Source organism: Microbacterium sp. ZW T2_14 (genome assembly GCF_044987405.1).
GTDB lineage: Bacteria > Actinomycetota > Actinomycetes > Actinomycetales > Microbacteriaceae > Microbacterium.
On record NZ_JBJDRK010000035.1, the window covers coordinates 1 to 55,369 of the forward strand.

The following is a 55,369-nucleotide window of genomic DNA, read 5'->3' on the forward strand; positions in this document are numbered from 1 at the left end:
GGCGGCATCCGCTCTCTCGATCTCTCGCGACGGACGCACCGTCGTGCGGGCCGGGCTCGATCTCGCCGTGCCGCGCGGCGCCGCGACGGTGATCACCGGACCGAACGGCGCCGGCAAGTCCACGCTCGCCCTCACCCTCGCAGGGCTGCTGCCCGAGGCCGCGGGTGAGGTGGTGGCCGCGGTGGAGCTCGCCGGCCGCTCGGGCCGCCGGCCGTCGCGCTGGTCGTCCCGCGAGCTGCTCACGCGCATCGGGACGGTGTTCCAGGAGCCGGAGCACCAGTTCCTGGCCTCGACCGTGCGGGACGAGCTCGCGATCGGGCCGCGGTCGCGCGGCGTCGACGCGGGAGCGATCGACGCGATCGTCGGCGAACTGCTCGAGCGCCTGCACCTCGCGCCTCTCGCGGCGGCCAACCCGTTCACGCTGTCGGGCGGCCAGAAGCGGCGGCTCTCGGTCGCGACCGTGCTCGCCGACGCGCCGCCGGTCATCGTGCTCGACGAACCCACGTTCGGGCAGGACCGCCGCGGCTGGATCGAGCTCGTGCAGCTGCTGCAGTCCGAGATCGCCGCCGGCACCACCGTCGTCGCCGTCACGCACGACGAGGACGTGCTGCGCCACCTCGGCGGCCACCGCATCGATCTCGGCACCGGTCCCTCGCTCCCGCAGCTCCCGCAGCTCCCACTCGAAGCGCCGGGTCGGGTGCGGCCGGTGGGGGTGCGCTCGTGACCGCCGTCGACGCGCGTGCCGGCACCGAGGGTGTCGAGACCGAGAGGTCGGCGTGGCTGGACGGCGTCAACCCCGTCACGAAGATCGTGCTGGCGCTGCTGCTGTCGGTGCCGCTGCTCGCGTCGATCGACGTGACGAGCGCCCTCGTGGCCATCGCGCTTCAGCTCCTGTGCATCCCGTTGACGGGCCTCGCCGCCCTGACGGTGCTGAAGCGGATGCTGCCCATCCTGGTCTTCGCGCCGATCGCAGGCGTCAGCATGCTGCTGTACGCCGAACCGGGCGGAACCGTCTACTGGTCGTTCTGGTACGCCACGATCAGCGACGACTCGATCGCTCTGGCGGTGGCGGTGTGCGTCCGCGTGCTCGCCCTCGCGCTGCCGACGATCCTGCTGTTCGGCCGCACCGACCCCACGGAGCTCGCCGACGCCCTCGCGCAGGTCGCGAAGCTGCCCAGCCGCTTCGTGCTCGGGGTGCTCGCCGGCACCCGCACGCTGGGGCTCTTCCTCGACGACTGGCGCAGCATGGGCCTCGCGCGCCGCGCGCGGGGCGTGGGCGACAGCGGAGCGATCCGGCGCTTCTTCTCGATGGCGTTCGTGCTGCTCGTCTTCGCCGTGCGACGCGGCACCAAGCTCGCGATGGCGATGGAGGCGCGGGGCTTCGGGTCCGGCATCCCGCGCACCTGGTCACGTCCCTCGCGGCTGCACCCTCGCGACCTGGTCGCAGTGCTCGGCGCCGCGGCGATCATGGCCCTGGCGATCGCCGCCGCGGTGGCGGCCGGCACCTTCCGCTTCGTCTGGTCCTGAGTCCGGTCCGGCTGCCGTGTCAGTCGGCGGCGACGAGCCGCTCGTACGCGGGCTGCAGGGCGGGGAAGTAGTCGTCCCAGGCCACGGTGTCGGCATCGAGACCCGCCTGGGCCGCGACGAGCCGGTCGAGGTAGTACTCCCAGCCCGGACCGATCGAGCCGACGTCCTCACCGGGGTTCAGCCGCTGGCCGAAGGTGAGCACGGTGTCACCGGGAACCTCCTCGGCGAGCTCGAACCACAGATGCCACGCGCCGCCTGCCGCCGACGTGTCCCCCGCGAAGCGGCGGGGACGATCGCACTCGAGGATCGTGTACTCCTCGGGCGCGGCATCCTGGCTCTCCGACGTCATGAAGAACGTGACCTTCCCGCTCGCCGGATCGCCCTCCCACCGGCCGATCCAGCGCTCGAGCCGTGCCGACTCGGTGAGCTCCCGCCAGATCTCGTCCGCGGTCGCGCGGAAGCGCCGCAGGATCACCAGGTTCGGATGCCCGTCGATCTTGCAGACGGTGCCGGTGATCGAGGGGCCGTTGTTCTCGGTCATGTCGCGTTCCAGAGGTCTCGGTAGTACGACAGACGCTCGCGGTCGGGTTCGACCCCGTACGCCTCGATGAGCGCGTCCTCCCATCCCTCGCCATAGTTCCACGTCGTCGACATCGACGCCACGGCGATGTCCGCCCACCGGTCGCCGAGGCCGAGGGCTCCGAAGTCGACGTGCCCGCTCCAGCGGCCGTCGTCGCCGATGAGCGTGTTGGGGCAGCAGGCGTCGGCGTGGCACACCACGAGCCGGTCGACGCGGGGCGGCTCGCGCAGTGCATCGGGAACACGGATGCCGCGGCCCTCCGCATTCGCGATGCGCGAGGGCACGCGCCAGTCGAACGGGCAGTCCTCCACCGGCAGAGCGTCGTGCAGGGCTCGGAGCCCCTCACCGACGGCGCGGACGGCGACGGCGGGTTCGGCCACCCACCGCGGATCGACCGCGGACGAACCCGGGATCGCGGCCGTCGCCATCCACTCGTGGGTGTCGTCGCCACCCACCTCGAGCAGCGGCGGCACGCGGGCGTAGGGCGCTGCCCACGCCAGGCGCGCGGCCTCGCCGGCGAACGAGGACTCGGCGTTGCGCGGACCGTGCTTGAGGAAACGGCCGTCGTCGGTGCGGAACGTCACGCCGCCGTAGTCGTTGCGCCAGACCGGCGTCAGAGCAGCGCCGCGCGCGAGATCGCGGACCTGCGGAGGGATCTCGACGTCGTCTACCGGGATCGTCACCGTCCTATCCTGCCCGGTGCGTCCTCTGCTGGCCTGTCACGATCTGTTTTGCTACCGCACACTTCGTGGCAGGCGAGCGGCCAAGAGGGAGCGGCCCGGGGCAGCTCAGGGCGCGAGCGCCTCGCGCAGGATCAGCGTGTGGTTGTGCTCCTCGTCGGCGACCGCGTGCAGGAGCGTGACCACCGCGTGCGACGCGAGCTCGGTGCGCAGCGCCGCGACGGCGGCGCGGGCGGAACCCGCGAGCTCGGCGCGGTAGGCGGACGCGAAGTCGTCCCACGACAGGCCGTCGTGGTGGAAGGCCTTCCGCAGAGCCGTCGAGGGTGCCACGTCCTTCGCCCACAGATCCAGCTCGGCGCGCTCCTTCGACAGGCCGCGCGGCCACAGCCGATCGACGAGCACGCGGAACCCGTCGTCGGTCGCCGGTTCGTCGTACACCCGCTTCAGCCGGATCTCCATGCGCCCATCCAACCGCTTCCCGCGGGCCTTGTCTGCGGTGGGCGGGCCGCCTGGTCGCTAGCCTGGATGCCGCGGGCCGCCGTGCGCTGCGCGGTGGGACGCAGTTCCACGTATTGTGGGACGCGATACCAGTTCGAAGGAGAACGCATGGACCTCACCGGTGCCTCCGCGCTCGTCACCGGCGGTGCGAGCGGCCTCGGCCTCGCCACGGCCCGTCGCCTCGCCGCAGCCGGTGCGGCCGTCACGATCGTCGACCTTCCGACCTCAGCCGGCGCCGACATCGCCGCAGAACTCGGCGGCTCGTTCGCGCCCGCCGACGTCACCGACGCGGAGCAGGTGGCTGCCGCGGTCGCGGCGGCCGCGGCATCCGGTCCCCTTCGTGTCGTGGTGAACTGCGCCGGCATCGCGCCGCCCGCCAAGGTGCTCGACCGCGACGGCAACCCGTCACCGCTCGAGGGCTTCGAGCGGATCGTGCGCGTCAACCTCATCGGCACCTACAACGTCATCGCCCAGGCCTCCGCCGTGATGGCGAAGACGGAGCCGACTGCCGACGGCGACGGCTCGGCAGGGGAGCGGGGGGTCATCGTCAGCACCGCCAGCGTCGCGGCGTTCGATGGACAGATCGGCCAACCCGCGTACGCGGCATCGAAGGGGGGCGTGCACGCCATGACCCTGCCGATCGCGCGCGAGCTCGCTCGCTACGGCATCCGCGTCGTGACGGTCGCCCCCGGCATCATGGAGACCCCGATGCTGATGGGCCTCCCGCAGGCCGCGCAGGACTCGCTCGGCGAGCAGGTGCCCTTCCCGCAGCGCCTCGGCAGGCCGGACGAGTACGCGCGCCTGGTGATGTCGATCGTCGACAACGGCTACCTCAACGGCGAGACGATCCGTCTCGATGGGGCTATCCGGATGGCTCCCCGCTGACCCGCCATCCATGGCACCCACGCAGGCCCGAGACCCCAGGAGACCCATGAGCGACTCGATCATCGTCACCCGCGACGGCGCCCTCGCGCGCGTCACCTTCAACCGGCCCGCGTTCCTCAACGCGATGGGCTTCGAGATGGGCCGCCGATGGCGTGACGTCGCGCACGAGCTCACGTCCGACGACTCGGTCGGGGCCGTGATCCTGGATGCCGCAGGCCCGGCCTTCTGCGCGGGCGGCGACGTGCTCGAGATGGCGACGTCGGGCGCCTCGGGCGCCGACGTCACCGGCGCCGCGCACACGATCCATGACGGCATCCGCACGTTCGTCGAGTCCGACAAGCCGATCGTCGCGGCGGTGCAGGGCGCGGTGGCGGGCGGCGGCCTGGGGCTCATGCTCGCTGCCGACTACATCGTCGCGGCCGACCACGCCAAGTTCGTGAGCAAGTACGCCAACATCGGGCTGACGCCCGACCTGGGCGTCTCGACGCTGCTGCCGGCCGCCGTCGGCCAGCGCCGGGCGCTCCAGCTGCTGCTGCAGGACCTCACGATCGACGCCGAGACGGCGCTGGACTGGGGCCTCGTCACCGAGGTGGTGCCCGCGGCCGAGGTCGCCGGCCGTGCCGAAGCGGTCGCGCGGTTCTGGCTCGACAACGCGACCGGCGCCTTCGGCCAGGCCAAGCGGCTCGTCCGCACCGGTGCCGGTCGGTCGTTCGCCGAGAACCTCGACGACGAAGCCGCCTCGATCGGCGCCCGCTTCGACACCGACGATGCCCGGGCGCGCGTCGCGGCCTTCGCCGCGGCATCCGCCAAGTCCCGTACCCGACCCGAGGAGAACCCGAGATGAGCGACACGTCCCTGGCCGGCAAGACCATCCTGATGTCGGGCGGCAGCCGTGGCATCGGCCTCGCGATCGCGCTCCGCGCGGCCCGCGACGGCGCCAACGTCGCGCTGCTGGCCAAGACCGATACGCCGCATCCGAAGCTCGAGGGCACCGTGCACTCGGCGGCCGAGCAGATCCGCGCGGCCGGCGGGAACGCCCTGCCCATCGTCGGCGACGTGCGCAACGACGACGACGTCACCGAGGCGGTGCTCAAGACGCAGGGCGAGTTCGGTGGCATCGACATCGTCGTCAACAACGCGTCGGTGATCGACCTGTCGCGCTCGCTCGAGCTCGACGCCAAGAAGTACGACCTGATGCAGGACGTCAACGTCCGCGGCACGTTCATGCTCTCGCGCGCCGCCATCCCGATCCTGAAGGATGCCGCGAACCCGCACATCCTCTCGCTCTCGCCGCCCCTCAACCTGTCGCCGAAGTGGCTCGGCGGCCACACCGGCTACACGCTCGCGAAGTACGGCATGACGATGGCGACGCTGGGGCTCGCGGCGGAGTTCGCGTCGGCCGGCATCGCCGCCAACACGCTGTGGCCGCGCACGACCATCGCGACCGCGGCCGTGCAGTTCGCGCTCGGCGGCGACCGCATGATGAAGGTCAGCCGTACGCCCGACATCTACGCCGACGCAGCGTACGAGGTGCTGACCCGCCCGGCGCGCGAGTACACCGGCCAGACGCTCATCGTCGAGGACGTGCTGGAAGCGGCCGGCGTCACCGACTTCTCGGGGTACGCGGCGGTCCCCGGAACCCCCGACTCGGCCCTGTTCCCCGACATCTTCCTGGACTGAGCACTCCCTTTCTGACCCCGTGGTATCGCCGACCGGGCGGACGTAGGGTGGGCTCCATGGGGGTACGGAGCCTGTTCCCGATCCTGCTGGCGCGAGATCTTCCGGGACTCGTGCGGTTCTACGAGAGCGCGCTGGGCGCGACCGTGGCGTATCGGTTCGGCAGCGGCGACGAGGACGACTACGTCTCGCTGCAGGTCGGCGAGACCTCGCTGGGCATCGGCCGCGATCCCGACGCGCTTCCGCCGTCGGTGGGCGACCGCGTCGCGCTGTGGTTCTACGTCGATGACGTGGATGCGACGTACGCCGCATGGCTGGGCGCCGGTGGGCGGGCCGATCAGGCGCCCGCCGACATGCCCTGGGGCGAGCGCGTCGCGCAGGTGCGCGACCCCGGCGGCACCCTCGTCAACCTCGGGATGGAAGCGCCCGCAGCAGCGTCCAGCTGACCGCGAGTGAGCGCACGGCCGCGGTGTCGGTCTGACGCCCCGTGCGCGCACCGGAGCGCGCCTGATCCCCACGCCGTGCCCGCCGCGGGGCGCTCCGCGGTACCTGTGCGGCGCGCGCGCGGAAAGTAACGAATCCGCGTGAACACTGGCGTGGTGACGTTACCAGTGTTACCGTTCCCTCGGACTCAGAAGCTGATGTGCTCGCCGGAGAGCGCAGGGGATGCGATGTTGCATCCGCCAAGGATCTCCCGGAGCCATCTGCCTGTTCGGCGTGCGTTCCGACGTGCGCCGGCTGATCCGCCGACCCCCGTGCGGCACCATGCGCGGGCCACGTCGGACGCCGAGGCATCACTCGGCATCACGGAATCCACGGAAGGATCTGCACTCCATGAAACGCTCTGCGAAGCTCACCGCGGCGGCCCTCACCCTCACACTGCCCCTCGCCCTCTCACTGACGGCGTGCAGCGGGGGAGGCGACTCCGGCGGTGAAGGCGACGGTGACGAGAAGCTCACCGTCTGGACCTGGGACCCCGCGTTCAACATCTATGCGATGCAGGAGGCCGAGAAGGTCTACCAGGAGGACCACCCCGACTTCGAACTCGACATCGTCGAAGTGCCGTGGGACGACCTGCAGACGAAGCTCACCACCATCGCCCAGTCCCAGGCGTTCGACGAACTGCCCGACATCTTCCTGATGCAGAACAACGCATTCCAGAAGAACGGGCTGAACTATCCCGACCTGTTCTCGGACTTCAGCGACTCCGACATCGACTTCTCGGAATTCCCCAAGTCGGTCGTCGACTACTCCACCATCGACGACGTCAACTACGGCGTGCCGTTCGACGCCGGCACGGCGGTCACCGCGCTGCGCACCGATGTCCTCGCCGAGGCCGGCTACACGGTCGACGACTTCACGGACATCACGTGGGACCAGTACCTCACGATCGGCAAGGACGTCCTCGCCAAGACGGGTCAGCCGCTGCTGTCGGGACAGGCCGGCTCCGCTGACATCCCGATGATGATGCTGCAGTCCGCCGGCGCCAGCCTGTTCGACGACGAGGGCAACCCCACCATCGTCGACAACGATGCGCTGGAGGCGGCGATCGACGTCTACACCCAGCTCGTCGACGCGGGCGTGCTCATCGAGGTCAACTCGTGGGACGAGTACATCGGCACGATCGTCAACGGCAACGTCGGAGGCACGATCAACGGCATCTGGATCGTGGGTTCGATCCAGACCGCTGACGACCAGGCCGGCAACTGGGGGATCACCAACCTCCCGAAGCTCGACACGATCTCCGGCGCGACGAACTACTCGGCCAACGGCGGCTCGTCGTGGGCGATCTCGTCGACCGCCGATGTCGACCTCGCGTCCGACTTCCTCGGGGCGACGTTCGCCGGCTCCACGGAGCTGTACGACACGATCCTGCCGAAGGCCGGCGCGGTCGCGAACTGGACCCCGGCGGGCGACAGCGACGTGTACAACGAGCCGAGCGAGTTCTTCGGCGGGCAGGCGATCTTCGCCGACGTGGTCTCCTTCGGCCCCGAGGTGCCGTCGAACAACACCGGCGCGTACTACTACGAGGCCCGCGACGCGGTGAGCACCGCCATGACGCAGATCATGGGCGGCACCGACACGGCCACGGCTCTCGCCGAGGCGCAGGCCAACGTCGAGTTCGCGATGGAGTAAGCGGGACGGATCGTCCGGCCGGGCGGCGGTGACGCCGCCCGGCCGACGGTCAGCGATGCTTCCCACCGCCCGAGGAAAGAGATGACACCCGTGGCCTCCGACGCGAAGACGCGCACGAAGACACCGCGACGGAACGATCCGCCGCCCCTGCCCAACTACATCGGCGACCGCAAGCCCTGGCTGAATCCCGCCCGTCGCCGCAGCCTGACCGGCTGGGGCTTCCTGCTCCCGGCCGCCCTGCTCATCCTCTTCATGAGCTTCATCCCGATGGCGCAGGCGTTCGTCCTGTCGCTGCAGACCGGTCGCGGCACGCGGCTCGAGTTCGCGGATCCGCTCTGGTACAACTACCAGCGCATGCTGAGCGACGATGTCTTCAGGCTGACGCTCACCAACACCTTCCTGTACCTGATCATCCAGGTGCCGATCATGCTCGCGCTCGCACTGGTGCTGGCGAATCTGCTGAACAACCCCAAGCTGAAGTTCAAGGGGCTGTGGCGGACGGCGATCTTCCTGCCGTGCGCCGTGTCGCTGGTGTCGTACTCGCTGGTGTTCCGCACGCTCTTCGCCGGCGACGGCTTCGTCAACGACATGCTGACGGGCATCGGCCTCATCGACGGCCCGATCAACTGGCTCGGCCAGGCCGACACCGCCCGCTTCGTGATCATCCTCGGGCTGCTGTGGCGCTGGACCGGGTACAACATGGTCTTCTATCTCGCCGCTCTGCAGAACATCGACCATTCGAGCATCGAGGCCGCCCGCATGGACGGCGCCAACGCGTTCCAGACGTTCTGGTACGTCACCATCCCGCAGCTGAAGCCCATGATCGTGCTGACCGCGATCCTGTCCATCAACGGCACCCTGCAGATGTTCGACGAGTCCTGGGCGCTGACGCAGGGCGGCCCCGCCCACCAGACCATGTCGATGGCGCACTACCTCTATGAGGTGTCGTTCCAGAAGAACCCGAACTTCGGCTACGCCGCGGCGATCTCCTACGTGATCCTGATGCTCGTCGCCATCCTCTCGTTCATCCAGATGAAGGTCGGTGACAAGCGTGACTAAGCTCCGCAGCCTTCCCGGATACGCCCTGCTGGCGGTCTGGGCACTGTTCTCGGTGTTCCCGCTCTACTTCATGGTGGTCTCGGCCACCAACACGAGCAAGGACGTCCTCTCCTCGCGGATGCTGCCCGGCGCGGCGCTGCTGGAGAACCTCACCGTGCTGTTCTCGACGCAGAACGTGGTCGGTGCGATGACGAACTCGTTCCTCATCGCCGTGGGCACCACGCTGCTCGCGCTGACGGTGTGCTCGATCGCCGGGTACGGGTTCGAGGTCTATCACTCGCGGGGCAAGGACGTCGTCATGGCGGTCCTGCTGCTGGCGATCATGATCCCGTTCGCCGCGACGATGATCCCGCTGTTCCAGCTGTTCGCACGGGTCGGAATGGTGAACTCGCTCTGGGCGGTCGTCATCCCGATGATCTCGACGCCGTTCCTGATCCTGCTGTTCCGCCAGGCATCGCGGTCGTTCCCGCACGAGCTGATCGAGGCGGCGCGCATCGACGGCCTCAGCGAGCTCTCGATCTTCGCGCGCATCTACGTCCCGACGATGCGGTCGACCTTCGCGGCGGGCGCCGTGATCACGTTCATGATGGCGTGGAACAACTTCCTCTGGCCCAAGGTCATCCTGGTCAACAACAGCGTGCTCACGATGCCGATGCTCACGGCGAACATCAGCGCCGGCTACGTCACCGACTACGGGGTGCTCATGCTCGCGGTGCTGCTGTCGTCGCTGCCGACGATGATCATCTTCCTCCTGCTGCAGCGGCAGTTCGCGCAGGGGATCACGGGGGCGGTCAAGTGACGCTGGACACGATCGACAGGGCGGATGCCGGCTCCCGCGACGATGACGCCGCGTTCGACGCCGCACGCATCGCCGATCCCCGCTTCGTGCGGGAGAACCGCCGCCCCGCGCACTCGGATCACCGCTGGTTCCGCTCGGCGGAGGAGGCGGCCGACGGTCGCAGCGGATATGAGCAGTCGCTGAGCGGCCGGTGGAAGATCCACTACGCGAAGAATCCAGCCGCCGCGCCGGCGGGGTTCTTCGACCCGGGCTATGACTGCGAGAGCTGGGACGACATCCCCGTGCCGGCGCACATCCAGTTGCACGGCTACGACCGCCCTCAGTACGTCAACGTGCAGTACCCGTGGGACGGCGTGGAGGAGATCGCACCGGGACAGGTGCCCGCGCGCTACAACCCGGTGGCCTCGTACGTGAAGAGCTTCGTGCTGGATCGCCCGCTCGAGACCGGCGAGACGGTGAGCGTGAGCTTCCTCGGCGCCGAGAGCGCGATCGCCGTCTGGCTGAACGGCCGGTACCTCGGCTACGCGACCGACAGCTTCACGCCGTCGGAGTTCGACCTGACCGGCGCGCTCGTCGAGGGCGAGAACAAGCTCGCGGCGCAGGTCTTCAAGTTCTCGAGCGGTTCGTGGCTCGAAGATCAGGACTTCTTCCGCTTCTCGGGGCTGTTCCGCGACGTCGTGCTCCATCGCCGGCCGGCGGTGCACGTCGAGGACATCCGGGTCGATGTGGACCTCGCACCCGGCAACCAGGTCGCCGACGTGGCCCTGCGCGTCGACCTGCGCGGCGACGGACGGGTGCGCGCCCGCATCGACGGGGTCGGCGAGCTCGAGGATCGCGGAGACGGCGGCTTCGGCATCCGTCTCCAGAATCCGAGGCTGTGGAGCCCGGAGCATCCGGCGCTGTACGACGTCGAGATGGAGGTGCGCGACGGCGACGGATCGCTCGTCGAGGTCATCGTGCAGCGGGTCGGCGTGCGGCGTTTCGCGATCGAGGACGGGCTGCTGTCGCTCAACGGACGACGCGTGGTGTTCCTCGGCGTGAACCGTCACGAATTCGGCCTGGCCGGACGCGTCCAGACGGCCGCCGAGATCGAGTCCGACATCCTGCTCCTCAAAGCCGCCGGTGTGAACGCGGTGCGCACGAGCCACTATCCGAACAGCACCGCGTTCTATCACCTCGCCGACCGGCACGGGCTCATGGTGATCGACGAGATGAACCTCGAGAGCCATGGCGTGTGGGACCGCATCCGCAAGCTCGGTGCGCCGATCGAAGAGGCGGTCCCCGGCGACCGCCCCGAGTGGCTGCCCGCCCTGCTCGACCGCGCGGCCAGCATGTACGAGCGCGACAAGAACCACCCGAGCGTCGTGATGTGGTCGTGCGGCAACGAGTCGTACGGGGGCACCAACCTGCGCGACGTCGCGGCGTACTTCCGCGAGGTCGACACGCGCCCCGTGCACTACGAAGGGGTGCACTGGGATCCGCGGCACGAAGAGACGACGGATGTCGTCAGCCAGATGTACACGCCCGCGGCCGAGGTCGAGGAGTTCCTGCGTGAGCACCGCGAGAAGCCGTTCATCCTGTGCGAGTACGCCCACGCGATGGGCAACTCCTTCGGCGCCGTCGACGAGTACATCGAACTCGCCTACCGTGAGCCGCTGTTCCAGGGCGGCTTCATCTGGGACTTCGCCGATCAGGCGATCGCGCTGACCGACCGGTACGGCAAGGAGTACTTCGGCTACGGCGGAGACTTCGGCGATGCGCCGAACGACGGCGAGTTCTGCGGCAACGGCATCTTCTTCACCGACCACACGCCGACGCCCAAGCTGCAGGAGGTCGCATACGTCTATCAGGGCCTGCGCATCCGCATCGACGACGACGCCATGACGGTGCACAACCGGCTGATGGCGACGTCCAGCGCGGCCTACCGATGTGTCGTGACGCTCGCGCGCGAGGGCGAGGTGCTGCGCCAGGCAGAGGTCGAGACCGACATCGCGGCCGGCGAGACGGGCACGGTCGCCCTTCCGCTCGCCGTCCCGGCAGCGCCGGGGGAGTACACGATCGACGTCTCGTTCCGGCTGCGGTCCGCGACCGCGTGGGCGCCAGAGGGCCATGAGGTCGCCCGCGAGCAGCGGGTGGTCCGGGTCCAGTCGCCGGCGGCGGTCGTGGCAGCGCCTGCGCCGGAGCTCGTCCGTGGCGCGCACAACATCGGTGTGCGCGGTGCCGGCTTCAGCGTGCTGTTCTCGACCCTGTACGGCGGACTCGCCTCGTACCGCTTCGGGATGACCTCCGACGGCGGGCGCGAGCTCTTGACGTCCATGCCCCGTCCCCACTTCTGGCACGCGCCCACCGCGAACGAACGCGGGTGGGAGGCGCCGTTCGAGGACGGGCAGTGGCTGCTCGCGAGCCGCTACGGCCGGGTGCGCGACCCGTTGACGAGCACACGGGTCGAGACCGATGAGACCTCGGTGACCGTGACCCTGTCGTACGAGCTGCCCACCCGTCCGGCGACGACGTGCGACGTCGCGTACCGTGTCGACGGCGCCGGCCGGGTCGAGGTGACCCAGACCCTGCACCTCGTCGACGGGCTGCCGAGCCTCCCCGAGTTCGGGATGCTGCTGACGACGCTGCCCGAGTTCCGCCGGCTGCGGTGGTACGGCGACGGACCGGAGGAGTGCTACGTCGATCGTCGCGGCGGCGCCCGGCTGGGCGTATACGATCGCGACGTGACGACGGAGCTGACGCCCTACCTGCGGCCGCAGGAGGCGGGGAGCCGCACCGGGGTTCGCTGGGCCGAGGTGACCGACGGCCGGGGTGTGGGCCTGCGTGTCGAGTCCCCCGACGGCATGGAGTTCTCGGCGCTGCCGTGGACACCCGATGAGGTGGAGAACGCACTGCATCACACCGAGCTGCCGCCGATCCACCGCACGGTGCTGCGCCCGGCGCTCATGCGGCGGGGCGTGGGCGGAGACGACTCGTGGGGTGCGCGCACGCTGGCGCAGTACCACCTGCCCACCAGCGGCGACCTCGCGTTCCGCTTCGCGTTCCGAGGGGTGTGAATGGCTGAACGCCGCACATCGCTGCGGGATGTCGCGCAGGCTGTCGGCGTCTCCGTGCAGACCGTGTCGCGCGTGGCGAACGGCGAGCCCAACGTGGCGCCGGAGAAGCGCCAGCTGATTCTGAGCACCATGCGCGAGCTCGGCTACCGGCCGAACGCCGCGGCGCGTGCCATCCGTCGCGGGTCGTTCCGCACCGTGGGTGTCGTCTACTACAACCTGCACTCGGTCGGCACGCACCGCTCGCTCGAGGCGATCTCGGAGCGGGCCGCCGAGAGCGGCTACGCCACGACGCTGATGCCGTTGGCCGCCACCTCCGGGCGGGCGGCCAACGGCGCCTTCACACGGCTGGGCGAGATGGCCGTCGACGTGCTCATCGTGATCCTGCCCGCGCCCTTCGGCGTGGACGAGACGCTGCAGCTGCCGGAGGGCGTGCCGACGGTGGTGCTCGGCCCGCCGCTGGTCGACGGCGTCGCCTCCGTCGACTTCGAACAGGACAGCGGGGCGCGCGAGGCGGTCGCACACCTGCTGGACCTCGGGCACGAGACGGTCCATCACATCACCGGCCCGTCCGCCTCGTTCTCCGCGGCGGCCCGGCATCGCGCGTGGCACGACCTGCTGACGGAGCGCGGACGGCTCGTGCCTCCGCCCCAGCCCGGCGACTGGAGTCCCGGCTCCGGGTACGAGGCGACCAGACGGCTGCTGCGCGACCAACGCCCGACCGCGATCCTCGCCGCGAACGACCAGATGGCGCTCGGTGCCTACCGGGCGATCATCGAGGCGGGCCTGCGCATCCCGGAGGACGTCTCGCTGGTCGGCTTCGACGACATCGACGAGGCAGAGATGTTCGCCCCGCCGCTGACCACCGTCCGCCAGGAATGGGCGCTGCTCGGTCGTGAGTCGCTGCGCGTGGCCCTGGAGATGGAGGGCGGTGCCGAGCCCGAGCACGTCCGGCTGCCGACGTGGCTGGTCGTGCGCGAGTCCACGGCGCCGCCGCGCGCCCGCTGACGGCCGGCGGTCAGATCAGCCCGAGCCGGCGCAGCGCGTTGGCGATGCCGTGGTCGAGCACGTCGGTCGTGACGAAGTCGGCGAGCTGCTTGAGCTCGGGCCGCGCGTTGCCCATGGCCACCGCGACGCCGCACACCTCGAACATCTCGACATCGTTCCAGCTGTCGCCGATGGCTACGGCATCCGCGGCATCCATTCCCAGATGCGCCAGCAGCAGCTCGATCGCCGAGCCCTTCGTCGTGCCGCGCTCACTGATCTCGCCGTTCGATCCGCCCGGCAGCGGCATGCTCCCCGGCACGATGAGGAACTCGTCGCCCAGGTCGGCACGCAGCTCGTCGAGGCCCTCCTCGTGGTCGCTGACGAACACGGCCTTGTCGATGCGGCTGAGGTCGGCCTCGTCCACGCTCGGGAACGTCCGCTGTGCGAGGCCGACGAGCGAGTCCTCCGGGCGCACCTCCTGGCCCGCCTGCACCCGGGCCTCGAGGGCGGCGGCATAGTCGCGCATCAGCTCGGCCATGTCATCGCTCGCGTAGACGCCGTCGCCGGTCTGGAGGAAATACCGGATGCCGCGACTGCGCAATGCGGTCAGCATGCGGTCGGCCGCCGCCGGTGAGAGCGGGCGCTCGGCGACCACCTGGTCCCCGGAGGTGACGAGGGCGCCCGAGTTCGTGACCGCGCCGTCGAAGCCGATCTCGGCGACCACCGGATGGATGTCGGCGGCCGAGCGGCCCGTGCTGAGGTACACCAGGTGTCCGGCCGCGCGGGCGGCGCGGACGGCGGCCGGCGTCGAGGGAGAGATGTGGGCGCCGTGCTCGAGGATCGTCCCGTCCACATCGAGGAAGACGATGCGCCGGCGGGCGGCCCGGGGCCGGGCCTCGGCATCCGTGGTCGTGGAAGAGTCCATCAGTGCTTGTTCCCGGTGAAGAGGAGGATGCCGCCGAGGCCGATCATCAGGCCGCCCCCGGTGGCCGACAGCGTCGAGATCCGCTTCGGGGAGCGGCCGAACCAGGTGCGGGCGCCGGCGGCGACGAGCGCCCAGATGCCGTCCGAGATCAGCGCGATCACGAAGAACACGAGTCCGAGCTCGATCATCTGCAGCGGCACCATGCCGGCGTTCAGATCGACGAACTGGGGGAGCACGGCGACGAAGAAGGCGATGGTCTTCGGGTTGGTCACCCCGACGACGAACCCCTCACCGAGCTGACGCCAGGCCGAGCGCGGCAGTGCGCCGCCGGTCGCCTGGGCCGCCGCCCGGCCACGGTGGCGGATCGCCTGCACGCCGAGATATATGAGGTAGAGGGCGCCGGCGACCTTGACGATGGTGAAGAGCACCAGCGACTGCGCGACGATGCCTCCGACGCCGATGGCCACGAGGCCGATGACGGGCAGCAGGCCGAGGGCGTTGCCGAGCACGCTGAGGGGCCCGCCGATCGGTCCGAGCGCGAGTGCGCGCCCGATCGTGAAGAGCACGCTCGGGCCGGGGATCACGATCAGCACGAGCGCGGCGAGCGTGAAGGCGAGCAGGTTCTCGAGCGGGACCACACCGCGAGCCTAGCCGCGGGCGTGGCGGGCGCGGGTGGCGTGGGGGCCGGCCGGCACGCCGCTCTTGTCAGACACCCGCGGCGACCGGAGCAGCGGCCGGGTGGCCTGCACCGTGCGCCGCCAGGTGGGACGCGGTGAAGCACTGCCTCGTGACGGTCGGGCCCTCGCCGACCTCGCGGCGGGAGAATCTCGCCTCCCTCACCGGCGCCGGAATCCGGCTCGTGTCAGCGGTTTGCGCAGGAAGACCTGTTCGGTGCCGTCGCCGGCCGGCACGCGCTGGGTCTCGGCATAGCCCACCCGTTCGTAGAGGCGCAGGTTCGCCTCGCTGAGCGAGCCGGTGAACAACTCGGCCTCGTTCGCACCGGCGGCGGCGCCACGGCGCTCGACGGCCGCCAGCAGGGCGCTGCCGACCCCCTCGCCGGCACGATCGGGCGCGATCGCGATGCGGCCGACCAGCAGCAGGTCGCCATCGACGCGCGCGCGGAGTGCGCCGACCAGGCGGGCGCCGTCGACGGCGACGACGCCGAGGTTCTCGGCCAGCTCGGCCTCGAGCTCCTCCAGCGTCTGGGTGAGGGGCGGCATGTCGGGCGTCCCGTAGATCAGCGCCTCCTGAACGAATGCCGCGCGCTGCAGCGTCAGCACCTCACCGGCGTCTGCGGGCTCGATCGGACGGATCGTCACGTCTGTGTCATCGCTCACGTCGTCAGGCTATGCGCGTCGCCCACGCGCCCGAGGGGGCTTGACGCGGGGACCAGAGCGCGGGCCAGGCAGCGCGGGACATCACGCCAGGCGGCGCGCATCGGCATCCGCCCAGGCGCGTCCCCTACCCTGGATTTCATGACCGATTCGCCCGTGCGCACGACCAAACCGAAGCAGGTGCGTCCGGCGACGGAGGGATGGACCCAGAAGAAGGATGCCGAAGGTCGGCCTCTTCTGCAGTTCGCCAGCCCCAAGCGGGGCAAGCCGCCGGTGCATCTGGCCGACTTCACCCCCGAGCAGCGCATCGAGAAGGTCAAGGAGCTGGGGCTTCCCGGCTTCCGGGCGAAGCAGCTCGAGAAGCACTACTTCCAGCACTGGACCCACAACCCCGCCGACATGACCGACCTCCCCGCCGAGGGCCGCGAGGAGTTCGTCCACGGCATGCTGCCGCCGCTGCTGACCGAGGTGCGGCGCCTCGAGACCGACCGCGGCGACACCATCAAGTTCCTGTGGAAGCTCCACGACGGCGCCCTCGTGGAGTCGGTGCTCATGCGCTACCCGGGCCGCATCACGCTGTGTGTCTCGAGCCAGGCCGGCTGCGGCATGAACTGCCCCTTCTGCGCCACCGGACAGGCAGGCCTCACCCGCAACATGTCGGCCGCCGAGATCATCGAGCAGATCGTGCGCGCCAACCGCCTCATCGCCGACGGCGGCCTGGGCGGCAAGAAGAAGGACGACCACTCCGCCGAGCGGGTGTCGAACATCGTCTTCATGGGCATGGGCGAGCCGCTGGCGAACTACGCGCGGGTGATGCAGGCGGTGCGGGTCATGACCGACAAGCAGCACGGCCTCGGCATGAGCGCCCGCGGCATCACGGTGTCGACGGTCGGGCTCGTGCCCGCGATCACGAAGCTCGCGAATGAGGACATCCCGGTGACCTTCGCCCTCTCGCTGCACGCGCCCGACGACAAGCTCCGCGACGAGCTCATCCCGGTCAACTCGCGCTGGAAGGTCGACGAGGCGCTCGACGCCGCACGCGCCTACTTCGACAAGACCGGACGCCGGGTGTCGATCGAGTACGCCCTCATCAAGGACATGAACGACCACGGCTGGCGGGCCGACCTCCTGGCCGAGAAGCTCAATGCGCGCGGTCGCGGCTGGGTGCACGTCAACCCCATCCCGCTCAACCCGACCCCCGGTTCGATCTGGACGGCGTCCGACGTGCCGGTGCAGAACGAGTTCGTCCGCCGGCTCAACGACGCGGGCATTCCGACGACCCTCCGCGACACCCGCGGCAAGGAGATCGACGGCGCCTGCGGGCAGCTGGTCGCCACCGAAGAGGACGAGGCGGTCGCCGCCGCCACGCCGCTCGAGGACTGACCACCGCCCCTGCGCAGCCTGAGACTCACCTGCCGCACAGGTTGTCCTGTCTAGGGTGTCGGGATGTCTTTCTCCGCACACCGACCGGGCCGGTTCGGCTCCGACGGCCGCATCGAGTTCGAGACGGACGACGAGGCGCGCGCCGAGGATCTGTATCTCGACGATGTGCGGGCCCAGCAGGCGGCCGGCGAGCCGCGTGACGACCGGGACGATGCCGACGGCCCGGATGACCCGTATCCGGTGACGCGCGATCTGCTCGAGGACGCTCTGGCGATGAACCCGACGCAGCCGGTCGCGGTGGTCCGCGATGAGTCCGCCGTGGATGACAGGGCGGCGGTGACGGAGCCGGAGGTGACCGGCGCGACCGCGCCGATCGGGGAGTGGGGCGCGGCGGCCGAGCCCGACGTGACCGCCGACGCGCCGGTCGCGGAGGAGTCCGAGCCGGAGCCCGGGTCGACGGAGGCTGCGCCTGCGGGCCGGGCGAAGCGCGCCACGCGCCGGCGCGAGCGCGGCGGGGGCTGGCGCCGGGTCGCGATCCTCGGCGGTGCCGACGGCTCCGTACTCGACGAGGTCCCCACCGAGACGCCGCGATTCGTGCAGATGTTCTTCGTGCTCGCCGGCACCGCCCTGGTCTCGGCGATCTCCATGATGTTCGCGCTCATGACCGGCGTGCGGGTGGCGACGTGGGTCGCGGTGCCGCTCGCGATCGTGTGGGCGCTCATCATCTTCAACCTCGACCGCTTCCTGACCTCGACGATGCGCTCCACGCGCAATGTCTGGCGCCTCATCGGGCTGGCGATCCCGCGCGTGATCATGGCCGCGATCATCGGCATCGTCGTCGCCGAGCCGCTCGTGCTGCAGGTGTTCCACAACGACATCGCGCGCGAGGTGACGGCCACCAACCTCGTGCAGGCGCAGTCCGATCAGGACGCCGTGACCTCCGGCCCCGAGAAGCAGGCACTGGATGCCGCGAGCGAGCGCGTCTCGGCCCTCGAGAGTCAGGCGGCCAGCGGTGTGGTGGCGGGCGCCGACACGACCTCCGGCGCGACGGCGTCGGCGCAGGCGACCGTCGACGATCTGACCGCCAAGCTCGCCGCCCAGCAGGCCGTCATCGATCAGGCGCGCGCCATCTACCAGTGCGAGCTCACCGGCCAGGGCGCCGGCGAGGTCGCGGGGTGCAGCGGCGTCGCCGGCGAGGGAGCGAGCTCCGGAGCCGCACAGGATCAGCTGGCCGCAGCCCAGTCGGCGTACGACGATCTGGCCGCCCAGCTGACCACCGCGCAGTCGGATCTCGCCGCCGCACAGGCGGCCGGCACGGCCGACGCGGGTGCGTCCGAAGCCCAGAACAAGAAGCAGGCCAAGGACGAGCTGCCCTCCGCTCGCGAGCAGTACGACGCGGCGCTGGCCGCATACAACGCCCGTGCCGCGGAGGTGGCGGGCGGAAACGCCGGAGCGACCGGGCTGCTGAGCCAGATCAGCGGTCTCGAGCGCCTGTCGCAGCGCGAGCCGACGCTGCTGTGGGCGCACGGGCTGATCGCCGCCCTGTTCTTCATGATCGAGCTGCTGCCGGTGCTCGTGAAGGTGCTGACCAGCTACGGCGACCCGACGCTGTACGAGAAGGCCGACGCGCTGCGGCGCCAGGTCGCCCTGGACCGCGTCACCGCCCGCAGCTGGCGGGAGCGCGCCGACATCGCGCAGGGCGGCCAGGCCTGAACCCCTGAGCTTCGGGGGACGGATGCCGGCGGCCGCGGCATCCGTCCCTCCTCAGCCGTGCGCCAGTGGCGTGGTGGCACGCGATATATCGTGTTAGAGTGACCGGCGGGCGTCCGGGAACGCCCTCAGCCTTCGTCGTTCGCCCTCCGTGAACGTGACTGCCGCGATGTCGGCGCTGCGTGCAATGGTGGGTCGGCACCCATGGACACCGCATCAGGCGGTGCTTCGTCATGGCCTCGTCACTTCTGGGAGAAGTCCGTGCTCGCCAAACTCCTCGTCCGCTATCTCAAACCGTCCGGCTGGCTGCTGCTCGGTGTGCTGGTCTTCCAGTCCGCCTCAGCGCTGGCCTCCCTCTACCTGCCCAGCCTCAACGCCGACATCATCGACAACGGTGTGTCGAAGGGCGACACCGAATACATCTGGCGCACCGGCACCGTCATGCTGACGGTGTCGCTCGCCCAGATCGTCGCCTCGATCATCGCCACCTACTTCGCGGCGCGTGCCGCGATGAAGCTGGGCCGCGACGTCCGCGACGACATCTTCGAGCGCGTCTCGGGTTTCTCGGAGCGCGAGGTCACCGGATTCGGCGCCGGCTCGCTGATCACCCGCAACACGAACGACGTGCAGCAGGTGCAGATGCTCACGATGATGGCCGCCACCTTCCTCGTGACGGCGCCGCTGCTCGCGATCGGCGGCATCGTCCTCGCCATCGAGCAGGCCGCGAGCCTCGCCTGGATCATCGCGGTCGCTGTGCCCGTGCTGCTCGTGGTGGCGGGTCTCGTCATCGCGCGCATGGTGCCGCTGTTCCGCAGCCTTCAGGCGAAGCTCGACGGCGTGAACCGGGTGATGCGCGAGCAGCTCACCGGCATCCGCGTCATCCGGGCGTTCGTCCGCGAGCCTCTGGAAGAGGAGCGCTTCCGCGTGGCCAACACCGAGATCATGGTCGTCGGACGCAAGGTCGGCTCGCTCTTCGTGGTGCTGTTCCCGGCCGTCATGCTCATCCTCAACGTCACCGTCATCGGCGTGATCTGGTTCGGCGGCATGCAGGTCGACTCCGGCGAGATCCAGATCGGCACGCTGTTCGCCTTCATGCAGTACGCCATGATCATCCTCTCCGGCGTCATGATGGCGAGCTTCATGACGCTGATGATCCCGCGCGCCGCGGTGTCGGCGGAGCGCATCGGAGAGGTGCTCGACACGTCGTCGTCGCTCGAGCGGCCCGCGGGTGCGCCCGCCGACTTCCCCGCGCCCGGCGCCGTCGAGTTCAAGGACGTCACCTTCACCTACCCGGGCGCCGAGCACCCGATCCTCTCGGGCATCAGCTTCCGCGCCGAACCGGGCGAGACCGTCGCGGTCGTCGGCTCGACCGGCGCCGGCAAGACCACGCTGATCTCGCTGATCCCGCGCCTCTTCGACGTGACGGACGGTGCCGTCGAGGTGGGCGGTCTGGACGTCCGTCGCGCCGATCTCGACGCCCTCTGGGCCACGATCGGGCTGGTGCCGCAGCGTCCGTTCCTCTTCTCCGGCACGATCGCGTCCAACCTGCGGTTCGGGCGGGAGGAGGCGACGGATGCCGAGCTGTGGCACGCACTCGACATCGCCCAGGCGAGCGACTTCGTGAGCCAGATGGACGGCGGACTGGACGCGCCCGTCTCTCAGGGCGGCACCAACGTCTCGGGCGGCCAGCGCCAGCGTCTCGCGATCGCGAGGGCCATCGTGCACCGGCCGCGCGTGCTCGTCTTCGACGACTCGTTCTCGGCGCTCGATCTCACCACCGACGCGAGACTGAGGCAGGCGCTGTGGCGCGAGCTGCCGGACGTCACGAAGATCGTCGTCGCCCAGCGCGTCTCGACGATCACCGACGCCGATCGCATCGTCGTGCTCGACGACGGCGGCATCGTGGGCCTCGGCACGCACGAGCAGCTGCTCGAGACGAGCCAGACCTACCGCGAGATCGTCGAATCCCAGCTCGGAGCGGAGGTGGCCCGATGAGCCCCGAACAGCAGGCCAGTCCCGAACAGCAGCCGAACACCGGAACGTCACCACGCCGGGGCCGCGCCCGCGACGCCATCGCAGAGCTGAGCCCCGAGGAGAAGCTCGAGATCGAGCTCGGCGAGCAGGCTCGCATCTCGGCCGACGACTGGAGCGGCGCGGTCGCCCCAGGAAAGGCCGCGCACTTCGGGCCGTCGTTCCGCCGGCTCATCGGGCTGCTGCGTCCCAACGCGGTCGGCTTCATCTTCGTGTCGATCCTCGGCTCGATCGGCGTCGTGCTGGCCGTGCTGTCGCCCAAGGTGCTCGGCGAGGCCACCAACATCCTCTTCGAGGGCGTCGTGTCGTCGATGGCGCCCGTCGGCGCCACCCAGGCGCAGGTGGTGCAGGGTCTCGAAGCCACGGGTGAGCAGGATCTCGCCAACATGGTGGCGGCGATGGAGCACTTCGTCCCCGGCGCCGGCGTCGACTTCCTGGCGCTCAGCCGGGTCCTGCTGATCGTGCTCGCGCTGTACTTCGCGTCGTCCCTTCTGATGTGGGTGCAGGGCTACGTCATCAACGTCATCATGGTGCGCGTCATGTGGCGCCTGCGCGAAGACGTCGAAGCCAAGATCAACCGCCTGCCGCTGCGCTACTTCGACCGGGTGCAGCGCGGCGAGCTGATCTCGCGCGTCACGAACGACATCGACAACATCACGCAGATGATGCAGCAGTCGCTGTCACAGGCGCTCACGAGTGTGCTCACCGTGATCGGCGTGCTCATCATGATGCTCACGATCTCGTGGCAGCTGACGCTCGTCGTGCTGGTGAGCTTCCCGCTCATGGCCGTGCTGTTCGGCGTCATCGGCCCGCGCTCGCAGAAGGCGTTCGGCATCCAGTGGCGCAAGGTCGGCCGCCTCAACGCACGCGTCGAGGAGTCCTTCTCCGGCCACGCACTGGTGAAGGTGTTCGGTCGCGAGCAGGCGGCGCGGGAGGCGTTCCGCGCCGAGAACGAGGAGCTCTACCAGGCATCCTTCAAGGCGCAGTTCCTGTCGAACATCATGATGCCCGCGATGATGTTCATCGGAAACCTGACGTACGTCGGCATCGCCGTCTTCGGCGCGCTCATGGTCGCGAGCGGTCAGCTGCGCCTCGGCGACGTGCAGGCATTCATCCAGTACTCGCAGCAGTTCACCCAGCCGCTGTCGGAGCTGGGCGGCATGGCTGCGGTCGTGCAGTCGGGCACCGCGTCGGCCGAGCGGGTGTTCGAGCTCCTGGACGAGAGCGAAGAGGAGCCCGACGCACCGGATGCCCCGGCACCGGTCGACGGCGACGGCACCATCGAGTTCCAGGACGTCGCCTTCTCGTACACGTCCGAGCGTCCGCTCATCCACGACCTGTCGTTCCGGGTCGAGCCGGGCCAGACGGTGGCGATCGTCGGTCCGACCGGCGCCGGCAAGACGACGCTCGTGAACCTGCTGATGCGCTTCTACGAGCTCGACGGCGGTCGCATCCTCCTCAACGGACAGGACATCGCGCTGCTGACGCGGCGGGACATCCGGGCCAAGACGGGCATGGTGCTGCAGGACCCGTGGCTGTTCGCAGGCACGATCCGCGAGAACATCCGCTACGGACGCGCTGACGCGACCGACGACGAGATCCTCGCTGCCGCGCGGGCCACGTACGTCGACCGCTTCGTGCACTCGCTGCCCGACGGCTACGACACGCTCCTCGACGAGGACGCGTCGAACATCTCGGCCGGCGAGAAGCAGCTCATCACGATCGCGCGCGCGTTCGTCGCGCAGCCGTCGGTGCTCATCCTCGACGAGGCGACCAGCTCCGTCGACACCCGCACCGAGCTGCTGCTGCAGCACGCCATGGCGGCGCTGCGCGAAGGCCGCACGTCGTTCGTGATCGCGCACCGCCTGTCGACGATCCGCGACGCCGACCTCATCCTCGTGATGGAGAACGGCGGGATCGTCGAGAAGGGCACGCACGACGAGCTCATCGTCGCGAAGGGCGCGTACTTCCGGCTCTACAACTCGCAGTTCGAGCAGGCGGCGACGGATCTCGACGAGGAGGCGCGCGCGCTGGCCGAGGCCGGCGAGCCGCTGACCGAGTCGGCCGACGACGCGACCGAGGACGAGTCGGCGAGAGTGATCTGACCGACCTCTGACGACGGATGCCGCGACCCGCGGTCACGCGCCGGGTCGCGGCATCCGTCGTTCCGGCCTGTCATCCCGCGCCGGCGTTCGGCGTCGGCTGAGCGGGATCGCGCCGGTGACCCCGCCGGGGCAGGTAGCGTTTTCCCATGGTCAATTACCGGTACCTCGGAAACAGCGGTCTCAAAGTCAGTGAGATCACCTACGGCAACTGGGTCACGCACGGCTCGCAGGTCGACGACTCGGCAGCCATCGCCACCGTCCACGCGGCGCTCGACGCCGGGATCACGACCTTCGACACCGCAGACGTGTACGCCAACACGCTGGCGGAAGAAGTCCTCGGCAAGGCGCTCACGGGTCAGCGCCGCGAATCGCTCGAGGTCTTCACCAAGGTCTACTTCCCGACCGGCCCCAAGGGCCCCAACGACACCGGCCTCAGCCGCAAGCACATCTTCGAGTCGATCAACGGGTCACTGAAGCGTCTCGGCACCGATTATGTCGACCTGTACCAGGCGCACCGCTTCGACTACGAGACGCCGCTCGAGGAGACGTTCCAGGCGTTCGCCGACGTCGTCCGTCAGGGCAAGGCGCTCTACATCGGTGTGTCGGAGTGGACGGCGGAGCAGCTGCGCGAGGGTCACGCGCTCGCCAAGAGCTACGGCATCCAGCTCATCTCGAACCAGCCGCAGTACTCGGCGCTGTGGCGCGTCATCGAGGGCAAGGTCGTGCCGGCCTCCGAAGAGCTCGGCATCTCGCAGATCGTCTGGTCGCCGATGGCCCAGGGTGTGCTGTCGGGCAAGTACCTCCCCGGTCAGCCGGTGCCCGAGGGCTCGCGCGCCACGGACGAGAAGAGCGGCGCGGGATTCATCAAGTCCTTCCTGCGCGACGAGGTGCTCGAGGCGGTTCAGGCGCTCAAGCCGGTGGCCGAGCAGGCCGGTCTGTCGATGCCGCAGCTCGCCATCGCGTGGGTGCTCCAGAACAAGAATGTCGCGTCGGCCCTGGTGGGGGCGTCGCGTCCGGAGCAGCTCGCCGACACGGTCAAGGCCTCGGGCGTCGTGCTCGACGCCGACACGATGGCCGCGATCGACACCGCGCTGTCGGGTGTCGTGTACGACGACGCCGAGAACACCTACACCGTCTCGCCCAAGACCCGCGTGGCCTGACGCTTCGGCAGGCACACGACCGTGATCACCAGCGCCGGCATCCTGCTCTATCGGCTCGCGCCCGACCTCGAGGTGCTCCTTGCACACATGGGCGGGCCGTTCTGGGTGAGCAAGGATGCCGGCGCCTGGTCGATCCCGAAGGGCGAGTTCGCCGAAGGTGACGAGAGCGCGCTGGATGCCGCGCGCCGCGAGTTCCGCGAGGAGCTCGGCGTCGACCCGCCCGAGCCTCCGTACGCCGAGCTGGGCACGTTCGCGTACTCGTCGGGCAAGCGGGTGACGGTGTTCATCGCCGACGGAGCGCGCTTCTCGCTCGACGAGCTCGCGTTCGGCGAGTTCGAGCTGGAGTGGCCGCCGCGCTCGGGGCGGACGGCGACGTTCCCGGAGGTCGACCGCGTGGAGTGGACGACCCCGGATGCCGCGCGCCAGCGACTCGTGAAGGGCCAGCGGCCCGCGATCGACGCGCTCGAGGCGCACCTCGCCGAGGCGTCCTCCTCCTCCTCCGCCTGACCGCCCCCGGCCCTCCTCGCCCCTCGCCCCTCGCCCCCTCGTCCCCCGTCACCCCGCGAGAGTGCATCTGGTGGACGAGAGGATGGGTGGTTCCCTGCCCCTCGTCCACCAGGTGCACTCTCGCGGGCTCTTGTGGGTCGGGCGAGGGCCGCGGAGACTGACCGGGTCGAATCCGCACGAGAGGAATCACCATGGCTCACGGCGACATCACGCACATCGACATCCCCGTCACCGATCTCAGCAAGGCGTCGGAGTTCTACTCGGGACTGTTCGGCTGGCAGATCGCAGAGGTGCCCGGCTACGAGGGCTACCCGATGTGGCGGGCGCCGAACCAGATCTCGGGCGGCGGCCTCGCGCCTCGCGAGGACGGCTTCACCCAGCCCCGCTCGTACGTCGAGGTGGACTCCATCGACGAGACGGTGGCCGCGGCGAAGGACGCCGGCGGCACGGTGCTGATGGAGAAGAACCAGATCTCGCCCACGAGCTGGTGGGCGGTCATCGGCGACCCCGACGGCAACGCGATCGGTCTGTACGAGGGCACCACCGAGAGCTGAGCCGAGGTCGAGCCCGTCGGCGCCCCGACGCGGCAGTTTCCAGCGACCGCGCCATCGCGATACGGCGCGCTCGCAGAGAACTGCAGCGCTCGCACGCGCGCGCCCGCGCACGGGTGAGCCCGAGGCCCGCCACTGCGCTCAGCCGAGCCGCAGAAGTGCACGGCGGACGGATGCCGGGGCCGGCGCAGGTCAGCGATCAGGCGAGTCGCAGATGCGGTCTGCGCGCGAGCGCGGCAGTTCCCGGCGAGCGCGCCATCGCGAGACGCCGCGCTCGCCGGGAACTGCAGCGCTCGCGCGCGCGTACCGGCTCAGGTGAGCCGGAGACGCGGGCGGTGAGCGGATGCCGCGGCCGACGCGGGTGCGCGCCGGCCGGCGGTCGCCGGGGTGAGCGGTCGAGTCGCGGTGGCGATCGCGTCGCCCGCGACATCTCGCAGCCGGACATCGCGCAGTGCCGGCGTCGCGCGGAGGCGTGAGGTGATCGCGCGCACGAGGGCCACGGGTGAACGCGGAGTCAAGGCCGGCGCGGCGTCCGGTGCGAGGCCGGCCAAGACCCCGGCGAGCAGGGGCCTGAGCGCTTCGTCGTGGGAACGGGCGTCGTCGGCGCCGATCCACGCGATGAGCTCGTCAATGGTCCAATCTGATGCGACTGGCCCGATCGTGGCGGATGCGGTGGCGTCTGACGTGAACATTGGACCAGAATGCGATGCTATGACGACTGTTCACAGGGCCAATGAGCGGCTGGTGGACCACCGGGTGGCACTCGGCGGCACGGTCGAGGCTTCCCGGCTGGCCGGTCGCCTCGGCCGGTGGGCGCACGGCGACGGCACCCTCACGGTCCAGCTCGCGCAGGCGATCGCCGCGCTCATCCACGGTGGCGAGCTGCGGCCCGGCGACCGCCTGCCGGCGGAGCGAGCGCTCGCGGGGGCGATCGCGGTCTCGCGCGGCACGGTCGTCGCGGCATACGCGCAGCTGAGCGAGGACGAGCTCGTCGAGCGGCGGCAGGGGAGCGGCACCCGGGTCGCCGGGCACCTCGGCGGTCCGTTGCCGACGCGGGAGCGCACCGCCCGCGGGGAGGGCCTGTTCTCGGCCCTGCCGTCGGGCATCGACCTGCTCCGCGCCGTGCCGGCGATGCCGCCGCTGGCCCTGGACATCGTGCGCGCGCACGCCCCGACCCTCGATCCGGTGACGCTGGCCGAGACCGATCCTGCCGGGCTGGCGATCCTCCGTGCGCGCCTGGCCGCACTGCTGGAGGAGGAGGGCACGCCGGCGACCGCCGCTCAGATCCTGGTGACGCACGGCGCCCAGCAGGCCATCAGCCTCGTGGTGGACGAACTCGTCTCACCCGGCGATGTCGTGCTCACCGAGTCGGTCACCTGGCCCGGCCTCGCCGACTCGGTGCGCCGGCGCGGGGGCCACGTTCAGGGCGTGACGATCGGCCCCGACGGCATCGATGTGGACGAGCTCGAGGCGGCGATCGTGGCGTTGCGCCCCGTGCTCGTCGCCGTGAACCCGCACCACCACAACCCGACGGGCACGCGCCTGCCGGCGGCGGGACGGCAGCGGATCGCCGACCTGTCGGCGGAGTACGGCGTGCCGGTGCTCGAGGATCGCGTGCTCGCGCACGTCTCGTTCGACGGGGTGGTGCCGCCGACGCTCGCCGCCCTGCGCCCGGACGCCCCGATCATCGTCGCCGATTCGCTGTCGAAGTGGTGCTGGTCGGGGCTGCGTGTCGGCTGGCTGCGCGCCGATCCCGTGCTGGTGCGCCGCCTGCGGGCGCTCCGCCAGCTCGTGGATCAGTCGACCAGCGTTCCGGCTCAGCTCCTCGCCCTCGACCTCGTCGAGGAGGCGCGGGCGCTGCGGCGCTCCGTGAGCGAGACGCATGCCCTCGCGTCCGCCCAGTTGATCGCCGCGATGGCGGAGCACCTGCCCGAGTGGGAGGTGACACCGCCGCGCGGCGGGCTGGCCGTTTGGGCGCGACTGCCCGTGGGATCGGCGACGGCGCTCTCCCGCATCGCCTCGATGCGCGGCGTGGCGGTCGCGGGCGGCACCGAGTTCACGGCATCCATCACCTACGACGACCACATCCGGGTTCCCTACACGGCACCGGAGGCGCTGCTGCAGGAGGGCGTGCGACGGCTCGGCGAGGCGTGGCGGGAGTATCGGGCGCAGCTCTGAGCGACTTCGGCGCCGTCCGCGATTCCCTCGCAGCCGCCGTGACTCGGGCATCTGCCGGGAATCGTGTTCGTCGGCGCGAAGCGTCCGATTCCGGGCAGATCGCCGAGGTTCGGCTCCTGTCGACCCCCGGCGGGAGGGCCGGGCGCAGCTCCGAGCTCAGCGGCCGTTCTTGGGGCGCGTCGAGACGTCGATGCGGTCCTGCGCGCCGAGCGACGACCATGCGCTCGCGGTGCCCTTCGCCGCGTGCTCCGAGGCTCGCACGGCCCGTTCGTCGGCCCACGCGTTGAGCACGTGGCCCGAATGCCCACGGACGTGCTCGAGCACGACGTCGGGCAGACCGGCGGCGCGGCGGGCGTCGCGCGCGACGATCAGCTGCTCGAGGATGTCGACGTTCTTCGTCGGCGCACCGGTCGAGGTCTTCCAGCCGCGGCGGCGGTGGCCGTCCATCCACTTCGTGTAGGTGTCGATCGCGTACTTCGAGTCGGCCTGCACGACGAGGTTCTGGACGTCGGAGTGGTCCTCGATCGCCTTGAGAAGGCCCATCAGCTCGCCGACGTTGTTCGTGCCCAGCGGGATCGCCCCGGCGGCCCAGTGCCCGTCCTCACCGACCCACGCCCAACCCGTCGGCCCGGGGTTGCCCTTGCAGGCTCCGTCGGTGGCAACGATGTAGGAGGTCGCGTCAGTCACTCGGGCAAGGCTACCGTGCGCCCGAGGAGCGCTCGGCCCGCCATTCCGCCGCGAGGTGCGGCATCCGTTCCGCCAGATACCTCAGGAAGTCGGCGACGTCGCGCGCTCTCGCAACGGATGCCGGCGCGCCGTCGTTGGCGTCGGCGATGCGGTCGATGTGGCCGGCGAGCGCGGAGTAGAGCGGGGCGTTCGCCGTGATCATCCCCGACCACGCGTCGTCGGTCAGGTCGTAGCGGTCGCGCCGGTCTCCGGGCCGCGACAGCCGCTGGATCAGCCGCATCGACACCAGGTATCGCACCGCTCCCGACACCGCCGCCGCCGACACTCCCAGGCGGTCGCCGAGCTCGGCCGCGGTGTAGCCCTCGTCGGGCGAGCCGACGAGGGCCATCATCACGCGTGCGGGCATGCGCGCCATGCCGGCGCCGGTCAGCATCGCTGCCGCCTGCTCGGCGGCGTCGACGCCGGGATGCTCGCTGGTCACATCGCCCCCTTCGATGACTATCCTCCCGCTTCGAGTTCCCGCCGGCGCATCAGCCCGAGGGATGCAACGGCGCCGGCGACGATCGCGAGCAGCAGCCACCACATCCCGCGCAGATCCACCGCGCTCTCGCTCGGCACGGGGGCGACAGAGAACGGAGACAGGTTCGTCACCCACTCGGGGAGGCCCAGGAGCGGCCCGAAGAGCCCGAACACGATCGCGACAGTGATGAGCGTCCACCCGAGCGGGATGGTCCATCGCGGCGCGATCGTGAAGACGAGCGCCGTCAGGACGAGGAACACGGAGGCCGCGATGACCTGACCCCATGCGGCGACGAAGGCGTCGCCGGTCAGATCGGCGCCGTTCTCGTTGCCCGTGGCGCCGGCCCATGCCCCGACGAACGCGGCAGCGCACGTCAGGACGATGGCGATGAACCCGACGACCACGAAGTCGGCGAGCCATCTCACCCGCTGCACGGGGGAGGCGAGGACAGGTTCCGCGGTGCCGTGCGCCTCCTCCTGCCGGGCCCGGGCGACCGTCTGCACACCGGCGCACGCGGCGAGCAGCCCCACCATCGTGAAGAACACCACGACGACCGCCTGTTCGAGGTCGGCTTCGGCCGACAGGGACTTGAGCATGTCGGCGACGGCCGGGTTGTCCGCGCCCATCTCGTTCACGACGGCCCCGAGCGATGTGGAGAGCGCGCCCGCGAAGAACGCGCCCGCCATCCATCCGATCGTGGATCCGGTGGCCAGCTTCGCCACGAGCGCCGTGGGCGATGACAACGTGGAGCGGGCGTCGGTGCGGCCCGGGCGTTCGGGGACGATGCCGGCCCCGAGGTCGCGCACGGACTGGAGAGCGAGCGCGGCCCCCGCGAACAGGACGAACGCGCCCAGGCACAGGAGTGCGGGCCACCAGAGGTTCTCGTCGAACGCGCGGGTGTTCTCAGCCCATCCGAACGGCGAGAGCCAGGTCAGCCAGGAACTCTCCATATGGGTGAGGTCGTCGCTCGGAGTGCCGAGGGCGTTGCCGATGCCGGCGAGGAAGTACGTCACCAGAAGCACCCACACGGCCAGGGAGTTCGCGCCGCGCGACGTGCGCATGAGCTGCGCCGAGAAGAGGGCGATGCCGAGGTACGTCAGCCCGCCGCACGCGGCGGTGAACCCGGCCAGCCAGGATCCCTCGGCCGGCGACCCGCCGCTGAGGAAGGCGGCCGCGACGAGGATGCCGAGCACGAGGTTGGCGAGCACGCCGTGGACGATGGTCGCGACCGTCGGCATGCTTCTTCCCGCGGTCGTCGCCGCGACGAGCTCGAGGCGCCCCGCCTCCTCGTCGCCGCGCGTGTGCCGCACAGCGAGGAAGGAGCTCATGAAGGCGGCCATCATCACGAGGAAGGGCATCAGGAGGAAGACGATGAAGGCCTGCTCACCCGGGCCGGACGGCAGCCCACGGAACAGGAGGATCACCGGGTTGGCCATGACGGTGGCCAGCAGCGCCGTGCGCTCCTGCTCCGTGCCGTAGGTGCTTGCGGCGCCGGACAGGCCCGCGAGGGCCAGCGCCATGGTGCCGACGATCCACAGCGTCAGCTGCAGCCAGTCCCGCCGGAGCCGCTGCCCGAGCAGGGTCGTGAGGCGGCTCATCGCCCGTTCCCCTCCAGCGCAGCGAGGTCGTCGCCGTAGTGGCGCAGGAAGAGCTCCTCGAGCGAGGGCGGCGCCACGCGAAGCCCGGCGACTCCCAGGCGCGAGAGCTCCGGGAGCACGCCCGTGACCTGGTCGCTGTCGACCGTGAAACGGACGCGGCCGTCCTCGACGAGGGCGTCGTGCGCGGCCGGGAGCGCTGCGACGGGTGCGGCATCCGTCCCCTCGTACGAGACCTCCGTGCGGGTGAGGTGACGCATGTCCGCGAGGGTCCCGCTCTCGACGATCCGTCCGGCGCGGATGATCGATACGCGATCGCACAGCTGCTCGACCTCCGACAGGATGTGGCTCGACAGCAGCACGGTCGCACCGCCGGCGTGGACGCGGGCGACCTCGCGCCGGAACATCACGTCCATGAGCGGGTCGAGTCCGCTCGTCGGCTCGTCGAGGATGTACAGGTCGGCGGGCACCGCGAAGGCGGCGATGAGCGCGACCTTCTGCCGGTTGCCCTTGGAGTAGGCGCGACCCTTCTTGCGCGGGTCGAACTGAAAGGCCTCCATGAGGCGGGCCTTCTCGTTGACGTAGGCCTTGTGGTGGCGAGAGGCCCCGCGCAGCCGCGCGAGAAGGTCGATCGACTCGCCCCCGGACAGGTTGGGCCACACACTCACGTCCCCCGGGATGTAGGCGACCCGTCGGTGGATCGCCACCGCGTCGCGCCACGGGTGAAGACCGAAGACGGATGCCTCGCCGCCGGTCTTGCGCGCGAGTCCCAGCAGGACGCGGATGGTGGTGGACTTGCCGGCCCCGTTGGGTCCGAGGAACCCGTGGACCTGACCCTCGTCGACGCTGAGGTCGAGCCCGTCGAGGGCGTGGACGCGGCCGTAGTGCTTGGTGAGGCCGCTGGTGCGGATGATCGTGGACATGGCGCTGAGGCTACGCCGAATTCACAAATTCCTGAATATCCCTCACGCTTTCCTCACGATCGCACTGGCGTTGTATACGTTGGTGCCCGAACTTGGCGTCGACGGTGCGCCCCGGCCTGCTTATGTATACACTGGCGAGGGTGTGGAACGAGGAGGTGGTGCGGATGCGGGCCAGCGACCGCGCGTACGCGACACTCCTCGACGAGATCCAGTCCGGCATCCTGCGCCCCGGCGCCGTCCTCGGCGAGGTCGAGCAGGCCGCCCGGCTCGGGGTCAGCCGCACCCCGCTGCGCGAAGCGCTCGGCCGCCTCGCCGCCGACGGGCTCGTCGCGCAGCAGTCGCCGCGCGTGACGGTGGTGACGGCGATCGACGCGGGTGACATCCGCGAGATCTTCGAGGTGCGTCGCGCCCTCGAGGAGTCCGCTGCCCGTCTCGCCGCCGAGCGCGGCGATGCCGCCGCCTTCTCGGAGCTCGCGCGCTCGTTCGCGCGCGTCGACCTCGCAAGCGCGGAGACGGATGCCGCGGACACCGCCCACCGTTCCCGCAGTGACGACGGCACCGACGCCTACTACGCCCTCATCGAGCGCTTCGACCTCGCACTCGACGCGGCGGTCGCCAACGACTACCTGACTGCGGCACTGCGCACCGTGCGCACGCACCTCGTGCGCGTGCGACGGCTGGCGCGCGACAATCCCGCCCGGCTGGCCGCATCCGTCGCCGAGCACCGCTTGATCGCGGCCGCGATCGGCGCGCGCGACGCGGATCTCGCCGCACACGCCACGCATGTGCACCTGCACAACGCGCTCCACAGCATCCTCGAATCCCTCCGCGCTTCGACGGGCTCGGCGACCGGCACGGCCCCCGCGGCCGCGACCGGCGCTGCGACCGCCCCGGTCCTCGCGACCGGTCAGCTTCCTGAGTCCGTCGAAGGGCCCGCACCAGTGAAAGGCCGGTCATGACCGTCATCCACCACCTCCGCGTCCACCGCAGCGACGAGAACCTCGCGCGCGAGGGGCAGCTCGCCTGGCACATCGCCGAGATCGCCGCCGACCCCGTGGCCGTCGACGAGGACGTGGTCGACATGATCATCAACCGCGTGATCGACAACGCGGCGGTGGCCGCGGCATCCCTCACCCGTGCACCGGTGAGCGCCGCCCGCCAGCAGGCCCTCGACCACGCCGTGTCGGTCGGCGGCTCGGGCGCGACAGTGTTCGGCTGCGCGCTCGACCGCAAGACCAGCCCCGAGTGGGCGGCCTGGGCGAACGGGGTCGCCGTGCGCGAGCTCGACTACCACGACACGTTCCTCGCGGCCGAGTACTCGCACCCGGGCGACAACATCCCGCCCATCGTGGCCGTCGCGCAGCACGTCGGCGCCGACGGTGCCGCACTCGTGCGCGGGCTCGCGACGGGCTACGAGATCCAGATCGACCTGGTGCGTGCGATCAGCCTGCACAAGCACAAGATCGACCACGTCGCGCATCTGGGCCCGTCGGCGGCGGCCGGCATCGGGACGCTCCTCGGCCTCGATGTCGAGACGATCTACCAGGCGGTCGGCCAGGCACTGCACACCACGACGGCGACGCGGCAGTCGCGCAAGGGCGAGATCTCCACGTGGAAGGCGCACGCCCCCGCCTTCGCCGGCAAGATGGCGGTCGAGGCCGTCGACCGGGCGATGCGCGGCGAGACGTCGCCCAGCCCCATCTACGAGGGCGAGGACGGGGTCGTCGCGTGGCTGCTCGACGGACCCGACGCCACCTACGAGGTGCCGCTGCCGGGTGCGGGCGAGTCCAAGCGCGGCATCCTGGATTCGTATACGAAGGAGCACTCGGCCGAGTACCAGGCGCAGGCCTGGATCGACCTCGCCCGCAAGCTCCACGGCGAGCACCCCGTGCTTCGACAGGCTCAGCAACCGGGTTCTGAGGTCAACGTCGAGTCGATCGTGCTGCACACCTCGCACCACACGCACTATGTGATCGGCTCGGGCGCGAACGACCCCCAGAAGTACGACCCGACGGCCTCGCGCGAGACGCTCGACCACTCGATCCCGTACATCTTCGCGGTCGCGCTGCAGGACGGCGGCTGGCACCACGTCGACTCGTACCTGCCGTCGCGGGCGGGCCGCGAAGACACCGTCGCGCTGTGGCACAAGATCACCACGGCGGAGGATCCCGAGTGGACGCGCCGCTACCACTCGGAGGACCCGAACGAGAAGGCGTTCGGCGGCCGCGTCGAGATCCGGCTGACGAACGGCGAGACGATCGTCGATGAGATCGCCGTCGCCGACGCCCACCCGCTCGGCGCGCGGCCGTTCGCGCGCGAGGACTACGTGCGCAAGTTCCGGCTGCTGGCGGAGCCCGTGCTCACCGCCGACGAGATCGAGCGCTTCCTCGGTCTCGCCCAGCGGCTGCCCGAACTGACACCCGAAGAGGTGCAGCAGCTGACGATCGTCGCCGACTTCGGCGTCCTCGCCGGTGCCCCGGCCCCGAAGGGGCTGTTCTGATGCGCCTCGACACGCTCAGCGACCGGGGGTCGGACTCCCGGTCGTCCAGCGAGCGAGTAACGAGCGAGACTCGACGGCCCCAGCCCACGAGGAGCCTCTGATGCTGTACTCCACCGTCCCCGCGCACGAGAAGCGCCGGCTGTTCCGCGAGCGGCTCGCGACCGGGGAGCTGCTCCGCTTCCCCGGCGCGTTCAACCCGCTGAGCGCCCGGCTCATCGAGCGCAAGGGCTTCGAGGGCGTCTACATCTCGGGCGCCGTCCTCAGCGCCGATCTCGGCCTGCCCGACATCGGCCTGACGACGCTGACCGAGGTCGCCGGGCGTGGGCAGCAGATCGCGCGGATGACCGACCTGCCGGCGATCATCGACGCCGACACGGGCTTCGGTGAGCCGATGAACGTGGCGCGGACGATCCAGACGCTCGAGGACGCGGGCCTTGCGGGCACCCACATCGAGGACCAGATCAACCCGAAGCGCTGCGGCCACCTCGACGGCAAGGCCGTCGTCGACGAGGACACCGCCATCAAGCGCATCCGGGCTGCGGCGGACGCTCGGCGCGACCCGAACTTCCTCATCATGGCGCGCACCGACATCCGCGCCGTGGAGGGGATGGATGCCGCCACCGACCGTGCGAAGGCCCTCGTCGATGCGGGAGCCGATGCCGTCTTCCCCGAGGCGATGCGGACGCTCGAGGAGTTCGCCGCGATCCGGGCGGCCGTGGACGTGCCGATCCTCGCCAACATGACGGAGTTCGGCAAGTCCGACCTGTTCTCGGTCGACCAATTGCGCGACGTCGGCGTGAACATGGTCATCTGGCCGGTGTCGCTGCTGCGGATCGCGATGGGCGCGGCATCCCGTGCACTCGATACGCTCATCGAGGACGGGCACCTCGCTTCGAAGCTGGGGGAGATGCAGCACCGGGCCGACCTCTACGACCTCATCGACTACGAGCAGTACAACCACTTCGACCAGGACGTCTTCAACTTCCAGATTCAGCGGTGACACACCCCGTTCCGCAGTCACAAACCGCCCCGATCCAGGATCCGGATCGACGCGTTGTGACGGCGGAGCCGGAGTGAAGAGGCAAAGGAGCAGAGCATGACCGAACCCGACATCAAGAAGGGACTCGCGGGCGTCGTCGTCGACTACACGGCGGTCTCGAAGGTCAACCCCGAGACGAACTCGCTGCTGTACCGCGGATATCCGGTGCAGGAGCTCGCCGCGACGCAGTCGTTCGAGGCCGTCGCGTACCTGCTGTGGCACGGCGACCTGCCGACCGACGTGCAGCTGGCTCAGCTGCGCGCCACGGAGCGGGCCTACCGCCACCTCCCGGCCGATGTGCGCGCTGCGATCGACCTCGTGCCGATCGATGCGCACCCCATGGACGAGGTGCGCACCGCCGTGAGCCTCATCGGCGCCCGCGATCTCGCCGGCACCGGCTCGGTGCTCGAGGTGAGCGGCAGCGCGGAGGAGAACCTGGCACGCAGCGTCCGGCTGTTCGCGGTGATCCCGGCGATCGTCGCCTACGGTCAGCGTCGCCGCCGTGGCCAGCAGCCGATCGCCCCGCGCGACGATCTCGACTACGCGGCGAACTTCGTGTGGATGACGTTCGGCGAGGAGGCCGACCCGGTCGTCGTCGATGCCTTCAACCGCTCGATGGTCCTGTACGCCGAGCACTCCTTCAACGCCTCGACCTTCACGGGCCGCGTGATCGCATCGACGCTGAGCGACCTCTACTCGGCGGTCGTCGGTGCCATCGGCGCCCTCAAGGGGCCGCTGCACGGCGGCGCCAACGAGGCAGTCCTGCACATCTTCGACGAGATCGGCACGGCTGAGAATGTCGGGCCGTGGCTCGACGAGGCGCTCGCGGAGAAGCGCAAGATCATGGGCTTCGGGCACCGCGTCTACAAGCGCGGCGACTCCCGCGTGCCGACGATGAAGGCCGCCCTCGACACCCTCGTCGAGCACTACGACCGGCCCGACGTGGCCGCGCTCTACGACACCCTCGAGTCGGAGTTCGTGTCGCGGAAGGGCATCTACCCGAACCTGGACTACCCCTCGGGCCCGGCCTACAACCTCATGGGCTTCGACACGCTCACCTTCACGCCGCTCTTCGTCGCCGCGCGGGTCACCGGCTGGACCGCGCACATCATGGAGCAGCTCGCCTCGAACGCGCTCATCCGCCCGCTGTCGGAGTACAACGGCCCCGATGAGCGCCACATCGAGGGCTATGTCCCGGATGCCGCGATCCTCGCCGTCGCCGACCGCGACGAGGAAGCGGCGGGCTGACCGGATGAGCCTCTGGCACGGTGCGGATGCCGTCGATCTGGGCGCGATGGCGGCGGGAACGCTCATCGAGAACCTCGGCATCGAGATCGTCGAGATCCGCGACGACGCCCTGGTGGGGCGCATGCCGGTGGACCGTCGCACGGTGCAGCCGGCGGGTGTCCTGCACGGCGGGGCATCCGTCGCGCTGGCCGAGACGCTGGCGTCGTGGGCCGGCTATCTCGCCGTGGACCGCGAGCGGTTCCACGTCGTGGGCCAGGAGATCAACGCCAATCACATCCGCCCCGTCTCGTCGGGCTGGGTGACGGCGACGGTGACGCCGGTCAACATCGGTCGTCGCGTGCACGTGTGGGAGATCCGCATCGTCGACGAGGCCGGCAAGCTCGTGTGCATCTCCCGGTGCACGCTCGCCGTCATCGAGCAGCGCAGCACCTACTCGACGCCCGAGACGCGCGGCTGATGACGGATGCCGCGGCCCGCGGCATCCGGGGCCGTCCTAGGCTCTGAGGAGGAGGCATTCATGCGCAGCGCAGTCATCGTCGACGTCGTCCGCACCCCGTCCGGGCGCGGCAAGCCCGCGGGAGCGCTGAGCGGGGTGCACCCGGTCGACCTCGTCGCCGGAGTGCTCACGTCGCTGCTCGAGCGCAGCGGGCTGGAGTCCCGGCAGATCGACGACGTGCTCATGGGATGCGTCAGCCAGATCGGCGATCAGTCCCTCAACATCGCGCGGCAGGCCGTGCTCGCGGCCGGCTTCGACGAGACGGTGCCCGCGGTGACGATCGACCGCCAGTGCGGATCGAGCCAGCAGGCGGCGCACTTCGCGGCGCAGGGCGTGATCGCCGGGGCGTACGACATCGTGATCGCTGCGGGCGTCGAGTCGATGAGCCGCGTGCCGCTGGGCTCCTCGGCACACGGCGGTACGGTCTCGCAGGGCGTGGCGCACCGCTACCCGGACGGCCTCGTGAACCAGGGCGTGTCGGCGGAGCTCATCGCGCAGCGGTGGGGATTCGCCCGCGACGAGCTCGACGCGTTCTCGGCCGAGTCGCATCGGCGGGCGGCGGATGCCTGGACCCGTGGCGCGTTCGATTCGCAGGTGATCCCGGTGCTCGCCGGTGACGCCGATGCTGTCGCGTTCGACGAGACGGTGCGCGCGGGGACGACCGTCGAGTCGCTGGCCGGACTGAGATCCGCCTTCCGCACCGACGCGCTCGCCGCGCGCTTCCCCGACCTCGACTGGCGCATCACCGCGGGCAATTCGTCACCGCTCACGGATGCGGCATCCGCCGTCCTCATCATGAGCGAGGAGAAGGCCGCCGAGCTCGGCCTGACGCCGCGGGCGCGCTTCCACTCGTTCGCGGTCGTCGGCGACGATCCGATGATGATGCTGACGGGGCCGATCGCCGCGACGCGGCGAATCCTCGAGCGCGCGGGGCTGGGCGTCGACGACCTCGACGCCTACGAGGTGAACGAGGCGTTCGCCTCGGTGCCGCTCGCGTGGCTGCGCGAACTCGGCGCCGACCCCGCGAAGCTCAACCCGTGGGGCGGCGCGATCGCCCTCGGCCACGCCGTCGGCGCATCGGGTACGCGCCTGCTCGGCACGCTCGTGTCGTACCTCGAGGCGACCGGCGGCCGCTACGGCCTGCAGACGATGTGCGAGGGCGGCGGCATGGCCAACGCCACGGTCATCGAACGGCTCTGAGATCGAACGGCGCTGAGGTCGACCGGCGCTGACGGCCCCGACGGGGTCACGCGGTCTACGATGGGCCTGACCTGACGACGACGGCGTCGCCGATCCCATCGCTGACTGCATATCGGGAGTGTCATGTCCGAGACCCGCGTCACGTCCGAGGCCACTGCCGCGCCGATCATGACCCACCGCATGATCATGTTCGTCATCTTCGGGCTGATGGCGGGCATGTTCCTGTCGGCACTCGACCAGACGGTGGTGGGCACGGCCATCCGGACGATCGGCGACGACCTGCACGGTCTCAGCCAGCAGGCCTGGGTGACAACGGCCTACCTGATCGTCTCGACCATCTCGACGCCGATCTACGGCAAGCTGTCCGACATCTTCGGCCGGCGGCCGCTGTTCATCATCGCGATCGTCATCTTCGTGATCGGGTCGATCCTGGCGGCGTTCGCCACCTCGATGCTCGAGCTGGCCGCGTTCCGCGCCGTGCAGGGCCTCGGTGCCGGCGGCCTCATGTCGATGCCGCTCGCGATCATGGGCGACATCCTCGCGCCCCGCGAGCGCGCCAAGTACCAGGGCTACTTCCTCGCCGTCTTCGGTGTCTCCAGCCTGCTGGGGCCGCTCATCGGCGGACTGTTCGCCGGTGCCGACCAGATCCTGGGGATCGCCGGCTGGCGCTGGGTCTTCCTCATCAACGTGCCGATCGGGCTCGTGGCGCTGGGCATCGTGGTGCGGTTCCTGCACATCCCGAAGCGGCCCCCTCACTCGGTGCGCATCGACTGGTGGGGCGCCACCACTGTCATCATCGCGCTCGTGCCGCTCCTGCTGGTCGCCGAGCAGGGCCGCGAATGGGGCTGGGAATCGCCGCTCGCCATCGGGTGCTACATCGTCGGCGGCCTCGGGGTCATCGCGTTCATCATCGTCGAGGCCGTCATGAAGGACGACGCCCTCATCCCCCTGAAGCTGTTCCGCTCGTCGACGTTCTCGATGGCGACCGTCATCGGCGTGTTCGTCGGGTTCGGCATGTTCGGAGCGATGCTGACGATCCCGCTGTACCTGCAGCTCGTGCTCGGCTCGACGCCCACCGAGAGCGGTCTGCAGATGCTGCCGATGATCCTCGGCATGATGATCGCCTCGATCGGCAGCGGCCAGATCATCTCCCGCACCGGGCGGTACCGCATCTTCCCGATCCTGGGCACGGCATTCCTGTCGATCGGCTTCTTCTGGCTGACGCATCTGCAGTACGACACGTCGTACTGGTTCATGGCGGGCGGCATGCTGGTGATCGGCCTGGGCCTCGGCCAGTTGATGCAGACCCTCACCATCGCGAGCCAGAACTCGGTCGGCCTCCGCGACATGGGCGTGGCGACCAGTTCCTCGACGTTCTTCCGGCAGATCGGCGGCACCCTCGGCACGGCCGTCCTCCTGTCGCTGATGTTCGCACTCATGCCGCAGAACATCCAGGTCTCGTTCGCCGACGAAGCGACCTTGACCTCGGCGCTCGACGCGGCGTTCGACCCCGAGGTCGCAGACGCGCCCGAGAACGCCGACATCATGGCGAAGATCTACACGCCCATCGTCACCGAGACGACCGACGCGACCACGGCGAAGCTGCAGGAGGGCATGGATCAGGCGACGGATGCCGCCACCCAGGCGGTGGCCGACCAGGTCGAGGCCGGGCAGATCCCTCCCGCGCGGCAGGCGGCGGCGACCGAGGCGGCCGTCGCGCAGGCCCAGCAGGCGGCGCTGACCGAGATGCAGAAGCAGGTGCCGGTCGCCCGTGTCTCGGATGACGGACAGGTGAGCCTGGACTTCTCGGACGCCGACGAGCGCGCCGAGTTCGTCGACACGCTGGTGCCGACGCTGCTCGACCAGTTCGCCGACGGCGGCGGCGACTCGCAGATCGATGACAGCACGATCGACGACACCTCCTTCCTCGTCGGCGCCGACCCGCGCTTGAGCAAGCCGCTGCTGGTGGCGTTCAACGACTCGGCGGTGTCGGTGTACTGGGTGGCGATGTGGGTCGTGATCATCGCCTTCGTGCTGTCGCTGTTCTTCAAGACGCCGCCGCTGCGGGCGAAGTCCGCGCTGCAGGAGGCGGTCGACGACGACGCGGCGCTCTCGGCCCAGCGGGCGGCGAATCAGACCGGAGCACCGGTCGACATCGACACCGGCGGCATCCGCGTTCCTGCCGGGGCCGGGGCGGGGGCAGCGCCGCTCACCCGTCGGGAGGCGCGCGAGGCCCGACTGGCCGAGTGACCGGAGCCCCGGTCGCCGGTCAGGCCGGCTCCGTCGTGCGGATCAGGCCGCAGTTCGCGCACGACCAGGCGACGAGGAATCGCTCATCGTCGAGGATCTCGAACCTCAGGGGATCCCCGCAGGTCGGGCACGCTCGTGGATCGGGCGCCTGCGTCATCCCCTCAGCCTAGGCATCGCGGGCGGCACGGCGGCCCCTCTCGCCGCAGTCGCTTCCCCGCTCGCGCGCAGCTCGGCGCCGCCGCGGTTCGGCGAAACAAAGTGCAAGCGGTTGCGACAACGCCGACTGAACGGATGCCGGGAGCGGCGGCATCCGCCAGATGAAAGCGTTCTCATGATGTAAGCGCTTGCAGTTCCGGTGAACTCGCTGTTAGTGTCGGCGGCACACTGCACCATGGGCACGTCGGCGTGCCCACCGCCCCACCCCAGGAGCTTCCGTGTCGAAGTCGACCCGTCCCCGTGCCCGCATCGCGGCCGCCGCCCTTGCGGCGGCCGCCCTCGTCCTCACCGGGGGAGCGGTCGCCATCGCCCCCGCTGCCGCGGCGGAGCGCACGTTCGCGCTCGTCGGCAGCCTGCAGTCCGAGCTCGGCTGCTCGGCCGACTGGCAGCCGGAATGCGCCGCCACCGAGCTCGCGGCGACGGACGCGACCGGCGTCTACGCCGCCGAGTTCGAGGTGCCCGCCGGCACGTACGAGTACAAGGTGGCGGTCAACGACGCGTGGGACGAGTCGTATGGGCTGAACGGCGGCACCGACAACATCCCGCTCACCGTCGCCGGCCCGGCGAGCCTGCGGTTCCTCTTCGACGACGCCACGCATCGCGTCGGCGTCGAGGTGCAGAGCCTGCGCGCCGGCTACACCGCCGACGACGACGCGCTGGTCGCGCCGCCGGTGCGCCAACCGGGCAGCCAGGAGCAGTTCTACTTCGTGATGACCGACCGCTTCGCGAACGGCGACGCCAGCAACGACGCCGGCGGGCTGACCGGCGACCGCCTGACGACGGGCCTCGACCCGACGGACAAGGGGTTCTACAACGGCGGTGACATCGCGGGCCTCCGCGAGAAGCTGGACTACATCGACGACCTCGGCACCACCGCCATCTGGCTCACGCCGAGCTTCAAGAACAAGCCGGTGCAGGGGGTCGGCGCCAACGCGAGCGCGGGCTACCACGGCTACTGGATCACCGACTTCACGCAGATCGATCCGCACCTCGGCACCAACGCCGAGCTGGAGGCGCTCATCGCCGAGGCGCACGCCAAGGGCATCAAGGTCTACTTCGACATCATCACGAACCACACCGCCGACGTGGTCGACTACGCCGAGAAGCAGTACGGCTACATCGATCAGGCGACCTCGCCCTACACGGACGCCCAGGGCGCCGCCTTCGACCCGCACACCTACGCCGGCACCGACACGTTCCCGGCGCTCGACCCGGCGACGTCGTTCCCTTACACGCCGGTGATCGCCGACGCCGACAAGGACCTCAAGGTGCCGGCGTGGCTGAACGACCCGACGCTCTACCACAACCGCGGCAACTCGACGTGGGCCGGCGAGTCCGTCACGTACGGCGACTTCGACGGCCTCGACGACATCATGACCGAGAGCCCCACGGTCGTGAACGGGTTCGTCGACGTCTACCAGCAGTGGATCGACCTCGGCATCGACGGCTTCCGCATCGACACCGCGAAGCACGTGAACTTCGAGTTCTGGCAGCAGTGGTCGACCCAGGTGCTCGAGTACGCCCGCACGGTGGCGAAGAAGCCGGACTTCTTCATGTTCGGCGAGGTCTACGACGCCGACCCGGTCAAGCTCTCGCCCTATGTCCGCCAGACCGACATGTCGAGCGTGCTCGACTTCACCTTCCAGAGCGGCGCCACGTCCTACGCGAAGGGCGGCTCGGCCGCGCTGCTGCAGAACCTCTACGCCGGCGACGACCACTACACGACCCCGCACTCGTCCGCGACGGCGCTGCCGACCTTCCTCGGCAACCACGACATGGGCCGCGCGGGCTTCTTCCTGAAGGACGCCGACCACGCCGCCCAGCGCGACCTGCTGGCGCACGACCTGATGTTCCTGGGTCGCGGCCAGCCGGTGGTGTACTACGGCGACGAGCAGGGCTTCGTCGGAACCGGCGGCGACAAGGACGCCCGCCAGTCGCTCTTCGCCAGCGAGGTGCCGTCGTACCAGAGCCAGAGCCTCATCGACGGCACGACCGCAGGGTCGGTCGACCGCTACGACACCTCCGCGCCGATCTACACGCACATCGCCGGGCTCGCGGCCCTGCGCGAGGCGCACCCCACCTTGGTGACGGGCGCCCAGATCGAGCGTCACGCCGACGACGGCGCCGGCGTGTACGCCTTCTCACGCGTCGACCGCGAGGACAAGGTCGAGTACCTCGTCGCCCTCAACAACACCACGGCCGACAAGACGGTCGACGTCACGACCCTCACCGCCGACGCGTCGTTCGCACCGGTCTACGGCACCACCGCGGCGATCTCGACGGATGCCGCGGCCGCGGCATCCGTCACCGTGCCGGCCCTCTCGGCCGTCGTGTATCGCGCCGACCAGACCGTGACCGCCCGCGCGGAGGCATCCGCGATCACCGTGGCGGTGCCGGCGGCCGGGGCCGGACTCACCGGTTCGGCGGCGATCGGGGTCGACATCGACGCCACCTCTGCGCAGCCCGCGACGTGGCAGGAGACGAGCTTCGCGTGGCGCGTCGTCGGGTCCGGCGAGTGGCACGCCCTCGGCACGGCCGAAGACACTGCGCCCGGCGTCTTCCACGATGTCGACGGCCTCGCCGCCGGCACGCTGATCGAGTACCGTGCCGTGACGACGGATGCCGCGGGCCACCACGCCGCCGCCTCGACCTACGCGTCAGTGGGTAACCGCGTCAGCCTCGGCGTCGACGAGACGCCCGAGGAGCCGGAGGAGCCGGAGCCCCAGACGCCGACCGAGTACGGCGCGGTGAGCGTCGCCGGCAGCTTCAACGACGAGGCCGGGTGCCCCGGAGACTGGCAGCCCGACTGCGCCGCGGTGCAGATGACGAAGGTGGACGGCATCTGGACGCTCGCCCTCGAGAACCTCGCGGCCGGAACGTACGAGTACAAGATCGCCACCGAGAAGAAGTGGGACGAGAACTACGGCGCCGGCGGCGCCCAGAACGGGTCCAACATCGTCCTCACCCACGCGGGCGGACCGATCACGTTCTTCTTCGACCCGCGCACGAAGAACATCCGCTCGACCGCCGACGGCCCCGTCATCACGCTGCCCGGCTCGCTGCAGAGCGAGCTCGGATGCGCCGGCGACTGGGCTCCGGACTGCCTCGCCACGATGATGTTCGACCGTGACGGCGACGGCGTCTTCCAGTTCACCACCGACGACCTCCCGACCGGTTCGTACGAGGTGAAGGTGATGCACAACCGCAGCTGGAGCGAGAACTACGGCGCCGGCGGCGCCCCCGGCGGAGCGAACATCGCGTTCAGCGCCAGCACCGGCAAGGTGGTGACGTTCCGCTACGACCTCCAGACGCACGTGCTGACCGTGAAGGCCAGCGACCCGCCGCTCGCGGGCACCGGCGAGCTGCGCGCGCAGTGGATCGACGCCGAGACCATCGCGTGGCCGGCCGACCTCGGTGCGCCGGCGGCCGAGGCGACGTGGCAGCTGTTCGGATCCCCGGATGCCTCGCTCGGCCTCTCGGCTGACCGCGAGGTGACCGGCGGCTCGGACCCGATCACGCTGAGCCGGATCGATGGTGGGCTCACCGACGCGCAGAAGGAGCGGTTCCCCGCTCTCGCGGGCGCGGTGGCGCTGCACGTCGACGGCGTCTCCCGAGAGGCGGCCGCCGACCTGCTGACCGGGCAGCTCATGGTCGCCCAGCAGGGGGCCGGCGGGGCGCTCGCCGCGTTCACCGGCGTGCAGACGGCCGGCGTGCTCGACGACCTGTACGCCGACGCCGTCGGCGACAGCGACCTCGGGGTGACGTTCGCCAAGGACAAGCCGACGTTCCGCCTGTGGGCGCCGACGGCGCAGCGCGCGACGCTGCTGACGTGGGAGCCCTCGACCGGGACCACGGCAGCGGAACCGGTGCGCCACGAGGCGACGTGGGATGCGGCATCCGGAATCTGGACCGTGAAGGGCACGAAGGCGCTCGCGGGCGACGAGTACCTGTGGGAGGTCGTCGTCTACGCGCCGACCACCGGGAAGATCGAGACGAACCAGGTCACCGACCCGTACTCGGTCGCACTGACGACCAACTCGGAGCGGTCGGTCGCGATCGACCTCGACGACAAGGACTGGCGCCCGAAGGCGTGGGAGAAGACGAAGGCGCCCGTCGTGGCCCGGCCGGTCGACCGCGCCATCTACGAGCTGCACGTGCGTGACTTCTCGATCGGCGACACCACCGTGCCGGAGGCGGAACGCGGCACCTACCGCGCGTTCACGCGCGACAGCGCGGGCACGGCGCAGCTGCGCCAGCTCGCCGACGCGGGCATCAACACGGTGCACCTGCTGCCGACGTTCGACATCGCCACGATCGAGGAGGACCGCGCGCAGCAGCAGACGCCGGACTGCGACCTCGCGGCGCTGCCCGCCGACAGCGACCAGCAGCAGGCGTGCATCGCCGCAGTGGCCGACACGGACGGCTTCAACTGGGGCTACGACCCGTACCACTTCTCCGTGCCCGAGGGTTCGTACGCCGTCGATCCCGAGGGCGGCGCACGCGTCGCCGAGTTCCGGTCGATGGTCGGCGCGCTGCACGGCATGGGCCTGCAGGTCGTGCTCGACCAGGTGTTCAACCACACCTCGGCATCGGGACAGGCCGACACCTCGGTGCTCGACCAGGTCGTGCCCGGCTACTACCAGCGCCTGAACGCCGCGGGCGCGGTCGAGACGTCGACGTGCTGCCAGAACGTGGCCACCGAGCACGAGGTGGCGCAGAAGCTCATGGTCGACTCGGTGGTGCTCTGGGCGCGCGAGTACAAGGTCGACGGCTTCCGCTTCGACCTCATGGGCCACCACTCCAAGGCCAACATGCTGGCGATCCGCGACGCCCTCGACGAGCTGACCCTCAAGAAGGACGGCGTCGACGGGAAGTCGATCTACCTGTACGGCGAGGGCTGGAACTTCGGCGAGGTGGCGAACAACGCCCTCTTCGAGCAGGCCACGCAGGGGCAGCTGGGCGGCACCGGCATCGGCACGTTCAGCGACCGGCTGCGCGACGCGGTGCACGGGGGCAGCCCTGTCGCGGGTGAGACGATCCAGCAGCAGGGCTTCGGCACCGGTCTCGGCACCGACCCGAACGGCGTGCCGATCAACGGCACCACGGAACAGGCTCTCGCGGATCTCGCGCATCAGACCGACCTGGTCAAGCTGGGTCTCGCGGGCAACCTGCGCGACTACACGCTGACGGCGTCGGACGGCACGGTGAAGGCGGGCGACGAGCTGGACTACCGCGGCTCGCCGGCGGGCTACGCCGAGCAGCCCGACGAGATCATCACCTACGTCGACGCGCACGACAACGAGACGCTGTACGACCTGTCGGTGATGAAGCTGCCGGCCGACACGCCGATGGCCGACCGGGTCCGCATGAACACGCTCTCGCTCGCGACCACGACCTATGCGCAGACGCCCTCGTTCTGGCACGCCGGCACCGAGCTGCTGCGTTCGAAGTCGCTCGACCGCAACAGCTACAACTCCGGCGACTGGTTCAACCGGATCGACTGGACCGGACAGCAGTCCACGTTCGGCTCAGGGCTGCCGCCGGCCGCCGACAACGACGACAACTGGGGCATCATGAAGCCGTTGCTGGCGAACCCCGCCAACAAGCCCGGTGCGTCCGACATCGCCACTGCCGAGGCATCCGCTCTCGACCTGCTCCGGGTGCGCGACGAGGTGGGTCTGCTGCGTCTCGGGTCGGCGTCGCTGATCGAGCAGAAGGTGTCGTTCCCGAACAGCGGAACGGATGCCGCGCCCGGCGTGGTCGTCATGCTCATCGACGACCTCGTGGGCAAGGATGTCGATCCGAAACTGAAGGGTGCACTGGTGGTGTTCAACGCGGGCACCGAGCCGACGACGCAGACGGTCGCCGAGCTCACCGGCCGGAAGTTCTCGCTGACGCCGGCGCTCGCCGACGGCTCCGACCCCGTCGCGAAGACCACGACGTGGGACGCCTCCACCGGAACGATCACGGTGCCGGCGCGCACCGCGGTGGTGCTGGTCGAGCCTCAGCGCCGCTGACGATCCCGGCGCTCGCTCGTCGCGCGGCGGGCGGGTGCCGGACCGGTGGCTACGGAAGCTCGAGCTCGTACACCTCGTCGTAGTCGGTGTAAGTGATCGTGACGGTGATGGGACGGTCGATCAGCTCCGCGTGCAGCGTGAAGACGTGGGTGGTGGGCGAAATGTCCGCGGTGCAGACCTCGTGGGGTGATGGGCCGAACTCGATGCGCATCTCACCGGGACTCGTCACCTCCGGCTCGGAGGGGACGGGCGGGCAGCTGCCGCTGCCCATGGTGATGACCGCGAACTCGTCGTCGTCGATCCAGCCCGCGGCCGGTTGACCGGTGAGCGGATCGGGGATGGGGCCGTCCCAGTCATCCGGGATGCCTTGCTCTGTGTCCTGCGCTGCGGAGCCGTCGCTCTCCGGGCCGCCGCCGCCGCATCCCGCGACCGCGAGCAGAGTCATCGCGGCCGAAGTGACGAGCCCGGCGGTCGCGAGCGAGCGGCGCAGGCTCACAGACTCAGACGGACGAGAAGCTGCTCGGCGGCGCTGGAAATCACGCCGAGTTCGTAGGGCACCACGAAGAGGGCGATCACGGCGAAGATCGCGATCGTCGAAACGGTCGCACGACGGATGATGCGGTCGACCAGCAGTCCCAGCACGGTGGCGATGGCGAGAGTCGCCCCCGCCACGGCCGAGAAAGCCATGCGCACGTACGCCGCGTCATCGGGCGCCGACGAGCTGGTGTTGAGCAGGCTGAGCGCCGTCGGCACGATGATGAGACCGCCGATCAGCAGGATGGGGGCCGAGAAGCCTCGCAGGCTCGTTCCGGGCCGGGGCTTCGTCGCAACGTCCGTCATGGCGTGAGCATAGCGCCGGGGCGGAGTCAGAGCGGGCTGCCGACGCGCACGAGATTGCCGCTGCGATCGACCACGGCGAACTCCCGCATGCCGTAGTCCGTGCTCACCGGGGCGACGATGCGGCTGCCCGTGGCAGGGTCGGGCACGACAGCCTTCTCCCATTCTTCGAAGACGCGCTGCGCGTCGTCGACGTAGAGGTAGCACATCGACGATGTGCGCAGCGGATCCACCGTGGGGTCCTCGGTGAAATGCAGCTCGGCGGCGCCGCGCCCGAGGATGAGGTAGCCCCACTCCTCCGGCGGCGCCCCGCGGTTCTCGAACCCGAGCCTCTCGAAGAAGCCGAGGGTCTCGCGAAGGTCGCGGCTGAGGAGGATCGGGACGGCGCGCTCGGTCACATCGGCAGGCTAGCGCGAGGCGGACGCCTTCGACAGGCGGTCAGAGCGCGGCGAGAACGGCCGGACCGAACACGGCGACCGCGGCGACCGCGACCCCGGCCACCGCGACGGCGGCGATCCCCAAGACGAGGATGTTGCCGGCGATCGTGAGCAGCAGAGCCGCCGCCCGCGGCAGCTCGCGGCGGCGGGCGATCGGGAGGGACGAGGTGGTGCTGGCCATGCTTCGACGCTACGGACGCGGTCTTCGCGCCGCGTCCACCGCGGGTCGCATCGCCGTCAGCCGAAAGGATGATGATGCTGGTGCACCGAACGCCTGCGGGACCGGAAAAAAGATTCTCGAGCGAAGTGTCGACATCGAGCGATCCCGTCCGACGACCCGAGTGAGGCTGGCGCCGGCCCGCCCGCAACGGAAGGATCAGACCATGAAGTACATGATGTTCGTCGTCACCTCGCTCGAGCCCGATGTCGAAACGGACGACTCCGACGTCGACCTCTGGGTCGACCCGCTCGACGCCAGCGGCAAGCGCGTGATCGGCGAGGTGCTGGCTCCGCAGACCGACTCCACCGTCGTGAAGGTGCGCGGCGGCAAGGTGCTCACGGCCCGCGGCCCCTACGTCGAGACCTCCGAGGTGATCTGCGGCTTCGACATCCTCGAGGTCGAAGACCTCGACGAGGCGATCTCGATCGCCTCGCGGCACCCGATGGCGCGCAACGGTCAGCTCGAGCTGCGGCCGTTCATGGTCTGGCCCGATGCCGACGCCGACGCCGCCGCGACGCAGGAGCACGCGGACGCCTGAGCCGCGGCATCCGCAATCGCGAAAGGGCGGCCCCCGTACGGGAGCCGCCCTTTCGACGGGTTCAGCCGGATCCCTCCAGGCTCAGCCGACCAGCGCGGTGATCTCGAACAGCGTGGTCGTGCCCGAGACCTCGTTGCCCACGGCGAGCAGCGGCGTGCCGGTCGCCGAGGCGGCGGCGGGGATGAAGGCGACGCCCTCGGGTCCGAGATCGCCGGCGGCCGCGAGGTCGCCGCCGTCTTCGACCGAGACCGAGAAGTCGCGGTTGTTGACGTAGGTGACGAAGCGGGATGCCGCGGGGTCGGTCACGTCGAACACGGCGACGCCGCCGACGCGCTCGAAGCCGATGAAGGCGTACGTGCGGCCTTGCACCTGCCCGATCGCGACGCCCTCGGGCTCGGGGCCCTTGTCATCGCTGCGGCCCTCGAAGTTCGACGCGGTGTGGTTCGAGTTCACGAAGCCCGGGATCGCCGCGGCCGTGAGCTGCTCGAACTGCGAGCCGGAGTCGAAGACGAGCATGCCGTCGGTGCCCCAGATCGAGAAGGACCGGCCGCCGAACGCGTACAGCTCGCTGTAGCAGCCGGCGCCGGCGTCGAAGCCGTTCTCGATCGTGACGTTCAGGCGGCCCAGTGCGGCGTCGCCGAGCGACGCGGCGAGGGGGCTCGTGGCGCAGACGCCGCCGTAGCCGTTCTTCGCCAGGTCCTTCACGCGCGAGACCTCGCTGTACTCGCCCCACTCGCGGGCGTCGCCCTCGTTCGCGGTGACGAGGTAGGTCTTGCCTCCCGCGGTGTAGGACTGGATGCCGTCGGGCATGAACAGGCCCTTGAGTCCGGGGTAGCTGCGCAGCGCGAACGCCTTGTCCTTGTCGCTCGGGTCGAGCGCGTTCTGGGCGAGCCCGAGATCCTTCGCTCCGAGCGGCCGGATGTCGGTGACCCGCGCACTCGGGATCTGCACGACGGCGATCGCATTCGCCTCCTGCAGCGCCACGTAGGCGTTGTTGCCGTCGACGGCGATGTACTCCGGCTCGAGGTTGCGGCTCACCGGGTGGTCGTCGCCGTGCGGCTGCGGCCCGAACACGCGCACATCCTCCGGCAGCGTCTTGCCGCCGCCGGCCTCGTACGCGTGGAAGTCCGCCGTCTTGACGTCCTTCTGAGCGGGCGCCGCGATGCCCTTCGGAAGCTTGACCACGCTGACCGAGCCCTCCGGGTCGACTGCGAAGTCGTCGTCCGGCTCGCCCTCGTTGGCGACCAGCGCATACTTGCCGTCCGGCACGATCGTGACCATGTCGGGGAGTGCGCCCACCTGCACCGTGCCGAGCACGGCGGATGCGGCATCCGTCGCGCGCGCGTCGAAGAACAGCAGGTGGCCCGCGTCGGTCTTCGTGGTCGACTCCACGGCGACGACGCCCAGGCCGTCGGCGCGGACGGCGACCGAGTTCGCGACGCCGGGGGAGCTGAGCGCGAACTCCTCGGTGATCGCGGCCGGGTCGGAGTAGTCGAGGACGCTGACCGAACCGGCGAGCGCGTTCACCACGAACAGGCGGTCGCCGTACGCGGCGACGATCTCTGCCGCGGACTGGTCGAATTCACCGGTCTCGTAGGTGCCGATCGGGGCGAGCGAGAGGGCCGCATCGTCCGCGGAGAAGTCGATGGGGTCGGGGACGACCGCCGCGGAGGCGGCGGCCAGCGGCGTGAACGCCATGGCGCAGGCGGCGACGGCCACGGCGCCGAGAGCTGCCAGGCGCCTCGTCGATCGGTCAGGGCGAGGTGCAGGCGAAGGCATCGGGTTCCTCGTTCGAAGGGGGCGGGTGGTGCGCAGAACGCGCACGTCGTGACTATCGCGCCGCGGTGTCCTGCCGGTGAACGAGGGGCGAACGCCGTGGTCATCGGTGCAGTCGATGGTTCACCTAGCAGATAGTTGGATGTCCATGTAAAATCATCGATGTGCCAACGTCGGCACGATCGCGTTGATCAGGATGCCCCACAAGGGCGTGCTGCATCTCTGAAGGAGCAATGGTGTCCACGATCACCCCCGTCACGTCGAGCCTCACGACCGAGGAGCGCGCCGCGATCCTCGACGCCGTCCGCGACTTCGCACAGAACGAGCTCGCACCGCATGCCCTGGAATGGGACGCGCAGTCCTTCTTCCCCCGCGACACGCTGCGCAGCGCCGGCGAACTCGGTCTCGGCGGCATCTACGCCCGCGACGACCTCGGCGGGTCCGGCCTCTCGCGCTCCGACGCGGCCGCCATCTTCGAAGAGCTGGCGCAGGGCGACCCCGCGATCGCCGCCTACATCTCCATCCACAACATGGTTGTGTGGATGATCGACACCTACGGCAGCGACGCGCAGCGCACCGAGTGGCTGCCGCTGCTCACCTCGATGGCAGGCTTCGGCAGTTACTGCCTCACCGAGCCGGGTGCCGGATCGGATGCCGCGGCCATCGCCACGAGCGCCATCCGCGTTGCGAGTGACGACGGTGGCGACGAGTACGTGCTGACCGGCGTCAAGCAGTTCATCTCCGGCGCGGGCGAGGCATCCGTCTACATCGTCATGGCCCGCACCGGCGAACCCGGGGCGCGCGGCATCACGGCGTTCCTCGTGCCCGCCGACACAACCGGCCTCTCGTTCGGCGCGATCGAGCACAAGATGGGGTGGAACGCGCAGCCGACGCGTCAGGTGATCCTCGACGAGGTGCGCGTGCCGGCTGCGAACATCCTCGGTGCCGAGGGGCAGGGCTTCAAGATCGCGATGTCGGCTCTCGACGGGGGCCGCATCAACATCGCCGCCTGCTCTCTGGGCGGCGCGCAGTGGGCGCTCGACCGTGCCGTGCGCTACGTGCACGAGCGCTTCACATTCGGCGAGCCGCTGGCCGAGAGGCAGGCGGTCGTCTTCGCGCTCGCCGACATGGCCACCGAGCTGCACGCCGCGCGCGCTCTCGTGCGCGGCGCCGCCGCGGCGCTCGACGAAAAGGCCCTGGACGCATCCATGCAGTGCGCGATGGCCAAGCGGTTCGCGACCGACGCCGGCTTCACCGTCGCCAATCAGGCACTGCAGCTTCACGGCGGCTACGGCTATCTTCACGACTACGGGATCGAGAAGGTGGTGCGCGACCTGCGCGTGCACCAGATCCTGGAGGGGACGAACGAGATCATGCGCGTCATCATCGGGCGACAGCTGCTCGCCGACTGACGTTCGTCGACCGTTCCCGCACACCGACGAGGAGATCCGAGATGAAGATCGCATTCCTGGGCCTCGGCCACATGGGCCTGCCGATGGCGAAGAACCTGGCGGCCGCCGGACACGAGGTGACAGGCTTCGACGTCATGCCGGCCGCCGTCGACACCGCCCGTGGCGCCGGGCTGACCACCGCGGGGTCGGGAACGGATGCCGCCACCGGCGCCGACGTCGTCATCACGATGTTCCAGACCGGCGCGCAGGTGCTCGACGCCTATCGCGGCAGCGACGGCGCTGCGGGGCTGCTCGAGGTCGCGGCATCCGGAGCACTGTTCGTCGACTGCTCGACGATCGCGGTCGATGAGGCCCGCGCCGCGCACGCGCTCGCCGAAGCCGCCGGTCACCGCTCGCTCGATGCTCCGGTGTCGGGCGGTGTGGTCGGCGCCGAGAATGCGACGCTCGCCTTCATGGTCGGCGGGACCGATGAGGACTTCGAAGCGGCGCGCCCGCTGCTCGAGGCGATGGGCCGCCGCGTCGTGCACTGCGGCGGCGCGGGGCTGGGGCAGGCCGCCAAGGTCTGCAACAACATGATCCTCGCCGTGTCGCAGATCGCGGTCGCGGAGGCCTTCGTGCTGGGGGAGCGGCTGGGGCTGTCGCATCAGGCGCTGTTCGATGTCGCGTCGAACGCGTCGGGGCAGTGCTGGGCACTCACGACGAACTGCCCGGTGCCCGGCCCCGTACCCACGAGCCCGGCGAACCGCAACTACCAGCCGGGCTTCGCGGGAGCGCTCATGAACAAGGACCTCGGCCTCGCCGAGCACGCCATCTCGGCGACCGGCGTCGAGGCGCGGATGGGCATGCTCGCGCGCGAGATCTATGCGCAGTACGCAGCCGGTGAGGGTGCCTCTCAGGACTTCTCGGGCATCATCAACACCATCCGCGCCGACAGCGCCTGACGGGACTCGGCGAGCGGCCCACGCCGGGCCCGGATCTGCTCGGCTGTCACGATGTGCGGTCGGAGCCGACACAATGTGACAGCGGAGCAGCACACGCGCAAGCGGGACGGAGCAGAGATGACCGAGTACGAGACGATCCTCGTCGAGACGCGCGGGCGCGTCGGGTGGATCACGCTCAACCGGCCGGAGGCGCTCAACGCGCTGAACACGCAGGTGTGCCGGGATGTCGTGGCTGCGGCATCCGTCTTCGATGCCGATGAAGCGATCGGCGCGATCGTCCTCACCGGCTCGGAGCGCGCCTTCGCGGCGGGCGCCGACATCAAGGAGATGGAGTCCAAGTCGGGACTCGACATGGTGATGGGCGACCATTTCGGCGGCTGGACGCAGTTCGCCGCCGTGCGCACGCCGGTGATCGCAGCGGTCTCCGGCTACGCGCTCGGCGGAGGATGCGAGCTGGCGATGATGTGCGACATCATCCTCGCGGCCGACACCGCGAAGTTCGGGCAGCCCGAGATCAACCTCGGCGTGATCCCCGGCATGGGCGGCTCGCAGCGCCTCGTCCGTGCGGTCGGGTACTACAAGGCCGCCGACCTGATCCTCACCGGTCGGATGATGGATGCCGCCGAAGCCGAGCGCTCCGGACTCGTCTCCCGCGTCGTGCCCACTGCCGACCTGCTCGCCGAGGCGCAGAAGACCGCCGAGACCATCGCCGCGAAGAGCCTCCCGTCGCTGTACGCCGCGAAGGCGGTGCTCGACGCCGGTCTCGAGACCTCGCTCGCCGAGGGACTGCGGCTCGAGCGCCACGTGTTCGCGAGCCTGTTCGACACGGCGGACCAGAAGGAGGGCATGGCCGCCTTCCGAGAGAAGCGGTCCCCGGACTTCCAGGGCCGCTGACGCGTTTCGTCTGGTCCCCCGGTCGTTGAGCGAGCGAGGAACGAGCGAGACGAAACGCTCGCACCCGGCGTCGACGCCGGGTCGGGGCGTTTCGTCTCGGTCGCTGGCGCTCCCTCGCTCAACGACCGGGGGCCGGGGCGTTTCGTCTCGGTCGCTGGCGCTCCCTCGCTCAACGACCGGGGGTCGGGCCGGTCCGTGCGACGACCGGAATCCCGGTCCGGTCCGCGCGACGACCGGCAGCCTCAGAGCGGCTCGGGCTGCGGGCGCGGCTCGGTGAAGTCGCCGGCGTCCTTGCGGAACCGGGCGATGATCCGCACCAGCTCCGTCGTGTCGGCATCGCTCAGACCGGGGTCCTCGAACACCTCGCTGTTGAGGGCGGCGGTCGCCCGCTCCACCAGCTCGCGGCCGGCATCGGTCAGCACGAGCATGGCCGCGCGCCCGTCGCCGGGGTGCGGCTCGCGCGACACGAGCCCGTCGCGGGCGAGCCGGTCGACGGTGTTCGTGACGCTGGTCGGGTGCACCTGCAGGCGGGCGATGGCGCTGGCCATCGGCATCCGTCCCTCGCGGGTGAAGCCGAGCAGCCGCAGCATCTCGTACCGGGCGAACGAGAGTCCGAAAGGCCTCAGCGCCGTGTCGATGCGCGCGAAGAGCAGCTGCTGCGCGCGGATGATCGACGTCACGGCGGTCATGCCCGCGGCGGCGGGTTCCCAGCCGTGGGCGATCCACTGGCGCTTGGCTTCGGCGATCGGATCGACCGGAAGACGCTTGGGTGCTGCCATGACGACCTCCTCCTTTCACCGTACCGGTCCGCGGCGGAGGCCACGGATGTCGGATGCCGCGCACCGGCGCTTATGTATACACACGGTGCGCCAGGCGGGGGTCTTCTCTGTGCATTTCCGGGGATTGGGTACATTGCGCGGGCTCGCCATAGACTCGTCCGCAGCGTGAGGAGATCGTCATGAAGATCGTCGTCCTGGTCAAGGAAGTCCCGGATACATACGGGGATCGCAAGCTGTCGCTGGAGACGGGTCTGGCCGACCGCGGCGCGAGCGAGAGGGTCCTCGACGAGATCGGCGAGCGGGCACTCGAGGTCGCGCTGTCGTACGCCGACAAGACACCGGGCACCGAGGTGGTCGTGCTCTCGATGACTCCCGAGTCCGCTTCGGCGACGGTGCGCAAGGGGCTCGCGATGGGCGCCGCGTCGGCGGTGCAGGTCGTCGACGACGCGCTCCTCGGCGCCGATCTGGGGCTGACGGCCGAGGTGCTGGCCGCGGCGCTGCAGCGGACGGGGTTCGACCTCGTGATCGCCGGCAACCAGTCCACCGACGGCACGGGCGGCGTCATCCCCGCGATGGTCGCCGAGATCCTCGACGTGCCGAGCGCGACCTACCTCAGCGCCGTCGAGATCGCCGACGACGCCGTCTCGGGCACGCGCGCGTCGGACGGCGCGACGCTGCAGGTGACCGCGCCGCTTCCCGCCGTGATCTCCATCACCGAGGCGCTCCCCGACGCCCGCTTCCCCAACTTCAAGGGCATCATGGCGGCGAAGAAGAAGCCGTTCGAGACGCTGTCGCTCGCCGAGCTCGAGGTCGAGCCGCACGACCCGACCGCGTCGCGGTCCATCGTCATCGCGTTGAGCGAGAAGCCGCCGCGCGAGGCCGGCGTGAAGATCGTCGACGAGGGCGACGCGGGCCAGAAGCTCGCGGAGTACCTGATCCAGAACCGGCTTGCGTGAGGGTGCGTGCGTGATGACGTTTGCAGATGACTCCATCCTGGTCTTCCTCGACACGACCCCCTCGGGCGGGCTCGCGAAGTCGGCGGCCGAACTGCTGGGCGCGGCTGCGTCGGTGGGCACGCC

Annotated in this window: 50 protein-coding genes; 32 read left to right on the forward strand and 18 right to left on the reverse strand. The window is 70.2% G+C overall.

Annotation, left to right across the window (positions count from 1 at the left end):
* Both ACI3KY_RS12655 and ACI3KY_RS12660 read left to right on the forward strand, forming a co-directional pair.
* On the forward strand, positions 1–724 hold a 724-nt coding region (locus tag ACI3KY_RS12655; protein ID WP_404930525.1), incomplete at its 5' end, for an ABC transporter ATP-binding protein.
* Complete coding sequence (locus ACI3KY_RS12660) at positions 721–1,527, forward strand: energy-coupling factor transporter transmembrane component T family protein (protein ID WP_404930526.1); 807 nt, start codon at positions 721–723, stop codon at positions 1,525–1,527. The genes ACI3KY_RS12655 and ACI3KY_RS12660, both read left to right, overlap by 4 nt.
* A gap of 19 nt (positions 1,528–1,546) precedes the next feature.
* On the opposite strand, the gene ACI3KY_RS12665 is transcribed toward ACI3KY_RS12660, so the two are convergent.
* The 3 genes from ACI3KY_RS12665 to ACI3KY_RS12675 all read right to left on the reverse strand — a co-directional run bounded on the left by ACI3KY_RS12665 (position 1,547) and on the right by ACI3KY_RS12675 (position 3,246).
* Positions 1,547–2,068: an SRPBCC domain-containing protein gene (locus ACI3KY_RS12665; protein ID WP_404930527.1), complete on the reverse strand. Its 522-nt coding sequence runs from the start codon at positions 2,066–2,068 to the stop codon at positions 1,547–1,549.
* Positions 2,065–2,790, reverse strand: a complete 726-nt coding sequence (locus tag ACI3KY_RS12670) for a phosphotransferase (protein ID WP_404930528.1) — start codon at positions 2,788–2,790, stop codon at positions 2,065–2,067. The genes ACI3KY_RS12665 and ACI3KY_RS12670 overlap by 4 nt, the downstream gene beginning before the upstream one ends.
* Positions 2,791–2,895: 105 nt before the next feature.
* Positions 2,896–3,246, reverse strand: a complete 351-nt coding sequence (locus ACI3KY_RS12675) for a DUF488 domain-containing protein (RefSeq protein ID WP_404930529.1) — start codon at positions 3,244–3,246, stop codon at positions 2,896–2,898.
* Between the two features lie 147 nt (positions 3,247–3,393).
* On the opposite strand from ACI3KY_RS12675, the gene ACI3KY_RS12680 reads away from it, so the two are divergent.
* From ACI3KY_RS12680 to ACI3KY_RS12720, 9 genes are all read left to right on the forward strand, one after another.
* Positions 3,394–4,170, forward strand: coding sequence for an SDR family NAD(P)-dependent oxidoreductase (locus tag ACI3KY_RS12680; RefSeq protein WP_404930530.1), 777 nt, complete (start codon positions 3,394–3,396; stop codon positions 4,168–4,170).
* Positions 4,171–4,216: 46 nt separating this feature from the next.
* Entirely contained in the window at positions 4,217–5,014 is a 798-nt protein-coding gene (locus ACI3KY_RS12685) for an enoyl-CoA hydratase/isomerase family protein (protein ID WP_404930531.1), read from the forward strand.
* Positions 5,011–5,850 carry an SDR family oxidoreductase gene (locus tag ACI3KY_RS12690; RefSeq protein ID WP_404930532.1) on the forward strand — a complete coding sequence of 280 codons (840 nt, stop codon included), beginning with the start codon at positions 5,011–5,013 and terminating at the stop codon, positions 5,848–5,850. Before ACI3KY_RS12685 ends, ACI3KY_RS12690 begins: the two co-directional genes overlap by 4 nt.
* A gap of 56 nt (positions 5,851–5,906) precedes the next feature.
* Positions 5,907–6,293, forward strand: coding sequence for a VOC family protein (locus ACI3KY_RS12695; RefSeq protein WP_404930533.1), 387 nt, complete (start codon positions 5,907–5,909; stop codon positions 6,291–6,293).
* 388 nt (positions 6,294–6,681) lie between these two features.
* Positions 6,682–7,983 (forward strand): extracellular solute-binding protein, encoded by a 1,302-nt coding sequence (locus ACI3KY_RS12700; RefSeq protein ID WP_194412609.1) that lies wholly within the window; start codon positions 6,682–6,684, stop codon positions 7,981–7,983.
* Positions 7,984–8,064: 81 nt separating this feature from the next.
* Entirely contained in the window at positions 8,065–9,042 is a 978-nt protein-coding gene (locus tag ACI3KY_RS12705; protein ID WP_404930534.1) for a carbohydrate ABC transporter permease, read from the forward strand.
* Positions 9,035–9,841: a carbohydrate ABC transporter permease gene (locus ACI3KY_RS12710; protein ID WP_404930535.1), complete on the forward strand. Its 807-nt coding sequence runs from the start codon at positions 9,035–9,037 to the stop codon at positions 9,839–9,841. Before ACI3KY_RS12705 ends, ACI3KY_RS12710 begins: the two co-directional genes overlap by 8 nt.
* A complete protein-coding gene (locus ACI3KY_RS12715) occupies positions 9,838–12,897 on the forward strand; it encodes a glycoside hydrolase family 2 TIM barrel-domain containing protein (protein WP_404930536.1) in 3,060 nt (1,019 codons plus the stop codon). Before ACI3KY_RS12710 ends, ACI3KY_RS12715 begins: the two co-directional genes overlap by 4 nt.
* Complete coding sequence (locus ACI3KY_RS12720; RefSeq protein ID WP_404930537.1) at positions 12,898–13,902, forward strand: LacI family DNA-binding transcriptional regulator; 1,005 nt, start codon at positions 12,898–12,900, stop codon at positions 13,900–13,902.
* Between the two features lie 10 nt (positions 13,903–13,912).
* On the opposite strand, the gene ACI3KY_RS12725 is transcribed toward ACI3KY_RS12720, so the two are convergent.
* The 3 genes from ACI3KY_RS12725 to ACI3KY_RS12735 all read right to left on the reverse strand — a co-directional run bounded on the left by ACI3KY_RS12725 (position 13,913) and on the right by ACI3KY_RS12735 (position 16,143).
* Positions 13,913–14,806, reverse strand: a complete 894-nt coding sequence (locus ACI3KY_RS12725; RefSeq protein WP_404930538.1) for an HAD family hydrolase — start codon at positions 14,804–14,806, stop codon at positions 13,913–13,915.
* Positions 14,806–15,444 carry a LysE family translocator gene (locus ACI3KY_RS12730; RefSeq protein WP_404930539.1) on the reverse strand — a complete coding sequence of 213 codons (639 nt, stop codon included), beginning with the start codon at positions 15,442–15,444 and terminating at the stop codon, positions 14,806–14,808. The genes ACI3KY_RS12725 and ACI3KY_RS12730 overlap by 1 nt, the downstream gene beginning before the upstream one ends.
* A 198-nt stretch (positions 15,445–15,642) precedes the next feature.
* Positions 15,643–16,143, reverse strand: a complete 501-nt coding sequence (locus tag ACI3KY_RS12735) for a GNAT family N-acetyltransferase (protein ID WP_404930540.1) — start codon at positions 16,141–16,143, stop codon at positions 15,643–15,645.
* Between the two features lie 138 nt (positions 16,144–16,281).
* On the opposite strand from ACI3KY_RS12735, the gene rlmN reads away from it, so the two are divergent.
* The 7 genes from rlmN to ACI3KY_RS12770 all read left to right on the forward strand — a co-directional run bounded on the left by rlmN (position 16,282) and on the right by ACI3KY_RS12770 (position 25,590).
* Positions 16,282–17,523: a 23S rRNA (adenine(2503)-C(2))-methyltransferase RlmN gene (gene rlmN / locus ACI3KY_RS12740; RefSeq protein WP_404930541.1), complete on the forward strand. Its 1,242-nt coding sequence runs from the start codon at positions 16,282–16,284 to the stop codon at positions 17,521–17,523.
* Between the two features lie 63 nt (positions 17,524–17,586).
* On the forward strand, positions 17,587–19,236 hold the full coding sequence (locus ACI3KY_RS12745; protein WP_404930542.1) for a DUF4407 domain-containing protein: 1,650 nt from the start codon (positions 17,587–17,589) through the stop codon (positions 19,234–19,236).
* Between the two features lie 258 nt (positions 19,237–19,494).
* Positions 19,495–21,228: an ABC transporter ATP-binding protein gene (locus ACI3KY_RS12750; protein ID WP_404930543.1), complete on the forward strand. Its 1,734-nt coding sequence runs from the start codon at positions 19,495–19,497 to the stop codon at positions 21,226–21,228.
* A complete protein-coding gene (locus ACI3KY_RS12755; protein ID WP_404930544.1) occupies positions 21,225–23,369 on the forward strand; it encodes an ABC transporter ATP-binding protein in 2,145 nt (714 codons plus the stop codon). Before ACI3KY_RS12750 ends, ACI3KY_RS12755 begins: the two co-directional genes overlap by 4 nt.
* A gap of 146 nt (positions 23,370–23,515) precedes the next feature.
* Positions 23,516–24,529 (forward strand): aldo/keto reductase family protein, encoded by a 1,014-nt coding sequence (locus ACI3KY_RS12760; protein ID WP_404930545.1) that lies wholly within the window; start codon positions 23,516–23,518, stop codon positions 24,527–24,529.
* Positions 24,530–24,550: 21 nt separating this feature from the next.
* Positions 24,551–25,036: an NUDIX domain-containing protein gene (locus ACI3KY_RS12765; RefSeq protein ID WP_404930546.1), complete on the forward strand. Its 486-nt coding sequence runs from the start codon at positions 24,551–24,553 to the stop codon at positions 25,034–25,036.
* Between the two features lie 191 nt (positions 25,037–25,227).
* Positions 25,228–25,590 (forward strand): VOC family protein, encoded by a 363-nt coding sequence (locus tag ACI3KY_RS12770; RefSeq protein ID WP_404930547.1) that lies wholly within the window; start codon positions 25,228–25,230, stop codon positions 25,588–25,590.
* Positions 25,591–25,898: 308 nt separating this feature from the next.
* Here ACI3KY_RS12770 and ACI3KY_RS12775 read toward each other — a convergent pair whose 3' ends face one another.
* Positions 25,899–26,279 (reverse strand): hypothetical protein, encoded by a 381-nt coding sequence (locus ACI3KY_RS12775; protein WP_404930548.1) that lies wholly within the window; start codon positions 26,277–26,279, stop codon positions 25,899–25,901.
* Between the two features lie 19 nt (positions 26,280–26,298).
* Here ACI3KY_RS12775 and ACI3KY_RS12780 point away from each other — a divergent pair, with 19 nt between their 5' ends.
* A complete protein-coding gene (locus ACI3KY_RS12780; RefSeq protein ID WP_404930549.1) occupies positions 26,299–27,765 on the forward strand; it encodes a PLP-dependent aminotransferase family protein in 1,467 nt (488 codons plus the stop codon).
* A gap of 156 nt (positions 27,766–27,921) precedes the next feature.
* On the opposite strand, the gene ACI3KY_RS12785 is transcribed toward ACI3KY_RS12780, so the two are convergent.
* Genes ACI3KY_RS12785 through ACI3KY_RS12800 form a run of 4 tightly spaced genes read right to left on the reverse strand, consistent with a single transcriptional unit; the run spans position 27,922 to position 31,490 of the window.
* Complete coding sequence (locus ACI3KY_RS12785) at positions 27,922–28,452, reverse strand: ribonuclease H (protein WP_404930550.1); 531 nt, start codon at positions 28,450–28,452, stop codon at positions 27,922–27,924.
* 10 nt (positions 28,453–28,462) lie between these two features.
* On the reverse strand, positions 28,463–28,933 hold the full coding sequence (locus ACI3KY_RS12790) for a helix-turn-helix domain-containing protein (protein WP_252787573.1): 471 nt from the start codon (positions 28,931–28,933) through the stop codon (positions 28,463–28,465).
* A gap of 17 nt (positions 28,934–28,950) precedes the next feature.
* Positions 28,951–30,570, reverse strand: a complete 1,620-nt coding sequence (locus ACI3KY_RS12795; protein WP_404930551.1) for an ABC transporter permease — start codon at positions 30,568–30,570, stop codon at positions 28,951–28,953.
* Complete coding sequence (locus ACI3KY_RS12800; protein ID WP_404930552.1) at positions 30,567–31,490, reverse strand: ABC transporter ATP-binding protein; 924 nt, start codon at positions 31,488–31,490, stop codon at positions 30,567–30,569. Before ACI3KY_RS12800 ends, ACI3KY_RS12795 begins: the two co-directional genes overlap by 4 nt.
* A gap of 164 nt (positions 31,491–31,654) precedes the next feature.
* Between ACI3KY_RS12800 and ACI3KY_RS12805 the strand changes: the two genes are divergently transcribed.
* The 7 genes from ACI3KY_RS12805 (at position 31,655) to ACI3KY_RS12835 (ending at position 40,223) form a co-directional block, all read left to right on the forward strand.
* Positions 31,655–32,449 (forward strand): GntR family transcriptional regulator, encoded by a 795-nt coding sequence (locus tag ACI3KY_RS12805; RefSeq protein ID WP_404930571.1) that lies wholly within the window; start codon positions 31,655–31,657, stop codon positions 32,447–32,449.
* The gene (locus ACI3KY_RS12810) at positions 32,446–33,990 is read left to right on the forward strand and encodes an MmgE/PrpD family protein (RefSeq protein ID WP_404930553.1); all 1,545 of its coding nucleotides are present in this window, start codon (positions 32,446–32,448) and stop codon (positions 33,988–33,990) included. Before ACI3KY_RS12805 ends, ACI3KY_RS12810 begins: the two co-directional genes overlap by 4 nt.
* Before the next feature lie 100 nt (positions 33,991–34,090).
* Complete coding sequence (gene prpB, locus ACI3KY_RS12815) at positions 34,091–34,990, forward strand: methylisocitrate lyase (RefSeq protein ID WP_404930554.1); 900 nt, start codon at positions 34,091–34,093, stop codon at positions 34,988–34,990.
* Positions 34,991–35,086: 96 nt separating this feature from the next.
* Complete coding sequence (locus ACI3KY_RS12820) at positions 35,087–36,277, forward strand: bifunctional 2-methylcitrate synthase/citrate synthase (RefSeq protein ID WP_404930555.1); 1,191 nt, start codon at positions 35,087–35,089, stop codon at positions 36,275–36,277.
* Positions 36,278–36,281: 4 nt separating this feature from the next.
* Positions 36,282–36,734 (forward strand): hotdog fold thioesterase, encoded by a 453-nt coding sequence (locus ACI3KY_RS12825; protein ID WP_404930556.1) that lies wholly within the window; start codon positions 36,282–36,284, stop codon positions 36,732–36,734.
* Between the two features lie 60 nt (positions 36,735–36,794).
* Entirely contained in the window at positions 36,795–37,973 is a 1,179-nt protein-coding gene (locus ACI3KY_RS12830) for a thiolase family protein (protein WP_404930557.1), read from the forward strand.
* A 123-nt stretch (positions 37,974–38,096) separates the two neighbouring features.
* On the forward strand, positions 38,097–40,223 hold the full coding sequence (locus ACI3KY_RS12835) for an MDR family MFS transporter (RefSeq protein ID WP_404930558.1): 2,127 nt from the start codon (positions 38,097–38,099) through the stop codon (positions 40,221–40,223).
* Between the two features lie 19 nt (positions 40,224–40,242).
* Here ACI3KY_RS12835 and ACI3KY_RS12840 read toward each other — a convergent pair whose 3' ends face one another.
* Positions 40,243–40,380 carry a hypothetical protein gene (locus ACI3KY_RS12840; protein WP_404930559.1) on the reverse strand — a complete coding sequence of 46 codons (138 nt, stop codon included), beginning with the start codon at positions 40,378–40,380 and terminating at the stop codon, positions 40,243–40,245.
* 277 nt (positions 40,381–40,657) lie between these two features.
* On the opposite strand from ACI3KY_RS12840, the gene pulA reads away from it, so the two are divergent.
* Positions 40,658–46,456, forward strand: a complete 5,799-nt coding sequence (gene pulA / locus ACI3KY_RS12845) for a pullulanase-type alpha-1,6-glucosidase (RefSeq protein ID WP_404930560.1) — start codon at positions 40,658–40,660, stop codon at positions 46,454–46,456.
* A 49-nt stretch (positions 46,457–46,505) separates the two neighbouring features.
* Here pulA and ACI3KY_RS12850 read toward each other — a convergent pair whose 3' ends face one another.
* Genes ACI3KY_RS12850 through ACI3KY_RS12865 form a run of 4 tightly spaced genes read right to left on the reverse strand, consistent with a single transcriptional unit; the run spans position 46,506 to position 47,911 of the window.
* Positions 46,506–46,952, reverse strand: coding sequence for a hypothetical protein (locus tag ACI3KY_RS12850; protein ID WP_404930561.1), 447 nt, complete (start codon positions 46,950–46,952; stop codon positions 46,506–46,508).
* Positions 46,949–47,296, reverse strand: coding sequence for a hypothetical protein (locus ACI3KY_RS12855; RefSeq protein WP_194412635.1), 348 nt, complete (start codon positions 47,294–47,296; stop codon positions 46,949–46,951). Before ACI3KY_RS12855 ends, ACI3KY_RS12850 begins: the two co-directional genes overlap by 4 nt.
* Before the next feature lie 26 nt (positions 47,297–47,322).
* Complete coding sequence (locus tag ACI3KY_RS12860) at positions 47,323–47,691, reverse strand: bleomycin resistance protein (protein ID WP_404930562.1); 369 nt, start codon at positions 47,689–47,691, stop codon at positions 47,323–47,325.
* A 40-nt stretch (positions 47,692–47,731) separates the two neighbouring features.
* Positions 47,732–47,911, reverse strand: coding sequence for a hypothetical protein (locus tag ACI3KY_RS12865; protein ID WP_404930563.1), 180 nt, complete (start codon positions 47,909–47,911; stop codon positions 47,732–47,734).
* Between the two features lie 202 nt (positions 47,912–48,113).
* Here ACI3KY_RS12865 and ACI3KY_RS12870 point away from each other — a divergent pair, with 202 nt between their 5' ends.
* Positions 48,114–48,488, forward strand: a complete 375-nt coding sequence (locus tag ACI3KY_RS12870; RefSeq protein ID WP_404930564.1) for a YciI family protein — start codon at positions 48,114–48,116, stop codon at positions 48,486–48,488.
* Positions 48,489–48,569: 81 nt separating this feature from the next.
* On the opposite strand, the gene ACI3KY_RS12875 is transcribed toward ACI3KY_RS12870, so the two are convergent.
* Positions 48,570–50,267, reverse strand: coding sequence for a choice-of-anchor I family protein (locus tag ACI3KY_RS12875; protein WP_404930565.1), 1,698 nt, complete (start codon positions 50,265–50,267; stop codon positions 48,570–48,572).
* A 233-nt stretch (positions 50,268–50,500) separates the two neighbouring features.
* Between ACI3KY_RS12875 and ACI3KY_RS12880 the strand changes: the two genes are divergently transcribed.
* The 3 genes from ACI3KY_RS12880 (at position 50,501) to ACI3KY_RS12890 (ending at position 53,511) form a co-directional block, all read left to right on the forward strand.
* On the forward strand, positions 50,501–51,676 hold the full coding sequence (locus ACI3KY_RS12880) for an acyl-CoA dehydrogenase family protein (RefSeq protein WP_404930566.1): 1,176 nt from the start codon (positions 50,501–50,503) through the stop codon (positions 51,674–51,676).
* Positions 51,677–51,717: 41 nt separating this feature from the next.
* Positions 51,718–52,617 carry a 3-hydroxyisobutyrate dehydrogenase gene (mmsB, locus tag ACI3KY_RS12885; protein ID WP_404930567.1) on the forward strand — a complete coding sequence of 300 codons (900 nt, stop codon included), beginning with the start codon at positions 51,718–51,720 and terminating at the stop codon, positions 52,615–52,617.
* A 117-nt stretch (positions 52,618–52,734) separates the two neighbouring features.
* The gene (locus ACI3KY_RS12890) at positions 52,735–53,511 is read left to right on the forward strand and encodes an enoyl-CoA hydratase (RefSeq protein WP_404930568.1); all 777 of its coding nucleotides are present in this window, start codon (positions 52,735–52,737) and stop codon (positions 53,509–53,511) included.
* Between the two features lie 242 nt (positions 53,512–53,753).
* Here the strand turns inward: ACI3KY_RS12890 and ACI3KY_RS12895 are convergent, their stop codons facing one another.
* Positions 53,754–54,290, reverse strand: coding sequence for a MarR family winged helix-turn-helix transcriptional regulator (locus tag ACI3KY_RS12895; protein WP_404930569.1), 537 nt, complete (start codon positions 54,288–54,290; stop codon positions 53,754–53,756).
* 179 nt (positions 54,291–54,469) lie between these two features.
* On the opposite strand from ACI3KY_RS12895, the gene ACI3KY_RS12900 reads away from it, so the two are divergent.
* Positions 54,470–55,246 (forward strand): electron transfer flavoprotein subunit beta/FixA family protein, encoded by a 777-nt coding sequence (locus ACI3KY_RS12900; RefSeq protein ID WP_404930570.1) that lies wholly within the window; start codon positions 54,470–54,472, stop codon positions 55,244–55,246.
* Positions 55,247–55,369: the final 123 nt, after the last annotated feature.

Excerpts from the sequence above, each read along its gene's own strand:
- ACI3KY_RS12870 (WP_404930564.1), top strand. The coding sequence starts at position 48,114 with ATGAAGTACATGATGTTCGTCGTCACCTCGCTCGAGCCCGATGTCGAA.
- mmsB (WP_404930567.1), top strand. The coding sequence starts at position 51,718 with ATGAAGATCGCATTCCTGGGCCTCGGCCACATGGGCCTGCCGATGGCG.
- ACI3KY_RS12675 (WP_404930529.1), bottom strand. The coding sequence starts at position 3,246 with ATGGAGATCCGGCTGAAGCGGGTGTACGACGAACCGGCGACCGACGAC.
- ACI3KY_RS12800 (WP_404930552.1), bottom strand. The coding sequence starts at position 31,490 with ATGTCCACGATCATCCGCACCAGCGGCCTCACCAAGCACTACGGCCGC.
- ACI3KY_RS12900 (WP_404930570.1), top strand. The coding sequence starts at position 54,470 with ATGAAGATCGTCGTCCTGGTCAAGGAAGTCCCGGATACATACGGGGAT.
- ACI3KY_RS12680 (WP_404930530.1), top strand. The coding sequence starts at position 3,394 with ATGGACCTCACCGGTGCCTCCGCGCTCGTCACCGGCGGTGCGAGCGGC.
- ACI3KY_RS12705 (WP_404930534.1), top strand. The coding sequence starts at position 8,065 with ATGACACCCGTGGCCTCCGACGCGAAGACGCGCACGAAGACACCGCGA.
- ACI3KY_RS12820 (WP_404930555.1), top strand. The coding sequence starts at position 35,087 with ATGACCGAACCCGACATCAAGAAGGGACTCGCGGGCGTCGTCGTCGAC.
- ACI3KY_RS12745 (WP_404930542.1), top strand. The coding sequence starts at position 17,587 with ATGTCTTTCTCCGCACACCGACCGGGCCGGTTCGGCTCCGACGGCCGC.
- ACI3KY_RS12865 (WP_404930563.1), bottom strand. The coding sequence starts at position 47,911 with ATGGCCAGCACCACCTCGTCCCTCCCGATCGCCCGCCGCCGCGAGCTG.
- ACI3KY_RS12895 (WP_404930569.1), bottom strand. The coding sequence starts at position 54,290 with ATGGCAGCACCCAAGCGTCTTCCGGTCGATCCGATCGCCGAAGCCAAG.
- ACI3KY_RS12700 (WP_194412609.1), top strand. The coding sequence starts at position 6,682 with ATGAAACGCTCTGCGAAGCTCACCGCGGCGGCCCTCACCCTCACACTG.
- ACI3KY_RS12890 (WP_404930568.1), top strand. The coding sequence starts at position 52,735 with ATGACCGAGTACGAGACGATCCTCGTCGAGACGCGCGGGCGCGTCGGG.
- ACI3KY_RS12810 (WP_404930553.1), top strand. The coding sequence starts at position 32,446 with ATGACCGTCATCCACCACCTCCGCGTCCACCGCAGCGACGAGAACCTC.
- ACI3KY_RS12835 (WP_404930558.1), top strand. The coding sequence starts at position 38,097 with ATGTCCGAGACCCGCGTCACGTCCGAGGCCACTGCCGCGCCGATCATG.
- ACI3KY_RS12760 (WP_404930545.1), top strand. The coding sequence starts at position 23,516 with ATGGTCAATTACCGGTACCTCGGAAACAGCGGTCTCAAAGTCAGTGAG.
- ACI3KY_RS12780 (WP_404930549.1), top strand. The coding sequence starts at position 26,299 with ATGACGACTGTTCACAGGGCCAATGAGCGGCTGGTGGACCACCGGGTG.
- rlmN (WP_404930541.1), top strand. The coding sequence starts at position 16,282 with ATGACCGATTCGCCCGTGCGCACGACCAAACCGAAGCAGGTGCGTCCG.
- ACI3KY_RS12755 (WP_404930544.1), top strand. The coding sequence starts at position 21,225 with ATGAGCCCCGAACAGCAGGCCAGTCCCGAACAGCAGCCGAACACCGGA.
- ACI3KY_RS12830 (WP_404930557.1), top strand. The coding sequence starts at position 36,795 with ATGCGCAGCGCAGTCATCGTCGACGTCGTCCGCACCCCGTCCGGGCGC.
- ACI3KY_RS12695 (WP_404930533.1), top strand. The coding sequence starts at position 5,907 with ATGGGGGTACGGAGCCTGTTCCCGATCCTGCTGGCGCGAGATCTTCCG.
- ACI3KY_RS12690 (WP_404930532.1), top strand. The coding sequence starts at position 5,011 with ATGAGCGACACGTCCCTGGCCGGCAAGACCATCCTGATGTCGGGCGGC.
- ACI3KY_RS12665 (WP_404930527.1), bottom strand. The coding sequence starts at position 2,068 with ATGACCGAGAACAACGGCCCCTCGATCACCGGCACCGTCTGCAAGATC.
- ACI3KY_RS12825 (WP_404930556.1), top strand. The coding sequence starts at position 36,282 with ATGAGCCTCTGGCACGGTGCGGATGCCGTCGATCTGGGCGCGATGGCG.
- ACI3KY_RS12770 (WP_404930547.1), top strand. The coding sequence starts at position 25,228 with ATGGCTCACGGCGACATCACGCACATCGACATCCCCGTCACCGATCTC.
- ACI3KY_RS12725 (WP_404930538.1), bottom strand. The coding sequence starts at position 14,806 with ATGGACTCTTCCACGACCACGGATGCCGAGGCCCGGCCCCGGGCCGCC.
- ACI3KY_RS12720 (WP_404930537.1), top strand. The coding sequence starts at position 12,898 with ATGGCTGAACGCCGCACATCGCTGCGGGATGTCGCGCAGGCTGTCGGC.
- ACI3KY_RS12795 (WP_404930551.1), bottom strand. The coding sequence starts at position 30,570 with ATGAGCCGCCTCACGACCCTGCTCGGGCAGCGGCTCCGGCGGGACTGG.
- ACI3KY_RS12840 (WP_404930559.1), bottom strand. The coding sequence starts at position 40,380 with ATGACGCAGGCGCCCGATCCACGAGCGTGCCCGACCTGCGGGGATCCC.
- ACI3KY_RS12775 (WP_404930548.1), bottom strand. The coding sequence starts at position 26,279 with ATGTTCACGTCAGACGCCACCGCATCCGCCACGATCGGGCCAGTCGCA.
- ACI3KY_RS12805 (WP_404930571.1), top strand. The coding sequence starts at position 31,655 with ATGCGGGCCAGCGACCGCGCGTACGCGACACTCCTCGACGAGATCCAG.
- ACI3KY_RS12875 (WP_404930565.1), bottom strand. The coding sequence starts at position 50,267 with ATGCCTTCGCCTGCACCTCGCCCTGACCGATCGACGAGGCGCCTGGCA.
- prpB (WP_404930554.1), top strand. The coding sequence starts at position 34,091 with ATGCTGTACTCCACCGTCCCCGCGCACGAGAAGCGCCGGCTGTTCCGC.
- ACI3KY_RS12685 (WP_404930531.1), top strand. The coding sequence starts at position 4,217 with ATGAGCGACTCGATCATCGTCACCCGCGACGGCGCCCTCGCGCGCGTC.
- ACI3KY_RS12855 (WP_194412635.1), bottom strand. The coding sequence starts at position 47,296 with ATGACGGACGTTGCGACGAAGCCCCGGCCCGGAACGAGCCTGCGAGGC.